The following is a 57,671-nucleotide window of genomic DNA, read 5'->3' as shown; positions in this document are numbered from 1 at the left end:
ATATTTTAAGTTTGGCTTTGGCCGCGCCACCGATATCGTCGATGAAGGCATCCGCAACGGCCAACTGAGTCGGCAACAGGGCATCGACATCGTAAAACAATACGATGGTCGCTGTGACGACCGCATCATCGACAGCTATTGCCGCTATGTCGGCATCAGTACGGCCGAGTTTTGGCAGATTGCCCATCAGTGGGTGAATACCGACTTGTTCGACATTCAACCGGGCCAGCGTCCTAAACCGCGTTTTACCGTCGGAGTCGACTATGGACATTGATGTGATCAACGTCGGCAGCGGCAACCTGCGCTCCATCGCCAACAGCCTGACCCGGCTGCACCTGCGACCCAACTGGGTGACCCAACCGAAAGAGTTGAGGAATTCGCGTATTTTGCTGCCTGGGGTCGGTTCCATCGCCTATTTTATGGCCAACCTGCGTCGCGCTGAGCTGGATAAGGCGGTGCTCGATGCCGCCGCGCAAGGACGTCGAGTTATTGGCATTTGTTTGGGCTATCAGGCGTTAACGCATTATTCCGAGGAAGATGGCGGGGTCGAGGGGTTAGGGCTGTTGGACGCCCAGGTGGAAAAATTGGCCGGTGGCATCGGCAACAACGGCTGGAAGAATTTTCATTTGCGCTGTCAGGACGCCGGCCTGGTGCCGAAATTAACGCTGAAGCGACAACTCCGGGGTCGGGTTTATTACAACCACGAATACGGTGTGCGTTGCACCGATGCTGGGGCGTTGAACCTGGCGATCGACGATCCGACATTGGCCGCTTACAGCGCCATGAGCATTAAGGGTGAGCTGATCGGTTGCCAGTTCCATCCGGAAAAAAGCCAGTGGACCGGCAGTCAGCTGCTGCGGATGGTGCTCTAGATGACGATGCGAACCGCAGCCCTGGTGCTTTACCTCGACGGCTATTGTTATCAGTCCTACGGCTGGCAGACGTTGCGCCCTCTGGGTGAGGTGCAGACCGTTTTTTCCATGCTGGATGATCATCAGATTGATGAGATCGCCCTGATCCGCCCGGTCCGTGAAGGTGACAGCCTGGCGGCGTTCGAACGCGATGTGGATCGGCTGGCCAGTCTACAGACACAGTCGCCGCTGTCGTTCGGTGGTGGCATTCGTGAGCTGGCTTGTTTTAACGCTTTCGAGCGGTTGCCGATGGAGCGGGTGCTGCTGAGCTCGGCCTTTGTCGGTGGCGACGCCGAGCTGCTGCAAAACCTGCAGCAACGGCTGGGGCGACAGGCACTGCAGGCATTATTACCACTGCGTCGAGGTGATCAGGAACTGGAGGTGTTTCACTGCGCCGAAGGTCGGTTTGTGCCGCTGTCAAATCTGGATCGAGCGTTGCTTGAGCAATTTGCCAACGAGGTTGTGGTATACGATTGCGATCACGAAGGTACGCTCGGTGGTTTTGATTTTAGCCTCGGTGATGCTCTGCAACTGGCACCACAGCGGCTGATTCTGGCCGGTGGTCTTGATCCTGCCGGCGTCAAACAAGCAGCAACGGCCGGTCACGCCGCCGTGGCAATTGAAAACCGAATTTTGCAGCAAGAGTATCACCCGCGACGGTACCGCCATGGTTGAACAGTGCCCTCAGTGTTTGTACGACAGCCGTCATCCTTTTGGCCTGACTCTGATCAAGGGTGAGTGTTCCGGCTGCCATACTCACCGCGAAAAAGATCAGCTCGACTGGTCGCAGCGTTATCAATTATTGCAGCAACGATTGGCCAGCCGACGCCACCGCGGCACCTACGACTGTGTCGTTCCGGTCTGTGGCGATGCCGAAGATTATTACGTCCTCGACCAGGTGTTAAAGCTGGGATTGCACCCACTGGTAGTGGTGGTTAACGACTATTTTATGAACGACATCGGGTGGCATAACCTGCACAACCTGATCACCCATTTCGATGTCGATTCGATGGTCTACAACCCGGATATGCGCGCCTACCAGGAACTGATTCGCACCTGCCTGCGCAAGCTCAATCATCTGCTTTGGCCGGCGCTGGCCTTGCGCACTGCCTACCCCATGCATGTGGCTCATGATCGTGGCATTCCCTGGGTGATCACCGGCCAATTACAAGCGGTAGAGCAGGTCGGCAAGTTTTCCCATACCGAAGCTGCCGACATCAGTCAGTGGAGTCGCCTGGAACACGATCTGTTTAACCAGAGTGTCGAGGCAGTGATCGGAACCGGCGCACAACTGCAAGACAGAGTGCTGGCCTATTATCGTTATCCAGCGGTGGCATCTCTGGCCAAGGTGGGCGTGCAAGGGGTTTATCTGAGTAACTATTTGCGCTGGGATCCTCTGGCGCAAAATCGTCTGGCGCTGACTCAGGGCTATCAACCGCAGCGACAGAGCAGCACCTTCGATTGTTATGAGCGCGCGGGCAGTTCGGTCTATTACCAACTGCACGACTTATTGAAATTTAAACGACATGGTTACCGCAAAGTCACCGATCATCTGGTGCGTGAGCGACGCCATGGACGCATCACCTTGGATGAAGCACAAGGACTGCAACATCACTATCTGCATCAGAAGGTCAATATCCGGCCGTTTTTTGATTGGTTAGGTGTGACTGAATCGGGTTATCAGTGGTTTGTTGAGCATCAACTCGGTGACGTCAAACCCTTAGTGGGTGAACCGGATGCGGCTCCTAAATTGCCGCAAGCCCTGGCCGATATGTTAGAGACAGGTTCCGACCCAAGTCGTGATTTTATTCCCTTTGCCAAGGGTATCTAGAGGCTACAACCATGCTGATAAAAACCTCGTTCGCCGAGTTGGAAAAACGCAATCAAAAACCCTACGTTTTGTTTGGCCGCAGCAAGCTGGCAGAAAAAACCATTAAACGACTGGGCGATCAGGTTGCCTTTCTGGTGGATAACTCGACGCCGTTGCAAGGTTCAACCTTTCATGGTTTGGAAGTAAAAGCTCCGTCGGTATTAACCGACGACTACTTTGTGCTGATCTGCTCTACCGATGTCATGAACATCTCGGCGCAGCTCGAAGGTCTGGGGCTGGCGGCCGATCGTGATTTTGCCTTATCGCCACTGGCTAACGATCTGCTGGCCATTGCCGAGCTGGAGGAATTAAAGACCGAGTTTTATTTCACCAGTGGCACGGTTGCCGCCGAACAAGGTCCTTGGGGTGGGGGGCTTTATCTGTGCAAGGTGGACCAGACGCAAGTCAGTTTCGAGCGGCTGTACAGCGGACCTTGTTATGGCGCCATGCGAGACGGTGACGATGTCCTCTTCGTCAATGGTGATATCGGTTTGTTCCGCTATTCAAAAGGTGAGGTCACTCAGTTGGCCAGCTTGCCGGAAGGTGCCCGAGCCCACGGCGTTTCTTTCAACGAAGATAACGGCTGTTATTACATAAATTGTTCTAATCGAGACAGCGTGATTGAACTGAACGCTCAGTTTGAGCAGACCAGAGAGCTGTTTTTCTCGGAAAAATTTGCCCAAAGCGGTGATGCTCAACATCATACTAACGATAACGTTGCGCTCGGTGATAGCCTTTATGTGAGCATGTTTTCATCGTCAGGCAACTGGAAAAAAGATGTTTTCGATGGTTGTGTGGCTGAGTTTGATTTGGTCAGCGGTGAGCGTCGCCGCGATGTAGTGACCGGGCTTTATATGCCGCACAACATACGCTTTATCGATGGTGGACTGCACGTCCTGGATTCATTACCCGGTCATCTGCGCTACAACAACATGAGCATTCAGGCGACTTTTCCGGCCTTTACCCGAGGGCTGGATTATCGCAAAGGTCTGTATTTTATTGGCCAAAGCAAAAACCGAAATTATTCGCGCGTTATTGGCTTATCCAATAACATTTCAATTGATTGCGGGGTTATTGTTTACAACCCTGAACTGGGTGTTTCGCGCTTCCTGCAATTCCCCTACGAGATCGGCGATATCCACACCGTGCTGATCAAGTCGTTGTAATAAAAACGGCGGCACCATTTTCCGGTGCCGCCGTTATTACCTGTCTTAGGCTTCGGCTGGCAGTTCCGCCAAGGGCACTTTCAACCAAGGGTCGTCCGGGGTGAATGACTTGGTCATCATCATGTTCAAATCCTGCTCAATCTGATCGGCAAAGGCCTTCAGAGTTTTGCGGTATTTCAGCTGGAATTTTTGCTGATCGGTTGCGTCTCGCATACACAGGCAATAGGTATATAAGATGTGACTGAGGTGCCAGATAGAACCACGAATAAACCAGTAATAAGCCGGATGCTCTTTTTGAAAAACCTGTTCCAGACGATGGTTAATGCCGAAAACAGTATCTTCAAAATCGGCATTGCGGCTTAACACTTCGTTATCCAGCTTATTCAAAAAGGCCAGGATGGCTTTTTGCAGATCCTTTATGCCTCGGCTGATTTGTTTTTCTGTCAAAACGTCCGCTGAGCGCTGCAAGCTGCTCACGACCTCTGCTTTGGAATACGCCTCTAAGTTATCGACTTGTTGCTTAAACGCCTGGCTGTCGAGTATCTGGGTATGGCGCAAATCCACACCTTCAGAGCAATTATTGAGTGTCAGCCCTTGCTGCACGAAGGCATAGGCTACTTTTTCCACTGTCCGCAGTGACGAATAGAGTTGCACCGTTGTATAGATGGGTTCGCCTTTGATATCGGTCAGCGTTCTATAACGCGCTGGATTTTTATGCTTCTTGTCGTAGTTCTCTTTAAAGCTGCCCTGATAATAAATGGAGCCTTTGGCGTGATGGTTTTCTTCATCACGAAAGCCGTAGTCACAACCGAACAGATAGGTGTTTTTAAATCCGTAATAAAGGCAAAAAGCGACCGCAGCATTGGTACAGGTCGGAGTACCAAAAGGAATGATGGCGCTTTCGCTGCCAAACATGCCCCACAGTGCTGACTCGCCTTTGAAATAGAGCAGCGAGTCGCCAAACTGGTTGATAACTTCCGGGTGGATGTGTGACGGGCTGATAATGGTGATGCTTTTTAACCATTGCGGGTCGTCAATGGTCTTCAGCGAGTCAACAACGATTTTGTGCGATTCCAGTTCGAGATGGAAATCAGGTTTGATGCCGTAATGATGCAGCGACTTCAGAGCGGTACCGCAGGAAATAATCAGCGCTTTATCCTGGTAGGCACGAACTTCTTCGATACGTTGGTCCAGTGAAGGGCCGGCACCAATAATAAAAACCGGGGTGTTGCGATCCGTGGGTTGGCGGTTTTTTAAGATGGCGCTGTGGCCACGAATATTGTGCAAGCACTGGTTGAGTTGATTCAGCTCATCATCATAGAAACCCCAGACATTCATAAACAGCGAGATGTCCTGATTCCAGCGATTGATCAGATCCAGGTTTTCTTTGTTGCCCAGGTGGTTGAAATAATAGGTCGAGGTTGGGAACAGCGGGTTAAGGCGAGCCAGGGTATTCCAGACAGCCGCGAACTTTCGTTCATCGGAAATAATGTTGCCGACAAATATTTGCACGCTGAGTGCGCTGTCGCGGGAGCGCGATTCAAACAAGCCGGACCAATCCATGGTATAGAGGCTGGCCGCGAATATGTCCGGGTTCGGTTCATAAATCACAAAGTGGCTGACCTGGGCCCGGTTGCTCAGTGCTTCGATATGCCCGCCCAGGCCAACGCCGGTAACAACCACCAACGGATAGTTGTCGCGCGAGATCAGAGGCGTTGATCCTGGTTTTTTAATGGGCGCGGCGCTCATCAGTTCACGCCCTAAGGTATGAAATGCCCGAGGGGTCGGGAAATAGCCCGGCCCCGGCGCTTTGGCGGTGGTGATGGGCGAATTGCGCGGAAAGCTGCGCATAAAGATATCGCACTCGCGCTCACCGGTTCGCCGGTAGTCCCGCTCATACAGTGCCTTGCCGCCCACTAACAGGTTGATGTCGTTGCCGTCAGGACTGATGTTCAGTTTGGCGTCGCGCAGGCTGTAGTTGTGAAAAGCCTCATATATTTTGGGGTGGTGTTGTTGGAAATAGGCCAGATTCTGATAGCGGCGACTCTGCATCAGTTCAAGGATGGTCTGGGCGTTTGGCATAAAGGGCCCCTTTAGAGCGGTAAACGACAAGGTACTGTTTATATAAGCAATTATACGGCCAGCATGACGCCTTCTTTAAAGCTTGTCTCTATATTCATTTTGGTTTTTAAAACGATATTAATATTCTCAAACGTTATTAATGTTGATTAAAGCCTGGTCTCTAGCGGTCGCTAACAAGGATGTGAAACGTCCAAGCTCGTATTGCGGGTTGGGCACACTGGCAATAGAGGAGACCATCTCATGCCGCAGATTATTAATACCAACATGGCGTCGTTGACGGCGCAGCGTAACCTCAACAACTCTCAGAGTGCTAACAGCACAGCGTTGGAGCGTCTGTCATCCGGTCTGCGGATTAACAGCGCGAAAGACGATGCGGCTGGTTTGGCAATCTCCACTCGCTTTGAGTCTCAGACCCGTGGTCTGGGCGTAGCGATTCGTAACGCCGGTGACGGTATCTCTCTGGCCCAGACCGCTGAAGGTGCTCTGGGTGCAATGACTGAGAACTTGCAGCGGATTCGTGACCTGGCTAACCAGTCAGTCAACACCACCAACAACCCCGACGACCGTATTGCTCTGCAAGCGGAAGTTGAGCAGCGTATTGCCGAGCTGCGTCGTACTGCTGAAGACACCAACTTCAACGGCCGTAAGCTGTTGGACGGTAACTTCTCTGGTACTTTCCAGATCGGTGCTAACGCCGGTGAAACCGTGGACGTGCAGATTGCTGCGCTGACTGTGGATCGCCTGGGTTCTGACGCCCAGTCAGGTGTGTCTTCTTACGGTACTGATGAAGCGCTGGGTAACGGCGACTTGATCATCAATGGCATCGCCATTGGTCCGTCTCAGTCCGGTGATGACACTTCGTCTGTTTCCAATGCCGAAGCGTCTGCGATCGCTAAAGTCGCAACCATCAACCGTTATTCTGATCAGACCGGCGTTGAAGCCTTTGTTAATGCCAACGAAGTCAACGGTGCTGCGATGCAGTCTACTGCTGCACAGGCCGGTACCCTGACCATCAATGGCGTCGACATCGACGTGTCCACCACCACCAACTCCAATGATTCAGAATTGGCCTCTACCCGGGCGGCTGTTATGGCTGCTATCAACGCCAAAGCTGAACAGACTGGTGTTCGTGCGGTCGACAGTGGCAGCGCTGATAACGGCGTTATTCTGGTCGCCGAAGATGGCCGTAACATCACCATCACCAACAACGCCGGTAGCACCCTGACCGCTGCTGGTACAGGTCTGGATATTGGTGCGGCTGGCGAGACCCAAACGGAAACCGGTGGTTTCACCTTGGTTGCTAATGGTGCGACCAAAGAAATCGTTATCGGTGGCGGCGATGGAACCGGTAACGGTGACCTGGCCAATGCGGGTCTGCAGCGCGGTACTTACGATCGTGCGACAGCGGTTTACACCAACGAAGCGCAATCTAATGTGCTGGGTACTGCCGGTACTGTGGTTGGTACGACTGCGACCATGGTTGATCACACCACTGCAGCAGCGCTGGATACTGCGCTGAAAGACCTGGTCAAGAATGGCGCTTTGCAAGACGGTGACATCATCATCAACGGTGTAACCATCGGTGCCAGCTCCGCTCTGGACGACCGTGCTTCTGATACCAACGCTGTGATGTCTGACGGTGCCGCTTCTGGTATTGCGATTGCCGCTGCCATCAACCGTGCCTCTGAAAGCACCGGTGTCTACGCCAAGGTCAATGAGACTGTCGTTGTCGGTGGTAATGACGATTCAGCGGTTGCCTCTACTGGTGCCCAGATGGACCTGTGGATCAACAACGTTGATATCGGTACCGTCACTTCTCAAGGTGATCGTCAGCAAGACATCAACACCACTGTCGGCTTGATTAACTCTAAATCTGGTCAGACTGGTGTGGTTGCTGAGTTCAACGGTAAGTCAATCACCCTGACTGCTGCTGATGGCCGTAACATCTCCGTCTTTGCCCTGGCTGACAGTGATTCTGGTACTGCTGCTTGGGGTCTGGATTCAGATGTCGATGGTATCGGTGGTCTGGGTACTTCTGGTATCACCTTTACCTCGGGTGTGGTGGGTGCCTCCATCGGTTTCGCAAGCGCAGTGACAGCGGCTAACGCCTCTTCTGCTGCGATTGCTGCAGCGACACTGAGTAACGGTCAGGTCTTCGTACTTGACGCTGCCGGTGGTGCCTTCTCCGGTGGTATTGCCAGCGCTCTCATTGCTGAAACCACGCACTCTACCGTGACCCTGGAATCTTCCCGTGAAATCATGCTGGAAGCCGGTACTGCCGGTACTGAAGGCCTGGAAGACAGCGGTTTCATCCGCGGTACTTTCGGTAACGGTGAAGACGGTATGTTCCTGAGCGAAATCGATATCTCTACTGCAGAAGGCGCCGAAGCGGCTCTGACTGCGATCGATAACGCCCTGGACGCGGTGAACTCTCAGCGTGCCGACCTCGGTGCCTTGCAGAACCGTTTCGAATCCACAGTGAGCAACCTGCAGATCTCCCAGGAGAACCTGACAGCGGCGAACTCACGGATTCGTGATGCGGACTTTGCGGCCGAAACCGCTGAACTGTCACGGACACAGGTACTGCAGCAGGCCGGTATCTCGGTTCTGGCTCAGGCCAACCAGCGTCCGCAGCAGGTCCTGTCACTGCTCGGTTAATGACTGAGGGGGCGGCGGCCTGATCCATCGGCCAGCCGCCCATTCCCTTAGGGGGTTGGCGCGGTAATCCGCCCCGGTTTTAACTGAGATGACGGGAGGTGTGTGATGAGTGAGTTCAACGGTCCATCATTGAACGCTCTACCTGCCGCATTAGTGAGCCAGACAAGCGAAAAGTCGCCGCAAGGCGGCAAATCCTTGCCGGCCCAAGTTGTGGAACATGCTGAAACGACTCGGGAGAAACTGGAAACTGCCCAGTTGTATGAGAAGGAGTCGCCAGAAGAAACGGAGGTTGCTGAACGTTCAGCTGCAACCGAATCCATGGATGACCGCATCAAAGAGGCAGTAGCCAGGCTGAATGATTACGTTCAGCAAGCCGAGCGGAAGCTCAATTTTCAAGTGGATGAAGAGGCAGGCTTAACTATCATCCGGGTGTTCGATAAGCAATCCGATGAACTGATTCGTCAGATTCCGAGTGAAGATGCTGTATCGCTGGCCCGAAAATTGAATCAGGAAGAGCCTTTGATGTTGTTTTCCGCTCAGGTGTAATGACCGAAGCGTCAAAATACCGACTGGAAATAACTGTTCTTTACAACAAGGGATATCAAGTGTACGCGGTGCAAGCCGATACCCTTGGTATCCTTTTTTGCGTTTTCGGCGTACGCATTGAAACGACGGCATAGAGGTAAAGGATATGGCCAGTATTTCGTCTTTGGGTATCGGTTCAGGGTTGCTCGACAACAAACTGCTGACCGATATCTTGACTGCAGAACGTGAAGCTACGGAACTGCGCCTGAAGCAGCGTGAAAACCGCGCGACGGCAAAAATTTCAGCCTACGCTGAAGTCCGTACCGCCTTGGACACTGTCAGTAAGGCCGCTTCATCTCTGGCGGATGCCAGCCTCATTATGGGGACTTCTGCCAGCATCAGTGACGAATCAGTTCTGGCCGCTTCTACCCAAAGTGCAGCCCGCCCGGGCAGCTACCGAATCGATGTCGACCGCGTCGCCAGCTCGCACAGTCTGGCATCGAAAAATTACGGTACCACTACGGCGACCGTCGGCTTAGGCCAACTGACTTTTACCTTGGGTACCACCAGTTATGACGAAGTGACGGGTGATTACGACGGTTTTACCCAGAACGAAGGCATTACGCCCGTCACCATTGATATCACCGAAGAGAACAACACCCTGACCGGGGTTCGCGATACCATTAACCGCGACGTTAAGGGCGTTACTGCGAGTATTGTTTTTGACGGTAACGGTTACCGCTTACAGCTGACCAGTGACGAAACCGGCGAAAACACCAGCATGCAGATTAACGCCAATGGCGATGCCGACCTGCAAGCCCTGGCCTATAACGGTTCGCAAAACGATCCCGCTAACAATATGACCGAAACCCAGAAGGGTGCGGATGCGGTTTTGCGCGTCAATGGTCTGGAAATTACCTCATCCAGTAACGAAGTAACTGAGGCAATTGAAGGGGTGACGCTGAATCTGTTGCAGCAAAGCAGCGACACCATCAATCTGAGCATCAGCCGCAATACCAATGATGTGCTCGACAAGATGGAAGAGTATGTCGACGCCTACAACTATTTCAAAAAAGTCTACGACGAGGTCAATCGTTACAATCCCGATGAACAGGATTCGGCTGGCTTGTTGCTGGGTGAAACCTCGCTTCGTTTGGGGTATTCAAAAATCCGCAGCAGCCTGAATACCATCGTCGATGGTTTGGTCGGCAGCGACTATAAGAGCCTGGTTCAGGTTGGTCTGGAAGTGAATCCCAACAATGATTATTTGCTGGAATTCGACCGCGCCACCTTCCGCAAAGCCATGAACGAAGATGCTGCGGGCATGGCCGGTTTGCTGGCGAACCAGCAGATCATTGATGATCCGCAGATTAAATACATCGCCAAGGGCATCGACACCAAACCAGGCAACTACGACATCTTTATTGAACAGGCTGCGACTCAGGCGCGCTGGCAGGGTCTGTCTGCCGAGCCGCTGGGTTTTGCCAGCGATCTGGTGATCGGCGGCAGTAACGATGAATTCCAGTTGGCGCTGGGTAATTCTGTGCGCGATATCAAGCTCGAGCAGGGCTCTTACGATAACGGCGATGACCTGGCGCAGATGATTCAGAACTCCATCAACCAGGCCTATGCCGGTTCGGGTAAATCAGTGGCGGTCGCCTTCGACGCCGACAGCAAGAGTCTGTCGATTACCTCGTCTGAATTTGGTTCGGCGTCGACCATCAACATCAACAATATGGATGCCACCCTGGCCAATACGCTGGGCTTGACCAGTGCCACCTTTGGTGGTGTCGACGGTCAGTCTTACAGCAATCTTGGCGCCGGTGGTTTTGGTGCTCAGTCGCTGGCGTCGCTGAATGCGTTTGATATTCAGGATGGCATCGACTTTTCTGAGAACGAAGTTCAGTTCGACCTGACCCTGACCGGTACCGCTAACGATGGTACTTACACCATTAACCTGGATGAAGACTGGTCGGATATCGTCGATACCGACGGCAACGTAACCACCAACCGTACTCGCGCCGATGCTCTGTCTTATATTCAGTCCGAGATTAACAACGCCGGTTTGGCGGGTGTGGTCACCGCAGAATTTAATAATAACGGTCGGCTGGTGTTCCGCACCGAACCGGAGGCGGGTACCCAGACGCTGGAAGTCAGCAATGTCAGCAGTACCGGAACGGATCCGCTGGGGCTGCAGGAAGGAGTGGGTACCAGTGGCGTAACGCTCGACAGCGATGCCGAATTCCAATTGGCGTTCAGCAACCGCAGCGCCGATGTCACCAGTGGCACCATCAGTGTCGCTGCCGGCACCTATGAAACCCCTGAAGATTTGGCCGCGGCCATTCAGACCGCCATTAACAATGACGCTGCTGTGCAGGCCGGTGCCGAAGGTGCCCGAACCACCAAAGGCAGTCGTAACCTCAGTGGCGGTGTCGACTTTGCGGCAGATCCGGCGCAATTTGGCTTCAAGCTGAACGGCACCGACTACACCATCAATGTGAATAGCAATGGTACGAATACGCTCGACAGTATTCAGCAAGCCATTGATGCCGAACTCGGCGCCGGCGTGGTCACCGCCTCAACCTCTGGTGGTGGCTTGGTGCTGACTACCGATATCACCGGTTCAACTCAGCAGATCGAAATCACCAGCGACGGCCTGGGTGCGACCACCACCGCCGGCTCGGTTGATCTGTCGACTGGCATCGATTTCAGCGCCAGCCCGGCCAATTTCACCCTGGAAGTTGATGGCGTCAATATCGATGTAACCGTCGATGGTGATGGCACCGCCGGCAGTAACGATGCCGAGTCCAATCTGGCGGCCATCCAGGAAGCGCTGGATTCCGCGCTGGTCAGCACCGGCGGCGAGTTCAAACCGGGCGATATCAAAGCCCGGTTGGATGCCAGCAATCAGCTGTATTTTGAAACGGTTTCGAAAAATGGTGAGCCGACTGAGGCCACCTTTGGCGCCGACGCCACCATCGAACTGAAAAATGCCGACGCCAATGCGCAGTCAGTACTGGGTCTGGCGGATCAGGGACCTCAGGTTAATGGTGCTGATGGTTTTGGTCTGTCCAAGGGCTTGTACCAGGGCTTCGATTCGCAGGCGACAGTCAGCTATAACGTCGATGAAGAGGGTAACGGCAGCTTTGGTGTGACCTTCGGCAACGACACTCAGGTGGCGTTCCTGGACGTCAACGACGTTGGCATGATCATACTCGGTTTCTCACCACCTCTGGGCGATGAAGCCGATCCGGTCCAGGGCAAAGACGTTAAAGGCACCATCAACGGCTACGAAGCCACTGGGCGTGGTCAATATCTGACGGCGCAGGAAAGCTCGAATCTGTCGACCAACGGTTATTTGCTGGGCGGTAAAGGCGCCGCTTTCGAAAGTGCGGTTGTTATCGATGCCACCAATAAGTCGTTTCAAGTTAAGATCGATGACGTTGAGTCCGGCACCATTGAACTGACCGAAGGCGTCTACACCAGCGGCGACCAGATGGCTGCGGAAATGCAGCGTAAGATCAATGCTGACCTGGAAAACACGGGTAAATCGGTTTCGGTTCAATACGACGAAGACACCGATACCTTCGGCATTATCTCTGCTTCCAAAGGTGAAGAGTCCACCGTCGAGGTGATGTCAATCGATCCTGGCCTGTCCGATATTCTGGCCATGACGCCAACAACGGTGGGCGTGCCGGGTAAAGAAGCCACCGAGGTAAGTAACGATGCCAAGGGAATGATTCTGAAAATCTCCGGTTCGCAAACTGGTCAACGTGGCAGCATCTCTCTTGTCGACGGTATTTTCTCGCGGATGCAGGATGCGCTGGATGACATGATTGGGGTGTCTGGGTCTTTGACGCAGCGTGAGAAATCACTGGATGATGAAATGGCCTTTATTGAAGAAGAGCGTTCCAAGCTCGATATTCGTATGAAGGCGATGGAAGAGAACCTGGTCAGTAAGTTTATCTTTAACGATAAATTGATCAGCCAGCTGCAGAACACCCAAAGCTTCCTGACGCAGCAGTTTGAAGCCATGAATCCTTCTAAAGACTGAGATTTTTCTTCATTAAAAAAGGCGCTTTTTAAAGCGCCTTTTTTTGTGGTTGCCGTTTCGGTTATTGCAAACGGACATAGCACTGATACATGGCGGCAAAGGTGTTTGGCCGTTCGGCTTCAAATTGCTGCCACTGCGCCAGGTCGGTAAAGGCACTGTCCGGGAAGCGTTGACGGAACGCCTGTTTGGTTGCAGCCGGCAGTACAAAACCGAGAAATTCCAGGTCCTCGCCGCTTAATAAGCCGCCCAATTGTTGCGGCGTAAAGCGATGTTCCTGAACGTGAAATAACAGGTCGCGACAGCCGCTGGTGGAATAAAAATCCGGCGCGTCTAGCAGGGCCTGGAAATCGCCATCGAGTCGATTTTCCATCAGGTGAGTACGGAACCGGCGAATGTCCTTACGCTGAGCCTGATAGCCAAACTCGGCTATCCACTGCCGCGCCGCCACCACCGGTTGCCGCGCCACTTCACTGTACAGCGCCAGCTTGATCACGCCGTTATTTTCCAGTTTGGTGGTCAGCTGTGCCAGGCCGGCTTGTGGATCGGCCATATGGTGCAGTACGCCTGAGCATTCGATGACATGAAAGCGTTCATCTAATTCGTCGAGCGCCAGAATGTCGCCTTGCATAAAGCGGATATTGTGAATGTGATAGCGCTGCGCCATGCGCTTGGCGTAGGCCAGGCTGCGGGCGCTAAGGTCGAGGGCAGTTACTTCAACATTGCGGAAATATTTGGCGATGCGTAACGCCTGTCGGCCGGTGCCGGCACCGGCCACCAAGACTTTGATGGTGCCCATGTTAAAGAACTGCGGTGCTTTAAAACCTTCCAGTTCGGCTTCCAGAGCGCGACCGTAATTGGTTGGTGTGTTGTAACCCAGATGCAGCCAGCGCGGGTAGGGCGATTGTTCATACTGCTGCTGCACCTGCAAAGAAATTTTATCCTCGATGAGAGTCAGCCGTTCAATCTCACGCGCCTGTTTAATTTCATCCAGCGGGCCTGCCAGGCAGTGGGTAATGACCGGTCTCACATAAGACGGCCAACGATTGTTGGCTATCTGTAATAACCGCTGCGCCCCCTGGAGTTCTGCCAGTGGTTCGTACATGCCATACATCAGCAGGGCGCTGAGCACATCGTTGGGTTGCAGTGAGGCCGTGGTGTTCAGGGTGCTGTGCAGCAGTTCGGCTAAGGCGCTTAGCAGCGATTGCTCATCCTCATCCACCGCGTAGACATGTTCGTTGTGCGCCGCCTGCATGCAGAAAGCTGCCGCCAGACGCAGCAATGCGGTGTCGCTGAACTGACCGGCCAAACTGTGCAGCAACAGTTGCTTGCGCACCATCACCAGGAAAGACTCCAGGCCGGCATGGGTGAAGTAAAGTCGTGACAGCGCCAGTTGCAGTAATTCATCGCGCGCCAGATCTTGCAGGTCGATCACGGCGTCAGGATCGTCCAACTGATATTTGTGCTTGAGTAAACTGGCCGCCAGGCGTGACAGGCCATCGTGGGCGACGTTGTCGAGCTTTAACCAACTGATCAGATCGGTTTCCAGGTCGGCCTGATAGTGATCGGCCTGGATGTGCCGGACCACATCAAACAACTGAGCGCGGATATGATCGTCGTGCGGGTGAGTGCGAAAAAGTTTGCGGTAGCCGTTGAAAGCCTGAACCATCTTGCCCTGGCGGGCGAAGGTATACACCAGAGAGGTTGCCGCCCGGGTTTCATCCGGAGCCAGCTGCAAAGCGCGGGAGAACAGCCTGATGGCGTCATCGAAGCGCCGCTGAGCCAGCTTTACATGACCCAGCGAATAACAGCAGCCGGCGTCATTGCCATTCAGGTTAAGCGCCTGTTGCAGCAGATCTTCAGCCGATTCGTAAAAGCCTTCGTCCAGCGCTATCCGGCCCAACAGGTTAAGCGCCAGCGCATGATCCGGGGCCAGCGCTAACATCCGTTGTGCCAGTTGTCGGGCCTGAGCCCGGTACTGAGCGGTATGTTCGTTACTGACGCGACTGCTCAAACTTTGCTCATAGCAATGCCGCGCCTGGTTTTCCAATTCCTGCAGCGAAGGGCTGTCAGCAGGATTCACCAGAGGCGGTGTCTGCGTCAGTGCTTGGGACGCTTGTCTCATAAGGCTACCCGTCCGGCTCTGCTTGAGCCTCTAATCCATCCAAACCGGCTAAAATACGACCATCCATAGTGACTAACCGGCAACTCCTTACCGTTTTTCAGGCCAAAATCGTTGCCTGAAAGGCTGTGTTGGAGGAAAGAGCAAGGACAATGCCAGAGCGGAAAAAACGGCATAAAAGTGATGACCGGATCAGGCTCAACTTTCCCTACATCCAGCCGCTAACTGAAGTATGCTTCCGAAAGGCTTTTCGGGAGGTGGCTTATGAATGATTCCAGCCGTCAGAGAGGTAATACCCCTATGTACGCTCAGGGTATCAAGCAGTACCAAACGGTCGGTACCGAAACGTCCATTATGGATGCAGATCCGCACCGTCTTATCCAACTCCTGTTCGAAGGGGCCCTGGCTCGTATTTCCACTGCCAAGGGACATATCGAGCGCAATGAATACGATCGCAAAAGTCAGGCACTGAATTCCGCCATCGACATTATTGGTGGCCTGCAAGACAGCCTGAACACCGATACGGGTGATCTGGCACTGAACCTGGAGCGATTGTACGACTACATGATTCGTCGCCTGTTCGAAGCCAATGTGCGCAATGACAACAGCATTCTCGACGAAGTCACCGATTTGCTGATTCAGATTAAATCCGCCTGGGATGCGATCCGTGAAGAAGCGCTGCAGAGCATGAAAACAGCCGGACCCACAGATGGCGCTTGAAGCCGAGGTGCTGGTTGACCGCTCTCGTCAGTTGATCGAGCAGGGCTTGCGCTTGCAGTCGGAAGTCGACACCGAGGCGATGGCACAGTGGGATGATGCGGTCAATGAGTGGCTTCAGGACGTTAATCTGGCTTTGGCTCAGGACGATTTCAGCAGTCGCCCGCTGCAACGTCACCTGGGTATCTTGATTGAGCTTTATCAGCAATCTGTGGCTGAATTTGCTCAGCTTCGTGATGATCAGGCGGCGACAACGGCCGAATTGCATCAAAAACGCTGGAAAATCACCGGTTAAATTTCCGTACAGAATGTGCGTCAACTCTCCCCGTCAGGGGCAGGGTGGGGCGCATTTTTTTGTTACTGACTGTGCACTTTGTCAAGGAAACGTTTGAATTGCCGTGTAAACCGCTTGAAAATCAACGCTTTATCAGCGTAAATTCGGGCAGTAATGTGAAGTAGTCATCGGTTTGACAGTCAGAGTCGATACGTCTTTACTATTGTTTGACAGTCAATTTGCTGACGTTATCTCACTTTGACTGTGACATGCTTCCGGTGTTTTGTGAGGAATTGTTCACGATGTTGCGTGAAATCAAACTGTTGATGATCGATGACGACGACCAGCGTCGACGGGATTTTGAAGTCATTCTTCAATTTCTTGGCGAAACCTGTGTTGGCGTTTCCAGTGATAACTGGCAGGCGCAGATTACCGATTCGGTATCTGGCCCGGAAGACCTAGTGGCAGTTTTGGTCGGTCGGAGCAGCGCATCGCTGGCTGGCATGGTCCAGTCGCTGGTGGAGTGGGATGAAGGCTTGCCCGTCATTTTGATGGACGATCATCCCGAGGTGGAATTGCTGGATGAATGCCTGCGCCGTCAGGTGATCGCCAAGCTGCATTCACCGCCCACCTACAACAAGATGCTCGACACCCTGCACCGGGCGCAAATGTATCGCGAACAGTTTGATCTGACCCGCGGTCGCGGCCAGCGTCGCGAGGTGAATCTGTTTCGGTCTCTGGTTGGCTCCAGTCGTGGCGTACAGCAAGTGCGCGAGATGATGACGCAGGTCGCTGACAAAGAAGTCACGGTGATGATTCAGGGCGAAAGCGGCACCGGCAAAGAAGTGGTCGCGCGCAACCTGCACTATAACTCCCATCGACGTCATAAGCCTTTTGTTCCGGTCAACTGCGGTGCCATTCCCAGTGAATTGATTGAAAGCGAACTGTTTGGTCATGAAAAAGGTGCTTTCAGTGGTGCCATTACCGCCCGGGCCGGTCGTTTCGAAATGGCCGAAGGCGGCACGCTGTTCCTCGATGAAATTGGCGATCTGCCGCTCAACATGCAGGTTAAATTGCTGCGTGTGTTGCAAGAGCGCACCTTTGAACGCGTCGGCGGCAACAAGACTTTTACCTGTGATATCCGGGTCATCGCAGCGACGCACCGCAATCTGGAACAGATGATTGAAGAAGGTCTGTTCCGTGAAGATCTTTATTATCGGCTGAATGTTTTCCCGATCGAAATGCCACCGCTGCGTGAGCGTTCCGAAGACATTCCGCTGCTGTTGAACGAATTGATTTCGCGCATGGAAAACGAAAAGCGCGGTTCCATTCGTTTCAGTTCAGCCGCCATCATGTCGTTGGTACGCCATGACTGGCCGGGCAATGTTCGCGAGATGGCCAACCTGGTTGAGCGACTGGCGATCATGCATCCCTATGGGGTGATTGGCGTGCAGGAATTGCCGATTAAATATCGCCATGTTGAGGATGAAGATGACGCCCTGATGAGCTCCATGCCGATGGTGGCATCGACCGAGGGTGGTGGTTTTAATTTCGATCAGTCGGCCTTGTTACCGGTCAACGGTCTGGACCTTAAAGAGTATCTGACCGATCTGGAACGCTCCCTGATTCAGCAGGCTCTGGATGATGCTCAGGGCGTGGTCGCCCGGGCCGCCGAGAAATTGCATATTCGTCGCACCACCCTGGTCGAGAAGATGCGCAAGTACAAGATCAACAAACGCGAAGCCGTTAACTGATCTGCACAGCCTGGCGCGTTCTGGCGCCAGGCTGTTTTCCCTCCTTCAGCATCACACAACAGCCTTTATTTGCCCGCTGTCTTAGCCGCCTTTAAGGGTTCTCAGGCTGAGCGAACGATGCTGTCAAAATCCGTCAAGACATTGCCGTCGGTCGAAAATTTCCGCCTGAAAAACCGCTGCAGGCCTTGATGCGGCTAGCTTTGTCCGCTTTTGGCACCACCTTTGCAGTAGCCCTCCCGTGACACCAAAAAGTGCCAATAAATGGTCAGTGGGAGTTTTAATGGGCGCGCCCGAATTTGACAGCTTGATGCAAAAACCCGCTCCGGAAGCGATGCGCGACCGTTCGCTCGCCGATCTGCAGCAAGCCTTTGTGACCTTTACCCAGATGTCGGAGCAACTGACCGAAAGCTACGAGATGCTGGAAAGTCGGGTACTGGAACTCAGTGGCGAGCTGGCGTCGGTCAGCGAGCAGCGCATGCAGGAACTGAGTGAAAAAGAGCGCCTGGCTGATCAGTTGGAAAGTCTGCTCAATCTGCTGCCGGCGGGTGTGGTGGTGGTCGATAACACCGGCATCGTTCGGCGCGTAAATCCGGCGGCGCAGTCGCTGCTGGTCAGCGCCGGATTGCCGGAATTGGTCGGCGTGCCCTGGGGACGGATTATTCGTCAGACGTTTAAGCCGCGGCAGAACGATGGCCACGAAATTTCCTTGGCCGATGGGCGTCTGGTCAGTATCGAAACCTGCGCTCTGGATAACGCCGGTCAGTTGATTCTGCTCAGTGACCAGACCCAGACGCGCGCCTTGCAGGCCAAGCTGTCTCGCCACGAACGCTTGACGGCCATGGGGCGGATGGTGGCCTCCCTGGCACATCAGATTCGTACGCCCTTGTCGGCGGCCATGCTCTACGCCTCCAACCTGAAAAATCCACGCGTCAGCGACGAGGTGCGCGGTCAGTTTGTCGATAAACTGATCGGTCGTTTGCATCACCTTGAACAGCAGGTTCAGGACATGCTGATCTTTGTTAAAGGTGAATGCCAGCTGGTGCATCGGCTCAGTGTCAGTGAGTTGTTCAGCGTTATGGCCGACAACTTATCGGCCCGGATCGAGCAGTATCCCAAGGCGTTGCACTGGCACAACGATGCCGCTGATGTTGAGTTGCAATGCCAAAAAGATGCGCTGGTCAGCGCGCTGTGCAATCTGATCAATAACGCCTTCGAAGCCAGCCCTAATGATCCGGATATTGCTATCGCCGCCGAACGTCGCGGTGATCGTTTGCGCTTAACCATTCGCGATCAGGGACCGGGTATGGATGAACAAACCCTGGCGCAAATTCGCGAACCTTTTTTCACCACTAAAAGCCACGGCACCGGCCTCGGTATTCCCGTTGTCATGGCCGTTATTCGTGCCCATCAGGGCGATTTTGAGATCGACAGTCAGCCTGGCAAGGGCACTGTCGTGCACCTGAACCTGCCCGTTAGGGCCGAGCGCTGAAAGCGTCGTTTAGGAGAAAGACCATCATGAATATTTTGATCGTAGAAGATGATGCCAACCTGCGTGAAGCGGTCAGCGACACCCTGAAGTTGTCGGACTATGACGTCGTCGAAGCCGATTGCGGCGAAGCGGCGGTGGCGCGACTGAAAGAACAGTCGGTCGATTTCATCGTCAGCGACGTCAATATGCCGGGTATGGATGGCCATCAGCTGCTCGACTATGTGCGCACTCATCACCCTGACTTGCCGATGTTGCTGATCACCGCCTATGCCGCGGTCGATAAAGCCGTGGCGGCGATGCAGGCCGGCGCGGTCGATTATCTGGTCAAGCCATTCGAGCCGGATCAGTTGATTGATCTGATTGAGCGTCATGGCCAGGCAACGCCGGCGACACAGGACGATCCCATCGCCGTTGAGCCGGCCAGTCAGCAAGTGTTGGCGCTGGCCCGCAAAGTCGCGGCTACCGATTCCACCATTTTGATCAGTGGTGAAAGCGGCACCGGTAAGGAAGTGCTGGCGCGTTTTATTCACCAGCAATCGGCGCGTGCGGGCGAAGCTTTTGTCGCCATTAACTGCGCCGCCATTCCGGAAAATATGCTCGAAGCCACCTTGTTTGGTCATGAAAAGGGCGCCTTCACCGGTGCCATTCAAAGCCAGGCCGGTAAGTTCGAACAGGCCAATGGCGGCACTATTTTGCTCGACGAGATTTCCGAAATGGATCTGGGTCTGCAGGCAAAATTACTGCGCGTCTTGCAAGAACGTGAAGTGGAACGCATCGGCGGCCGTCGCACCATCGCCCTGGATGTACGGGTGCTGGCCACCACCAACCGCGATCTGCTCGAAGAAGTGCGCGCCGGTCGTTTCCGTGAAGACCTCTATTACCGTCTGAATGTTTTCCCGTTGCAGTGGCAACCGCTGCGTGCCCGTCGTGGTGATTTGCTGCCGCTGGCACAGCATCTGTTATCGCTGCACGCGCGCAAGATGCATAAGGGCAATATCGCTTTGGATGATTCCGCCCGCGATCGGATTTTGAGTTATGACTGGCCGGGTAACATCCGCGAGCTCGATAACGCTCTGCAACGCGCTTTGATTCTGCAAAGCGGTCAGTGGGTCACGGCGCAGGATCTGGGTTTGGATGGTGAACATCTGATCGACTTCGAAGCGCGCCGTCCGGTGACGACCAGCCATCGATTCGAGCGCGCCGAAGCCGCGCCGGACATGGATTTGGATGACGACAACCTGGACAACAACGACGGCATCCACCGCGACCTGAAACACCACGAATTTGAATTGATCCTCAATGCATTGCGCGTGACCGGCGGACGTAAAAACAAGGCGGCCGACAAGCTGGGCATCTCAGCGCGGACGCTGCGTTACAAGCTGGCGCGCATGCGTGAACTGGGCATGGATGTGGACGGCGCCATCGCCGGCATTCGTTAAACCGCTTAGCCGGCGGCAGGGTTTGACCGGAAAAACCAAGCCGCCGGCAAAAGTTGGCCCGCCCTTTGCTCAATGACTGTATAGCGGGCGTTTTGGTGACCAAAGTGACTGTTTTTTGTCGCCAGCCCAGATGCAGACAGCCTGATGCACACAGCAGCAGCTAATTTTTGACACTTTGCTTTGCCATTAGCCGAGTGTCAGCGGGAAGAGGGAAAGGCAGATGACTGATCGAGCCGACATTCAAAACGTCCTTGGGCAAATGCGCTCAATCCGTGAGCAGATGCAAGTGCCGCGACCGCCTGGGCCGCAACCGCTGCAAGGGCCGTCGTTCGAGCAGCAGATGCAACAGGTGCGCAATCAGTCCGGACCGGTGCGTCCGGAAGCCGAACTTAATTTACCGCAACCGCAAACGCCTGGTGGCATCAACGAACTCGACGGCATGCCGCCGATGGGCCATGTGCCGTCCTTCGGTGAGATGTTCAAATCCGCCGTTGATACCGTTAACGATACGCAGATGGCGGCCAGCGAAATTGCCACCCGTTACGAGCAGGGCGACCCGGAAGTCGACCTGCCCGAAGTAATGATTGCCCTGCAAAAATCCAGCGTCTCCTTTCAGGCCATGACCCAGGTTCGCAACAAGATGGTCGAGGCTTATAAGGACATTATGAACATGCCGATCTGATGCCTTTGGGTGTCAGTACGCCGGCTGGACCGGTGCTGAAGAGTGAAGCGAGACCATGACCGAAAACGTCCCTGCTGCAGCCGGTAATACTTCCGACGACAGCGACAACAACGCCCAAAGCGGATTGCCGGCAACGCGTGCGGAGGCTGGCTCCGGCACGGCTATTGCCACGACCGGCGCAGGCGCCGACGACAGTCCTGATCTGGTCGATAAAGAACCTTCGGCGCTGAAAAAAATGCATCCCTTGGTGGCCGGTTTTAACCGCCTGACCATGATGCGCCAGTTCGGTCTGTTGGTGGGTCTGGCGGCCAGTATTGCGCTCGGTCTTGGCGTGGTGCTCTGGTCGCAGCGCGAGACCTACCATCCATTGATGAATTCCACCAACACCTATGCGGCAGCCGACGTCATTCAGGTGCTGCAGGGCGAGAAAGTGAATTTCGATATCGACCCGGCCAGCGGTGTGATCCTGGTGCGTCAGGATGATCTGCACCGGGCGCGCCTGGCCATTGCCGGCGCCGGTCTTTCCAACGATCAAACTGTGGGCTATGAATTGCTCGACGACGACCAGCCGTTGGGCACTTCTCAGTTTATGGAAAACGCTCGCTATATGCGTGCGCTCGAAGGCGAGCTGGCGCGTACCATAGCTTCGATGAATCAGGTGCGGGCGGCGCGCGTGCATCTGGCCATTCCCGAACGCTCGGTCTTTATTCGCGACCGGCGTCAGCCGACCGCCTCGGTGTTTACCGAATTGCACGCCGGCGCCGATATGGATGTCGATTCGATTCGTGCCATCCGCAACCTGGTTGCCACCTCCATTCCCGAACTGAAACCGGAAAACGTCTCGGTGGTTGATCAGCGCGGCCAACTGCTGTCGGCGCAGACTGAGAACCCCGAAGATGAACTGACCGATCGACAGTTCCAGTACACCCAGCGGGTGGAAGACAACCTGCTGAACCAGATTAACTCCATTCTCGGTCCGGTGGTCGGGCGCGATAATTTCCGCGCCGAAGTGAACGCCGATATCGACTTCACTCAGGTCGAGCAGGCTGAAGAGCTGTACAACCCGGATCTGATTGCGCTGCGGTCGGAACAGACCATCGAAGAAGAGCGTATCGGTGAGCCCGAAGGTGGTATTCCCGGCGCCTTGACCAACCAGCCTCCGGGCGCGGCGGAAGCGCCGGAAGAGGTTGATCCGGAAGCGCAGAACAATACGCCGCCGCCGTCGACCACTCGTAATGAGGCAACCCGAAACTACGAAGTCGACCGCACCCTGAGCTACACTCAATTCCAGCAAGGCCGGATGCGTCGACTGACGGTGGCTGTGGTGGTTGACGATCTGGTCAGCACCAACCCGGAAACCGGTGAGCTGGTGCGCGAGAACTGGACCGAGGCCGATCTGCAGCAACTGCGCTTGCTGGTTCAGGACGCGGTCGGTTTCGACCCGAGCCGTGGCGACAGCGTCAATATCGTCAACTCTGGTTTCCGCGGCGTGGCCGACGCCGTTGATGATTCGCCCTGGTACACCCAGCCCTGGTTCTGGGAGATCGCCAAGCAGATATTGGCTGGCCTCTTTGTTCTGATCCTGGTGTTCGGCATACTGCGGCCAGCACTGCGCTCCTTGCTGAGTCGTGGTGAGGATGAAGACGAAGAGGACGATCTGGCGTCGCTGGATGTCGATGAGGATTCCATCACCGACGACAAGGTGACGCTGAGCACGGCCGATGAATACGCGCTGCCGGGACCGTCGGAGCAGTTTGAGCGGCAGCTGGACGCCTTGCGCGGCCTGATCGCAGAAGACCCGGGCCGGGTGGCACTGGTACTGAAACGTTGGATCATGAGCAATGACTGAGCAGAATCCGAATTTGCCGGTGCCCCAAGGCACCGAAGACGCCACCAAGGCGCTGGACGGCATCAGTTGGCTGAACCGGGCGGCTATCTTGCTGATGAGCGTGGGTGAAGCCGACGCCGCCGAGGTGCTCAAGCACCTGGGGCCGAAAGAGGTTCAGCGCGTCGGTACCGCCATGTCCGGCTTATCGGAAGTGCGCCAGGAACAGTTGGAAGGAGCGGTGCGTCTGTTCCTGGAAGAAGTCGGCGGTCAGACCAGTCTCGGTATTGGCGCCAACGACTATATTCGTAACATGCTGACCCAGGCGCTGGGTGCCGATAAGGCCACCGGCCTGATTGACCGCATTCTGCTCGGTGGTAACACCACCGGTCTGGATACGCTGAAGTGGATGGAGCCGCGTGCCGTGGCCGACATCATCCGCAACGAACACCCCCAGATTCAGGCCATCGTGATCGCCTATCTGGAGCCGGATCAGTCGGCAGAAATTCTCGCCCAGTTCAGCGAAAAAGTGCGTCTGGATATCGTTATGCGGGTGGCGGCTCTGGAAACTGTCCAGCCAATCGCTTTGCAGGAGTTGAACTCCATTTTGGAAAAACAATTCTCTTCCAGCGCCGGTGCTCAGGCTCAGTCGTTGGGCGGCGTGAAGACAGCGGCCGAGATTATGAACTTCCTCGAGTCCAGCGTCGAAGCCGAAATCATGGACGGCATCAAAACCGTCGACGAAGATCTGGCGGCGGAAATTGCCGACCTTATGTTCGTGTTCGAAAACCTGTCCGACATCGACGACCGCGGCATTCAGATGCTGCTGCGCGAAGTGCCGACCGATTTGCTCAAAGTCGCCTTGCGCGGTTCCGATCAGAAGCTGCAGGAAAAAATGCTCGGCAATATGTCCAAGCGTGCCGCCGAAATCCTGCGCGACGACATGGACGCCATGGGCCCGGTCAAGCTCAGCGATGTCGAAGTGGCGCAGAAAGAAATCCTCAACATCGCCCGACGCATGTCCGATTCGGGCGAAATCGCCCTCGGTGGAACCGGTGGCGAGGCCATGGTGTGAGGCCGCCATCGGCCGCCGCCAGGGGAGTAGTAGGTTATGGCGCCATCCATGCGTAAACCGCCGTTGCACCATCCAGAAGAGAACAATCGGGATCTGGATATTGAAACCTATCGACTGCCGCGCTGGGATGCACAGGGCAATCTGATCGACGACCGGCCCAAACCGATCGCCACGGTGACCGAAGACGTTGAAAGCGTCGACATTCAACCTCCGACCGCTGAAGAAATCCGCCAGATTCATGACGACGCCTTTAACGAAGGTTTTGAATCCGGCTATCAGCAGGGCATGAAACAGGGCCAGCAGGAAGGTCATAAAGCCGGTCACCAGCAGGGTTATGAAGCTGGCGAGCAGGCCGGCCGTGGCGTCGGTGAACAAGCTGGCTATGAGGCAGCGCGCAAGACAGAGCAGCAGCGAATTGATGAGGAACTGGCGCCGCTGAAAGCCGTGCTGGAGCAACTGCAAGGCCTGCTGCCGAAACAGGAAGCAGCGTTGCGCGAAGGCTTGATGGCGCTGGCAGTGCGGCTGGCGCGTAACCTCTTTGATGCCGAACTGGCGTTAAAACCCGACCACATTCAAGCGCTGGTGCACAGCGCCATTCAGGCATTACCCAATGCCGATGAACGGCTGACCATTGAATTGCATCCGGATGATCTGGCCCTGGTCGAGCCCATCGCCGACAGCCACTGGACCTTGCAGGCCGATGCGCAATTGAACCGGGGTGGTTGCCGGGTTCGCACCCGGTTCAGCTATATCGATTACAGCCTGGAGCATCGCTTTCGCCAACAGGTCAGCAATCTGCTGGCGCAGTCGGGGTTATCCGAGCGTCTGGACGAGCTGAGCCAGCCCTGGACCTTACCCGAGGCCAATGCTGAGGCGGCAGACACGCCTTTGAGCACCGACGACCAGCCGCAGGAAATTCTCAGTGAGTCGATGGGTCCAGAACAACCCGCCGCTGCTGAATCAAATGCAGCAGCCGAATCCGCTACGACGGATACCGCCGACCAGGCACCGGCGGATAATGCAGCGACCGCAGAAGCACCGGCTGGAGAAAGTCTGACCGAACCCGATCAGACTGCCCCGCCAGCCGCGGATGCAACCGACAGCGATCAAAGCAACTCGGCAGCCTCGGCCGACGACTCATCTGCGGCAGTTGATCCGTCTGTTGCCGATCCGAACGTCCCACCCGCCAGCCAAGAGTCGCCAGACGATGAGCCTCGCTGATTACCTGAACGACAGCCAGCGTTGGTTGCCGGATGAAGCGCCGGTCATTGTTGAGGGCCGCTTGACCCGCATGGTCGGTCTGACGCTCGAAGCCATCGGCCTGAACGCCACCGTCGGTGAGCGTTGCCAGGTGATCGATCGTGGTAATTGCATCGAAGCCGAGGTGGTTGGGTTCCAGGACGACAAAGCCTTTTTAATGCCGGTGCAGCCGATCAGTGGTTTGCGTGCCGGCGCGCGCGTGGTGCCGGTGGAAACCGCCAGTGAACTGGTCATTGGTGAGGAGTTGCTCGGTCGTGTGGTGAACGGCTTTGGCGAACCGATTGATGGCAAAGGGCCAATCGGCTGTCGTGTGCGTCAAAACCTGAACGGCGAAACCATCAACCCGCTGCACCGTCAGCCGATTCGTGAGCCACTCGATGTCGGCATCCGTGCTATTAACTCGGTACTGACGGTTGGCCGTGGTCAGCGTCTGGGTTTGTTCGCCGGCTCCGGTGTGGGTAAATCCATGCTGCTGGGCATGATGACCCGCTTTACCACGGCTGACATCACCATCGTCGGGCTGATCGGCGAACGCGGCCGGGAAGTCAAAGAGTTTATTGAAGACATCCTCGGCGACGAAGGGCTGGCGCGTTCAGTCGTGGTTGCCTCGCCGGCCGATGATGCGCCCTTGTTGCGTTTGCGCGCGGCGCAATACACCACCGCCATCGCCGAATATTTCCGCGCTCAGGGTAAGAACGTGTTGATGTTGATGGATTCGCTGACGCGTTATGCCCAGGCGCAACGCGAAATCGCCTTGGCCATTGGCGAACCGCCAGCCACCAAAGGTTATCCGCCCTCGGTATTCGCACGGGTGCCGCAATTGGTGGAACGCGCCGGTAATGCCGAAGCCGGGGGTGGCTCCATCACCGCCTTCTACACCGTTCTGACCGAAGGCGATGACCAACAGGATCCGGTCGCCGATTCCTCTCGAGCGATCCTCGATGGGCACTTTGTATTGAATCGTCGCCTGGCCGAGGAAGGCCATTATCCGGCCATCGATATCGAGCAAAGTATCAGCCGGGCGATGTCGCAGGTGGTACCTGAGGCGCACTTCAAACAGGCGCAAAAAATCAAACAGATCTGGGCGCGTTACCAGCAAAACCGGGATCTGATTTCCATCGGCGCTTATAGTCCTGGCACCGATCAGGCGATCGATGAAGCCATAGCGCTCTATCCCAGAGTGACCGGCTTCCTGCAGCAGGGTCTGGGCGAGCGCGTTGGTTACGACGAGAGCCTGCAGCAAATGGGTCAGATGTTGCCGCCGGCGCAGGACAACGCCAATGCCAATGCCAATAATGGCGGTGGCAGCTTGCAAAAAGGCCGGCCGCTGGCCAAACCGGGCGCGCGTAATCGACGCGCCGGCAATGCCCAAGCGAGGCGATGATTACTGATGAAGCGATCCGAACGCTTACAAGTCATCGAACGGCTGGCCAAGCAGCGTGAAGACCAGGCTGCTCAGGCGTTGCAGCAGGCGCGTGCGCAGTTGGAGCGGGAAATTAAACAGCTGGATGAACTGGCCGACTATCAGCGCGATTACCATCAGTCTTTGCAGATCAGCGGAGGCACGGGTATTTCCATCGAACAGTGGCGCCGTACTCAGGGTTTTATCGATCAGTTGGAAACGGTGATGGGCCGCCAGCGCGGCGTCATCCAGCAATGGCAGGAGCAGGAAGGCAAATTACTGGAGCATTGGCAGGGGCTTTATCAACGCCGCAAAACGCTCAATCAGTTGGTGGAAAAAGTCTCAATGGAAGAGTTGATTGAGGCCGACCGACGCGAACAAAAAGCGCTCGATGAGGTGGTCAGTCAGATGCGCCAACGCAGCGGCAGTTGGTAGTTGCGCCCTGGGTTAAACAGACATTACAGTGGCGCTGGCCGGGCACTTGGGACTAACCGCATCGCCTGGCTGGCGGCTGCGATAAAGCCGGCTACAATGAGTTCAAGGCGCACCGCCTGACTAGAGGAACCGCTATGACCGTCTCGGCAATACCCAATGACAACGGTACAGAAATTACCATTAAAATTACCGGCCGCTTCGATTTCAGTTCGCACCAGGAATTTCGCCAGATTTATGAGAATGCAGCCCCCGACATTCAGGGTTACATCATAGATATGGGAGAGGCGACTTACCTCGACAGTTCGGCATTGGGTATGTTGTTGTTATTGCGCGATCATGCCGGTGGCGATAACTCCGACATTCGCATCATTAATTGCAACGAAGACGTTCGCAAAATTCTATCCATATCCAATTTTGGGCAACTGTTTCGGATCGAATAACAGCGCCTGCCATGTCCAGCGCCCCGCTCACTATTCTGGTTGCCGACGATAGTAAAACCGACCGTCGGATTCTCAGCGCCATTGTGCAACAGGAAGGCCACCGCGTGGTGGAGGCGAGCAATGGCATCGAGGCGCTGGAGCGATTTACCGAAAGCGTCCCTGACATTATTTTAATGGACGCCTTGATGCCGAAGATGAATGGCCTGGAAGCCAGTCGTCTGATCAAGCAACGCGCCGGTAATCAACTGGTGCCGATCATTTTCCTGACCTCACTTCAGGATGCTTCATCGCTGGCCAGCTGCCTGGAAAGTGGCGGCGATGATTTTATGTCCAAGCCCTACAACCGGGTCATCCTCAAAGCCAAAATCAACGCCTTTGGTCGCATGCGACGCATGCACGATCAACTCCAGTCCCACAACCGTCAGATGCTGCTGGAGCAGCAGGTTGCCAAGACGGTCTTTGACAACGTCGCTCACTCCGGTTGCCTGGCGCTGCCCAATCTGCGTCATTCGCTGTCACCGCTGGCGGTCTTTAATGGCGATACTGTTCTGGCGGAACGCAAACCCGACGGAGGCCTGTCGTTGTTTCTTGGCGACTTCACCGGTCATGGTCTGCCGGCAGCCATCGGTGCCATGCCGGTGGCGGAAATCTTTTATGGCATGACCCAAAAAGGTTTCGCCATGGAAGATGTGCTGCGGGAAATCAACGCCAAGTTGTACACCATTTTACCAACCGAAGTTTTTTGCTGCGGCGCCATGGTCGATCTGGATGTGACCAATAAGCTGGCGCGCATCTGGGTCGGTGGCGTGCCCTCGGTGTATCTCTATCGCAATGACAGTGGCGAAGTCGAAAAAGTGCCGTCAACCAATCTGCCGTTGGGGGTGTTAACACCGCGCAGTTTTTCACCGCAACCCAATGATTACCGCATGCATAACGGTGACCGCGTTTTTCTGTGGTCGGATGGCATTGTCGAAAGCCATAACGCGGCCGGGGAATTGTTCGGAGAGGCTCGTCTGGATGCGCTGTTCACCCATGCCCAAGATCCTGAGCGGTTGTTCGATGACATTCTCGATGCCGTCGACGCCTTTATTGGTGGCAGTGGTCGCGACGATGACATCACGCTGTTGAGCGCCACCATGGTCGATCTGGATGTATTGGGTCTGCCGCTGTTGCACAGCAATAAAGCGTCGATCGGCGGACCCATGGATTGGCAGATGAGTTTGCAGCTTGGGCCGCAGAGCCTGGGCGCTTTTAATCCTTTGCCTCTGGTGCTGAATATTCTCACCGAGGTGGAAGGGCTGCGCACGCTCAGTGGCTTGCTCTATACCGTGCTGGCCGAATTGTTCAACAATGCGCTCGAACATGGCGTACTCGGTCTGGATTCCCGTCTGAAGCAGGATCCTCAGGGTTTTGCCCAGTATTACCGTTTACGGGAACAGCGATTGGCTAATTTGCAAAGCGGTCGGGTCTGTTTGGAAATACGCCATCGACCCAGTGGCGATGGCGGCGAATTGGTGTTTGAGATCAGCGATACCGGTCCGGGTTTTGACTATGGTTATCAAGACATGCGCTGTCTGACCGATAACCCGGATTACAGTGGACGCGGTTTGGCATTAGTAAGGCAGCTATGCGATGAACTCGAATTCAATGACACCGGTAACCAGGTTCGCGCCACCCTGTGTTGGCCTCGCCCGGCCAGCTGTGATATGCCAGCAAACGGATAACACACCATGACAGCTGACCAGCCCGAACCGCATCTGGATGAGGCCGCTCTGGCGGACTTGCGCATCTTGCTGGAGGATGAATTCAGCGACCTGATCGACACCTTTCTGAGCGATGCGCGCCAGCGCTATGCCGAATTGGTCGAGCTGCTGCAACAAGCCAGACCGGATGCTCAGATGGTGCGCAGCACGGCCCATAGCTTTAAAGGCAGTTGTCTGAACGTGGGTGCTCCTCATCTGGCGCAACTCTGTCGTCGCCTGGAAGATCTTGCCGCTGTGAATCAACTGACAACAGTCGACGCTCTGGTCGCGGATATGGGTGACGAGTTGGCCGAGGTGGATCGGCTGTTGCACGATCATTATCTCTGATTGACGTTTTTCCCAAAGCTGGCCCGGCCATTGCTATGTTCACTGTGGACACCATCGTCCTGAACACTGCAAAAGAGAGCACTCATGCTGTTTTTGACCAGCCCGGATGCCAGTCTAAAACCCGTCAGCCTATCGCCAGGCACCACCCCAGATGCCCTGAAAGTCAGTAGTGACGGGGCTTCCGATGGAGTATTTGCGCGGTTGTTGTCCACAGCGACGGCGCCACGCCCGCTGTCGACTGACGCTGAGCAGACGCCCGTATTGACGCCACAGCTGTTAAAAGCGGCGCTGGGAAATGCCTTGGGTGACGGGGTTGAGGGTCAGAATTTGCCGCTGCAGCGGCAAGCCTTGGTCGGCATGTTGCCGGATGGCGTGGTGGCTCAGGGCGTCTTGCCGGGCACAACAATGACGCTGAACAGCAGTGTACTGCCCAGCCTGGATTTGCCGGTCAGCGACGAAGAAGGTGGCTTGAATCTCAAGAGCGAAGGTCTGCCATCGACCTCCTGGCTGGCCCGGCTTTTTGGTCTGGGACCGACAACGGAAGAGGCCGGCGAGGCGCTCGATGATCTCGACAGCAGCCTGCAAGACCTGGGTGAGACGATTGCGCAATTGCTGGGCGTCAAGCCCTTGCGCGAGTTGGTCGAACAGAACCAGTCCGCTGTTGAAGGTGAAGCTGGCAGCAACAGTGATGCAGACCTCAACAGCGAAGCTTCTGATGGTGGTGAGATCCCGGTCGAGGGCGCGCTTGCGCTTGACGGCGACGACTTTGATGTTGAAGCCGCGCTGGCGCAACTGGGTATCGACTTGCCGAGCGAGACCGTGGAGCAATGGATCACCGCTGACACCTTGGTGATTGACCCTAAAGCCGTTGAGCGCCTGCAGAATTTTCTCCATGAAGAGCTGGGCCTGAACCTGGTCCAGACCGAAACCGTTATCAACGCCATGACCACCTGGGTCAAAAATCCGCCACAGCTCAATATCACACCGGAACAACTGGCCGCAGCCGATGGCGAGCAATGGCAGCAGGTTGAACAATTGACGCAGGTGCTGGATGAATTGGGCGGCCAGTTCAGCAGTTGGCTGGAGCAGTTGAACGCCATGGCCAACGGCAGCGATAACGACGCTATCGCTGACGCCGCACCGGTGCTGTCCAAGGAATTACGCACTCTGGCCGATGCCTTGAACGGCAAAGGCAATCTTGAATCCGATGGCAAAACTCCGTCGCCAGCGGTCATGGTGGCGCGTCTGCTGCAAAGCGTTCAGAACAGCGCCACCAGTGGCAGCCTGCCGATTACCCTGGATAACAGCCGTCCCGAGCAGGCTTTGTTGCTGGCTCCGGCCAGTCCGGTCAGTCACGATGTGGCCTTCAACACCACCCTGGTGAAGATGGCGCGTGAATCCCTGGCGAGTAAAACCGACGCTGAAACCCGGGTGGCGGCGTTAAGCAGCGCCGTTAGTGCTTCCGGCGACAGCAGTCAGGTCGTCAATTTGTCACTGTCACAGAGCGACACGCCCGAGCAGCCCCAGGTGCTGGATCTGAAACGGGTAGACCGGCCCTTGGTGTCTGCCGAGGTCAGCCGTCAGTTGAGTGAACGTATTCAGATGATGTCGCAAGGCGAGATCAAACACGCCACCATTCGTCTGGATCCGCCGGAACTGGGAACCCTGGAGATCAAGGTAACGGTGCAGCATGATCAGACTCAGGTGCAGATCACCTCGCCCAATCCTCAGGTGCGTGAAGCGCTGGAAAGTCAGAGCGTGCGCCTGCGTGAGATTCTGGAGCAGCAGGGCTTGAACCTGTCGAATCTGGATGTGCGCGATCAATCGTCCAACGGCAATGCCGACTCCGGTGACGGCAGCGGCAATCGCCGTGGCGGCGGCGAGGGTGATGACGGTCTGGACCAGGAGGTACCGCTGGCAGCCGCATCAAGCCGGCCGATGGGACTGGTTGATCACTTTGTTTAGTTATGGCGTCACAGTCCGCTAGAATGTGAGCATCACCCTGACTTATGCAGGGCCCGGCAGCAGTAAGAGAGCGAGCGTATGGCAGAGGAAGAGATACCCACGACCGGCGAAGAAGCCGGTGGCAAGAGTCGACTGAAGTTATTGATCATGGTGATTGGTGGTGCTGTGGTCATTGCCATGTTGTCGGTGGCGGCAACCTGGTTCTTTCTCGGACGCGGTGGCGAAGAAGAAGCGCCACCAGAGCCAGAGGAAATTCCGCTGACACCGCCGACCGAGATGTTAACGGATGGGCCGGCTATTTATCTGGCGTTGCAGCCGCCCTTTATTGTCAATTACAGCGTAGGCGCGCGGACGCGATTCCTGCAGCTGGAGTTGAGCATAGTGGCGCGCGATCATGCGGTGATTGATACCGCCAACACCTATATGCCGCTGATTCGCAATAATTTACTGGAAGTCCTGTCCGAGCAGGACTTTAACAACCTGAGAACCGCCGACGGCAAAGAGCAATTGGTCGAAGATCTGACCAAGACCATCCAGGATGTGATGGAAATGCGCCTCGGCAGGCCAGGTATTGAAACTGTGCTGTTCCGCAGCTTTGTCATGCAATAGGGGGTCCCGTGCAGGACTTACTCTCACAAGACGAAATTGATGCGCTCTTACACGGCATTGACGATGGCGCCGTTGAAGAAGAGGACGCCGGGGACGGCACTGGGGTCAAAACCTACGACCTAACCAGTCAGGACCGCATTGTCCGGGGCCGGATGCCGACCCTGGAGATGATCAACGAACGTTTTGCGCGCTATACCCGCATCAGCATGTTTAACTTTTTGCGGCGCAGCGCGGACGTGGCCACCGGCGGGATTCAGATTCTCAAGTTCGGTGAATACGTCCATACCCTCTATGTACCGACCAGTTTGAACCTGGTGAAAGTGCGGCCATTGCGCGGCACGGCGCTGTTTATTCTCGACGCCAAGCTGGTGTTCAAACTGGTGGACAACTTCTTCGGCGGTGACGGTCGTCACGCCAAGATCGAAGGCCGGGAATTTACCCCGACGGAAATCCGCGTGGTGCAGATGGTGCTGTCTCAGGTATTCCAGGATATGAAAGAAGCCTGGGCGGCGGTGCTGGATGTCGATTTCGAATACGTCTCCTCGGAAGTTAACCCGGCCATGGCCAACATCGTTTCGCCCAGCGAGGTGGTGGTGGTATCGACCTTCCACGTCGAGCTCGATGGCGGCGGTGGTGACCTGCACGTCACCATGCCCTATTCGATGATTGAACCGGTGCGCGAAGTGCTGGATGCCGGTGTGCAGAGTGACGTCGATGAAGTCGATGATCGCTGGATCGATTCACTGCGCCACGACATTCTGCGCGCCAAGGTGCCGATCAATACCAAGGTGGTGGAACGCGATATCAAGCTGCGTGATCTGGTTGAACTGGAAGCGGGCGACATCATTCCGATCGATCTGCCCGAGAGCATCACCATGACGGCCAATCAGGTGCCGTTATTCGAATGTAAATTGGGACAATCCGGCGAGAACCTTGCATTGAAAGTGATCAAGCCGGTCAAGACGAACTCCCGTGATGTCGGCGATCTGAAAACGCGGCTGATGGGCCAGCGCCAGAAAAAACGGGAAGAACACGCCGTCGAGGCCATAAACGAGGCGGTCAAGCAGGAGAATCAAGATGAGTGATGACGATCTGCCAAACGAAGACGAAAACAACATGGAAGGCGGCGAAGATGAAGCGCTGTCTGAAGACTGGGCAGCGGCCATGGCCGAAGCCGGTGAAACCGGTGATGACGACAGCGATGATAATGATGTCAGTGCTGACGCCAACCCGCGGGCGCCGCTGGAAGAGTTCGAGGTAACACCACCGGGCGCGCCGACCAGCACTGGCAGCAGCGATGACACACCGAACCTGGATGTGATTCTGGATATTCCGGTGACCATCTCGATGGAAGTCGGTAACACCCAGATTCCGATTCGCAATTTGCTGCAGCTGAACCAGGGCAGTGTGATCGAACTGGATCGTCTGGCCGGTGAACCCTTGGACGTGCTGGTCAACGGTACGCTGATTGCGCATGGCGAGGTGGTGATGGTGAACGAGAAGTTCGGTATCCGCCTGACCGATGTGGTCAGTCAGCAAGAACGCATTCAGCGGCTGAGGTAATGTCATGGGTTTTGACACCCGCAGCAAAAAATTGACGCATCTCAGCCTGGTTGGATTGTTGATGGCGTTATGGTCGTTGCCAGGCTGGGCGCAGCCATCGTCCTCAAGCCTGCTGCCAGGCGGTGGCAGCGACTATTTTAAGCTGACTTTAACCCTGGTCTTCATTGTTGGCCTTATCTTTGCGTGTGGCTGGTTAGTACGACGAATGGCTGGCGGTACGAGCTTCAATCACCGTCACATCAAGGTACTGTCGGTCATGCCGCTGGGCACCCGGGAAAAATTGATGTTGGTGAAGGCGTTCGACGACTACCTGTTGCTCGGAGTCACCAATAACAACATCAATACCCTGCATCGCTTCGATGAGCCCCCTGATCTGACAGAGTTACCACTGACCAGTCCATTCGCCGATCGCATGAAAGGCTTGTTGAAAGGACTGGATAGTGACCCTCTGGCCAAGCATCAAAAGAACACTAAGAACCGCTCAAACTCTGGCGACTGATTACAGTCGCCTGCTGATTGTCATCGCCTTTGGCCTGCTTTCTCTGCTGGCCGGTTTTGCCCACGCAGAAGGCATTCCCGCTCTGACCGTCACCGGTACCGAAGACGGCGGTCAGGAATACACCGTCACCATCCAGATTCTCGCCATCATGACGGCGCTGACCTTTATTCCGGCAGCGTTGATGATGATGACCAGTTTTACCCGCATCATTGTGGTGTTCGCCATCCTGCGGCAGGCCATCGGTTTGCAGCAGACACCCTCGAATCAGATGCTGATTGGCCTGGCGTTATTCCTCACCTTTTTCATCATGTATCCGGTGTTTATGCAGATAAACCGCGATGCCATCCAACCCTATATGTCCGAAGAAATTTTACCGCTCGAAGCCATCGATCGCGGTTTGGCGCCGATGAAAGATTTTATGCTCAACCAGACGCGCGAGACCGATTTGAATCTCTTTGTGCGCCTGGCGGATATGGAAGGTGAAATTGAAACACCGGAAGCGACTCCGCTGAATATTTTGATTCCGGCCTTTGTCACCAGTGAATTAAAAACCGCTTTTCAAATTGGCTTTTTGTTGTTCATTCCTTTTTTGATCATCGATCTGGTGGTCGCCTCTATTTTGATGTCGATGGGTATGATGATGTTGTCGCCCATCATTATTTCGCTGCCGTTCAAGATCATGCTGTTCGTCCTCGTCGACGGCTGGGCCATGATCATGGGATCGCTGGCTTCAAGTTTTGTCTGAATTCGGGAGAGACTGACTGATGGATGCTGCCAACATTGCGGATCTGTTTTCCGAAGCGCTGTTTATTGTGGTGGTGATTGTGACCGTGATTATCGGACCTTCACTGGTTGTTGGTTTGATCGTCGCGACCTTTCAGGCCGCCACCCAGATTAACGAACAGACGCTGAGTTTTTTGCCGCGTTTGATCATCACCCTGGTGGTCTTGATCGTCACCGGTCCGTGGATTGTTGCTAAGGTGGTCGATTACACCAATACCATTATTTTTAATATTCCCATCCTGATCGGGTAGCGAAGTGGAACTGACTGACGCCCAGATCGCCTCCTGGATCAGCCACTATATGTGGCCGTTTTTCCGCATCACTGGCTTTTTTATGATCGTGCCGGTACTGGGCGCACGGGTGACGCCGGTGCGGGTTCGGGTGTTATTGGCCTTTGTCTGGACTACGGCGCTTTATCCCATTTTGCCGCCCATGCCGATGATCGAAGTGACCGGCCTGGGCAGCCTGGTCATCATCGCGCATCAGATATTAATCGGTGTGGTGCTGGGGTTTGTGGTGCTGGCTATTTTGCAGGTGGTTGTTTTGGCAGGTCAGATTATTTCGATGCAGATGGGCCTGGGCTTTGCTTCGATGGTGGATCCGGCCAACGGCATTAATGTGGCTGTGTTGGCGCAGTGGTATCAGGTTTTGGTGACGCTGGTTTTTCTGGCCATTAATGGTCATCTGGTGGTGCTGGAAGTGCTGGCCGATTCATTTGATGTGCTGCCGGTGGCACCGATCAGTTTTAACCAGGGTAGTTTCCTGGCTGCTGCGGAGTTTGGTTCCTGGGTGTTTCGCGCGTCACTGATGCTGGCACTGCCGGCCATTGCCGCCTTGCTGTTGGTCAACCTGACCTTCGGTGTGATGACTCGTGCCGCGCCGCAGCTGAACGTGTTTACCCTGGGTTTTCCGGTCTCCATGCTGGCTGGTCTGGTGATTGTCTGGGCCAGTTATTGGGCGGCCTATCCCATGGTGCAAAGGCTGGTCGGCATTCATGTCGATTTTATGCGCAACTTAATGGCCTGGTAAGACGTCATGGCAGATGAGAACGACAGTTCCCAGGAGAAATCCGAAGAACCCACGGAACGAAAACTCCAGAAAGCGCGTGAAGAAGGCAATGTCGCGCGCTCGCGTGAGTTGAACACCAGCGCCGTCTTGTTAGCCGGTGCTGTCAGTATGTTGTTGTTCGGACCCAGCGTTGGCGAGTCGATGTTGGGTATCATGAAATTCACCTTCAGTTTCGATCGTCAAGCCAGTTGGGACACCATCGTTGCGCTGCGTTATCTGGAAGCTTCGATCTTTGAAGCACTCTGGTCGTTGGTGCCGGTCTTTGCGCTGTTGTTAGTCGCTGCCATCGTCGGTCCCATTGCCTTGGGCGGATGGAATTTTGCCGCCAAGGCTGCGGCGCCAAAAGCCAGCCGTATTAATCCGCTGTCGGGTATCAAGCGGATGTTTTCGATGAATGCGCTGGTTGAGTTGCTGAAAGGCTGGGGCAAGGTTTTGGTGGTCGGCACGGTGTCGGTTATCGCACTGTTCGGCCTGAAAAACGATTTTCTGTCGATGGTGTTTGAGCCGACCGAACCCGCCATTAAACATGCGGTCGTCCTGTTGGCCTGGACCTTTTTAATTATCTGCTCCAGTACTTTGATTATTGCGGCGCTGGATATTCCTTTTCAGATTTACAGTCATACCAAGAAATTGCGTATGACCATGCAGGAGATCAAAGAAGAATATAAAAACACCGAAGGTAAGCCTGAGGTGAAAAGTAAGATTCGTCAGTTGCAGCGCGAAATGGCGAACCGTCGCATGATGTCGGATGTGCCCGATGCCGACGTGGTTATCACCAACCCGACCCACTTTGCAGTAGCGCTGAAGTATGAGCCTAATTCCATGCCGGCGCCCGTCTTGCTGGCCAAGGGCATCGATGAATCCGCTTTGAAAATTCGTGAAATCGCCAACGAATACAAAATACCGGTGATGGAAATTCCACCCTTGGCGCGTTCGGTTTATTACCACACCAAGATTGGCGATGAGATCCCGGAAGGCTTGTACATCGCTGTGGCTCAGGTATTGGCTTACGTCTATCAGATTGATCAGTGGCGCAAAGGGCGTGCGCCCAAGCCGGAAGCCAAACCGGACTTCCCGATTCCCGACGATCTGCGTGAGGACGAGCCGCCTCCGCAGCAGTAAGTCACGCTCGGTTGTGACGCTGTTCCGAGCAATTTGAGAGTGCCATCTCATTCTGGCCCGATCCGTGCAAACAGTCTGTTGAACCTACAGATTCGCCTGATTATTGACAGATGGCTTTCCTCGATAATGTAAGAGGGTTGGGAACCCAGGTACGCGGTCTCGATCGCGGCGCCGTTCTCAGCTCCACCCGCACCAATGCCAAACTGATGACGCAGCGCGTCCTCGGTGTGCCCTTGATGTTGTTGCTGGTACTGGGCTTGATGACGCTGCCGGTACCGCCCTTTGTACTGGACTCCTTTTTCACCTTTAACATCGCCTTGTCGATCGTGGTGTTGCTGGTAACCATCTACGTACTGCGTCCGCTCGACTTTGCCGTCTTTCCGTCCATCATTCTGGTCGCGACCTTGTTGCGTCTGGCGCTGAACGTGGCGTCGACGCGGGTGGTGTTGCTCTATGGCCATGAGGGCGGTGACGCTGCCGGTCAGGTGATCGAGGCCTTTGGTGAGGTCTTGATTGGCGGTAATTACGCCGTTGGTTTTATCGTTTTTGCCATCCTGATGATCATCAATTTTGTGGTGGTTACCAAAGGTGCCGGCCGGGTCTCGGAAGTCAGCGCGCGTTTCACCCTGGATGCCATGCCCGGCAAACAGATGGCGATTGACGCCGATCTGAACGCAGGCCTGATCGATGCCGAAACCGCCAAAACCCGCCGCACTGAGATCGCCCAGGAAGCCGACTTCTATGGCTCCATGGACGGTGCGTCAAAGTTTGTTCGCGGCGATGCCATCGCCGGTATTCTGATTCTGGCGATTAACATCTTCGGTGGTCTGGCCATCGGTATGTTGCAGCATCAGTTGGAATTCGGTCAGGCGGTGGAACGCTATGCGTTGCTGACCATCGGTGATGGTCTGGTTGCACAGATTCCGTCGCTGTTGTTGTCGGTTGCCGCGGCCATCATGGTGACGCGCAACTCCAACAGCCAGGAAATGGGCGAGCAGATTCTGCATCAGATGTTCTCTACGCCTCGGGCGCTGAGCATCGCTGCTTTTCTGATCGGGGTCATGGGCGTGCTGCCCGGTATGCCGCATTTCGTGTTTTTGTCACTGGCGTTTATCTGTCTGGTCGGTGCGCTCTTTATTGTCTACCGCCAAAAAGTTGCCGCCGGCGAATCTTTCCTGCCCGGCGCACCGGCGCCCAGTGGTGCCGGGGCGAGCGCTAAAACCGGCAAGGTCGAACCCGGTGGCGCACCGCCGGTGGCCAGCGTTGAAAGTGATACCAAAGAGCTCAGTTGGGACGATGTGCAACCGGTCGATATTGTCGGACTGGAAGTCGGCTATCGCCTGATTCCGTTGGTGGATCGCTCACAAGGCGGGCAATTGCTCGGCCGCATCAAAGGCATTCGCAAGAAGCTGTCTCAGGACCTGGGTTTTCTGGTGCCGTCGATTCATATCCGCGACAACCTCGATCTGATGCCCAATGCCTATCGGCTGACGCTGATGGGCGTGGGAATCGCTGAAGCTGAGGTGTATCCGGATCGCGATATGGCGATTAATCCGGGCCAGGTGTTCGGCTCGCTAGACGGTATCAAGACCCAGGACCCGGCTTTCGGTCTGGAAGCGGTGTGGATTGAGTCGACGCAGCGTGATCGCGCCCAGACGCTCGGCTACACCGTGGTCGATGCCAGTACGGTGGTGGCGACGCACGTTAACCATCTGCTGCATCAGCACGCCTATGAACTGCTCGGTCATGAAGAAGCCCAGCAGATGCTGGATCTGCTTACCAAGAAATCGCCCAAGCTGGCCGAAGAACTGGTGCCCAATACTTTGACGCTCAGTCAGTTGCTCAAGGTGTTGCAGAACCTGCTGATGGAAGAGGTGCCGGTGCGCGACCTGCGGACCATTGCCGAGTCGCTGACCAATCTGCAGCCGAAGAGCCAGGATATCGCCATCCTGACTGGCGCAGCGCGCATGGGACTGTCGCGCATGATCGTCCAGGGCATCGTTGGTAACGAGCGTGAAATACCGGTGATCACTCTGGATCGAGGGTTGGAACAGTTGTTGCAGAAGACTGTTCAACAGGCCGGAAATGATGGAAATCTTGACGGTGTGACCTTGGAGCCGGGTATGGCCGAGCGACTGCAGCAATCTTTGCAAGAGACGTCGCAACGTCTGGAAGGTGAGGGCAAGCCCTCCATCCTGCTGGTCTCCGGTTCAATTCGTATGTTGTTGGCGCGCTTTGTTCGCCACGGCGTGCCGGGATTGAAGGTCCTCAGTTTCCAGGAAATACCGGATAACAAACACATCACCATCGTGGCCACGGTAGGCGGTCAGTGAGGATAAATCGATGAAAGTGAAACGCTTTGTCGTTGCCAGCATGCAGGTTGGGCTGAAGCAGGTTGCCGAGGCTCTGGGGCCGGAAGCGGTGATTCTGTCGACGCGCAAACTGCCCGAGGGCACCGAGATTGTCGCTGGTGTCGATGAGGCAGAATTCGCTCGCTTTGAAGCCAACCGACCGGCCGCACCGGACCCGGATGCCATTATCAAGGCACATCCGCGCCAGAATGATGGTCAGCCCAAGCTGGATACTGAGAGCCTGAAGGGATTGCTGGAAAATCTGGCGCCGCACAGTCGTGCTGCCTTTGGTGATCTGGCACCGGACCGCTCAGCGACCAGCAGTTCTGCTGCCGATCAGACACTGGATTCTCCCCTGGCACGTGCCATGGAAGCCCAGCAGCGTGTCGAGCAGGCGGCACAGCGGCCGACGCCGAAAGCAGAGGCTCAGCCAACCCAGCTGCGCGCTCAGTCCGACCAGGAATTGATGACCCTGATGCGTCAGGAAATCGACAGTCTGCGTCAAATGCTCAAACAGCAAAGCGATTTTTTACAGGCGCCGGTGGTGGGGCCACAAACGCCTCAGCTGGAAAAACTGGAAGGCCGCTTGCGCGCCCTGGGGTTGGGTGAATCGGTGCAGCGTTCGCTGTTGCGTCACTACAACCGTGATGCTGCTCTGGATGCCAACTGGCGTCGTCTGCTGGCGCGGCTGGCTTCTGGCCTGTCGGTGCCGGTGTTTGATCCGTTGACTGAAGGCGGCGTGGTGGCACTCTGTGGCCCAACCGGCGCCGGCAAAACCACAACGCTGGCCAAGCTGGCGGCCCGGGCGGTCAAACGCCGTGGCCATGCCAAGGTGGCGGTGGTCAGTACCGATTGTTACCAGCTGGGGGCCCAGGATACCCTGGCGTCGGTCAGTCAGATTTTGGGTGTGGATTATCGCGCCCTCGGTGAGGACGACAGCCTGGCGGAAACACTGCAAGAGCTGGCGCATTATCATCTGGTATTGATCGACACCAGCGGCAGCGCCGAGGCGTTGCGTCAGTGGCGCGAGCAGGTAGTCGATACGGGTCTGGATGCGCGCATCCAAAGCGTGCTGGTGATGCCGGCGACTGCCAACAGCGACAGTCTGAACCAGTTTATTCAGGCGTTTCCGAGTCAACATCTGGCGGGCGCCATTATTACCAAGCTGGATGAAGCGCCTTGTTTTGGCAGTGTTTTTGACAGCTTGCTGCGTCACCGCTGGCCTTTGTGGTACAACACCGATGGTCAGCGCATCCCGCAGGATATTGACAGTGTCGATCCGGTGCGGCTGGTGAAACGATTGGCGCGCGCGTTGGATGAAACACGCCCAGGGCTTGCCCAGGCGAGCTGACACAGGGCCATCAAAGACGATGGTAATTGCCTATACTGGGCTAACGGAGTTAAACGAGCGAATGAGTGGTTTGAAACCGATACAGGTACTGGCCGTCACCGGTGGTAAGGGCGGCGTAGGTAAAAGCAATGTGTCCGTGAACATTGCTGTGGCACTGGCGGAGCAAGGCAAGCGAGTGGTGTTGCTCGATGCCGATCTGGGTTTGGCCAACATCGATGTGCTGCTGGGCGTTTCGTCCGGCCGCAATATCGGCGATGTGTTGTCTGGCGAGGCAGAGCTGCGCGATATCCTGGTACCCGGTCCCGGTGGCATTCGCATCATTCCGGCTTCGTCTGGCACCCAGCGCATGGCCAACCTGGGCGAACAGGAACACGCAGGCATCATCGGTGCGTTCAGTGATCTGGGCGACGATATGGACGTCTTGATTGTCGATACCGCCGCCGGTATTTCGCGGACGGTCACGTCCTTTGTCCGCGCTGCTCAGGAAACACTGATGGTGGTGACTGACGAACCCACGTCGGTGACCGATGCTTATGCTTTGATCAAGGTGTTGAACCGCGACTGCAAGATGGATCGTTTCCGGGTGTTGGCTAATATGGTCCGTACGCCCAATGAAGGTCAGGCGCTGTTCAATAAATTATCGAAGGTCACGGATCGCTTTTTGGATGTGACGCTTCAATATGTCGGCTCAGTACCCATGGATGAATCGGTACGTAAGGCCGTCCAGCGCCAGAAGGCCGTTGTCGAGGCGTATCCGCGGTCCAAAGCCGCGATCGCTTATCGTTCACTGGCCCAGAAGGTCGCGACCTGGCCCTTGCCAACCACACCTCGGGGAAATCTCGAATTTTTTGTGGAGCGGCTGGTCCAGGGGACTACTGGAGTCGCCTGACATGTCGGTGCAGCATTACACTATGTATCAGACCGAAAAAAAGGTCGATTACGACCGCCTGGTAAACGAGCAGGGTGTGCTGGTCAAGCGCATTGCCCATCACTTGCTGGCTCGTCTGCCAGAAAGCGTACAGCTGGAAGACCTGGTGCAATCGGGCATGATCGGCTTGTTTGAGGCTGCACAGAATTACGATCATACCAAGGGTGCCAGTTTTGAAACCTACGCCGGCATTCGTATTCGCGGTGCCATGCTCGATGAAGTGCGCAAGGGTGACTGGATTCCGCGTTCGGTACACCGCAATTCGCGCCGCATTGCCGATGCTATTCGCGAGATCGAAATGCGCGAAGGCCGCGACGCCCAGGATCAGGAAGTCGCCGCTGTGCTGGAGATGAGTCTGGACGACTACTACTCCCTGCTCAAAGACACTCAAGGCTCACGGCTGTTCAGCTTTGAAGAGCTGATGGAGCAGGGCAATGGTGATCTGCAGGATTACCAGGTAGGTAACAGCCAGCACCTGGCACCGCATTCGGAAGTGGAGTCTGACCAGCGTAATCACCAGTTGGCTGATGCCATCAAGCAGTTACCAGAACGTGAGCAACTGGTGTTGTCGCTGTATTACGACGAAGAGCTCAACCTCAAGGAAATCGGCGCTGTTCTGGGCGTCAGTGAATCCCGCATCAGTCAAATCCATACCCAGGCCGCCATGCGCCTGCGTGCCCGTATGAGCGAGTGGTAGCCACTTGTATTTGCCCTTTCAGTCAGGCTGTATCACGGCCGCTGTTGGGGTAGACTAGTCGGCTTCCGGACGCTCTAAACTATCGCGATCACCGGTCGATACAGATGCCAACAGACCTTGACGAGTCTTGTGGGTGCTCTCATTCGCAGTTGTGGTAACACAATTGGGCTTGAGTTAGCGCTTAGAGCCACGACGGTCAGTGAAAAGGCATTCTCAAGACTGGATAGCCGGTTACCAGCGTCTATCATAAAGACAGTAAGCAGTTTGTCGGGTGAGGCTAGAGGAGGTCATCTTGGACAAGAACATGAAAATCCTGGTTGTCGACGATTTTTCAACGATGCGGCGCATTGTTAAGAATCTTTTGCGCGACCTGGGCTTCAGTAACACCCACGAAGCAGACGATGGTTCCAGTGCATGGCCGATGTTGCAAAGCAGCGATTTCGACTTTGTGGTAACCGACTGGAACATGCCGGGCATGACCGGTATCGAACTGCTCAAGAAAATCCGTTCGGACGAACGTCTGAAATCCATTCCCGTCTTGATGGTTACCGCTGAAGCCAAGCGCGATCAGATCGTTGCTGCTGCTCAGGCAGGCGTCAATGGCTATGTCGTCAAGCCGTTCACTGCGGCCGCCTTGAAAGAGAAGATCGATAAAATCTTCGAACGGGTAGATGGCTGATAGCCGGTGTTAAGGGTTGACCAAAGAGGCCGTTATGGCTGTTCCAGACAACAAAAAATTATCTCCTGAGTTTCTCGATGCGCTTAAAGCCATGGTTCCAGCTCTGCTGGAGCAGGTTCAGCACGAGAATATGGACGAAGCGGTTGCGATTCTGGCTAAGCTACAACAGGCCCGGACCGAACATTATGCCGGAACGACCTTTTCCGATTTATTGAAAGAAAAGGCCGCAGAACTGCATCAGCGTATTGAAGCAGGGGAAACCGAATCGGCGCTGGAAACGCTCCAGGAATTGCAGGATGCGCGTGATCGGGGGCTCTATCAGGAAGTCGGCCGGCTCACCCGAGCGTTGCACAGCGCCATCACCAACTTTCATATTGATGCCAAACCGGGTGAAGGCGTGCAGGAGCTTTCGGAAATGTCCGAAGCCACTGACCGACTGGGTTATGTCGTTACTTTGACGGAAAAAGCGGCCAATACCACCTTGGATCTGGTCGAAGAAAGCATGCCGGTGGCCGGTGCGTTAAAGGAAGAATCTGCGCGTCTGAAAAGCGAGTGGAAACGCCTGGTCGATCGGGATATGAGCGCCGAAGAGTTTCGTTCGCTGTATTGGCATTTAGATGGGTTTTTTACTCTGCTGAATGATCAATCCGAAACGCTCTACAGCAATCTGTCGAGCATTTTGCTGGCACAGGATTTTCAGGATTTGACCGGTCAGGTCATTAATAAAGTTACCAGTTTGGTCAAGGAGGTCGAAGCCAGTCTGGTGGATTTGGTCTTTATGGCCAGCCAGGTCGATGAAATAACTGGCATCGTTCGCGAAGGCCCAGAGGTTGACGCCGATAAGACCGCTGAAGTCAGCGATAAAGGCGAAGGACCTCAGATCAATGCCAATGCTGAGGGTGTCGTATCCAGCCAGGACGATGTGGACGATCTATTGTCCAGTCTTGGTTTTTGATTGGGGTCTAGGAGAGCAGCATGGGCTTCGAAGCGGACGAAGAGATTTTACAGGATTTCCTGGTTGAGGCTGGTGAAATTCTAGAGCAATTGTCCGAACAGCTGATTGAACTGGAGCGCAGCCCGGACGACCGGGATTTGCTCAACGCCATTTTCCGGGGCTTTCACACCGTTAAAGGCGGCGCTGGTTTTTTGCAACTGACACCCTTGGTCGATTGTTGCCACGCTGCGGAAAACGTCTTCGATACGTTGCGTAATGGCTTGCGTCAGATCGATGCTGATCTGATGGATGCGGTGTTGCGTGGCCTCGATAACGTCAACGAAATGTTCGCTCAAGTCAGTAATGGCGAAACACCTCAGCCTGCCGATGAAGAACTGGTGGCGCTGCTGCATCGATACGCTGCGCCGGCTTCGGCGGACGAAGCCCCTGCTGAAGACGAACAAGCGGTGGCAGCAGACACCGCCGAGGAAGCTTCCAACGTCGCCCAGGATGCCCCCAAGCCCGGTGATGACATCACCGATGCCGAATTTGAAGAATTACTCGACGCCATCTCCCCGAACGATCAGGCCGGATCAGCACCGGCGTCGGGCTCAGAATCGTCAACGCCTCCGCCGGCTGCCAGTGAACTGACCGGCAGTGGTGATGAAATCTCCGATGACGAATTTGAAGCCTTGCTGGACGAGTTACACGGTAAAGGTCAATTCAAAGCCGGCAACGATGAAGCGCCAGCGAAAGAAGACAAGCCTGTGGCGCCAGCTGCGGCGGCCTCGAACAGTGACGAAATCACGGATGATGAATTTGAAGCGCTGCTGGATGAACTGCACGGCAAGGGTCAGTTTAAAGCGGGTGCTGACGAAGCTGCGGCTGCATCGGCAGACGATGCCAAGCCCAAAGCCGAAGCGCCGAAAGCTGCAGCCAAGCCAGAGCCTAAGGCGGCAGCCAAACCGGAACCTCAAGCGGCACCGAAAGCTGAAGCCAAGCCCGCAGAAGCCAAGGCGCCCGCTAAAGCAGCTGGCGGCGAACCACAGCGGGCGGCTGCCGGTGGCGATACCACTGTCCGTGTCGACACCAAACGACTCGATGACATCATGAACATGGTGGGCGAACTGACGTTGGTTCGTAACCGTCTGATGCGTTTGGGCAGTGAGCTGGAAAACGAAATGCTGCAGAAGGCGGTGAGTAACCTCAACGTCGTCACTGGTGATCTGCAAACCTCGGTGATGAAAACCCGGATGCAGCCGATCAAAAAAGTCTTTGGTCGGTTCCCGCGCGTGGTTCGGGATCTCGCGCGCAGCCTGAAAAAAGAAGTGAATCTGCAATTGGTCGGGGAAGAAACCGACCTCGACAAAAACCTGGTCGATGCGCTGGCCGATCCTTTGGTGCACTTGGTCCGCAACTCGGTTGACCACGGTGTTGAGATGCCCGACGTGCGTGCTGCTGCTGGCAAACCGCGCGCTGGTGAAGTGGTGCTGTCAGCCGAGCAGGAAGGCGATCACATCCTCTTAATGATCCGTGACGACGGCGGCGGCATGGACCCGAATGTGCTGCGCGGTATTGCCGTTAAGCGCGGGGTCATGGATCAGGAAGCGGCCGACCGTCTGACCGACAATGAATGCTATAACCTGATTTTTGCGCCCGGCTTCAGTACCAAGACCGAGATCTCCGATATCTCCGGTCGCGGTGTGGGCATGGACGTGGTTAAGACCAAAATCAGTCAGTTAAACGGCACCATTGATATCGATTCGGAAAAAGGCCGTGGTACCACCATTCGCATCAAGGTACCGCTGACGCTGGCCATTATGCCGACGCTGATGGTGATGTTGAGTGATCAGGCATTTGCCTTGCCATTGGTTAACGTGGATGAAATTTTCCATCTCGATCTGAGTCGAACCAACGTTGTCGATGGCAAAGAAGTGGTGATGGTGCGAGGCAAACCCTTGCCGCTCTATTACCTCAAGCGCTGGCTGGTTAAAGGCCATCGTGGTGACCCCAAAGAAGAAGCCGGTCATGTGGTCGTGGTGTCTGTCGGTACTCAGAAAGTCGGCTTTGTGGTTGACCAGCTGGTTGGCCAGGAAGAGGTGGTGATTAAGCCGCTCGGTGGAATGTTGCAGGGAACGAAAGGCATGTCGGGTGCGACCATCACGGGTGATGGCCGTATCGCACTGATTATTGACGTCCCCGGCTTATTGAAAGCCTATTCCGCTGCGGATTGATGCGGGCGTTTGCCCAATTAAGGAGAATTGAATGCCCATCTCGGTGATGATCGTTGACGATTCCAGCTTCTTTCGAACCCGGATTCGTGGACTGATTGACGCCCATCCTCAGCTTAAGGTGGTTGGCGAAGCGTCCAATGGCCGTGAAGCCATCGATCTGGCGGTGCGCCTCAAGCCCGATGTCATCACCATGGACTATGAAATGCCCATGATGGATGGCATCTCGGCGGTTCGTGAAATTATGAACCGCCAGCCGACGCCCATCCTGATGTTTTCATCCCTGACCCAGTCTGGCGCCCGGGTCACGCTGGATGCCCTGGATGCCGGTGCGGTCGATTACCTGCCCAAGAGTTATGAAAACGTCGCCGATGGTCCTTCGGCGCTGAAAAAAGCGCTGTGTGAAAAGATCATTGCCATCGCCGGTCAGGCCCGTCCCCGGGCGACCGGTCTGGATGCGGTACCACCACCGCCGGAAAAACCGGCACCGGCTCAGGCCGGTCGGCGCAAGCGTTATGCGCAGCGTTTTGATCTGGTGATGATCGGTACCTCCACCGGCGGTCCGGTCGCGCTGCAGAAAGTACTGACGCAAATACCAGCCAACTTCCCAGCGCCGATCCTGATGATCCAGCATATGCCGGGCAGCTTTACCGGCGCTTTTGCCGAACGGCTTGATCGGCAATGTGCGCTGAGCGTACGTGAAGCCAGTGATGGTGACAGCCTTAAAGCCGGTGAAGCGCTGTTGGCGCCAGGCGGCCTGCAGATGATGTTCTCCGGTAAGAATCGGCTGCGTATCTTTGAAGGCGATGAGCGACTCAATTACAAACCCTCGGTCGATGTCACCTTTGGCAGCGCGGTTAAGTACTATGGCAAGAACATTCTGGCGGTAGTGTTGACCGGCATGGGCGCTGATGGTCGCGAAGGCGCTCGCCTGATCAAAGACAGTGATGGGGTGGTTTGGGCACAAGAGTCATCGACCTGTGTAATTGATGGCATGCCTTCTGCAGTGGTCAAAGCCAATTTGGCTGATGAAGTCATCGCTTTGAATGAAGTCGCCAATCGCCTGATAGAGGTGGTGTCGGCCTGATTCGGGGTTTTGAACGCAGGGGACCTACACCATGATCGCTTTTTTGGGGTTGCTGCTGGCCTGGTTTGCTGTCTTTGGCGGCCATCTGCTGGAAGGCGGCCATATCGGTTCACTCACTAATCTGCCGGCGGCCGCTATTGTCTTGGGCGGTACTCTGGCGGCCGGTCTGGTGCAGTCAGACACCGCCACCTGGCGCCTGGCCTGGCGCTATTTCCCATCTGTATTCAGCGGCCCTGACTGGGCGCTCAACAACGCTCAAGCGAAGCTGGTGCGCTGGTGTCAGTTAGCCCGTAAAAAAGGGCTGCTGGCGCTGGAAGCCGACTCCAATAGCGAGGCTGACGACTTTATGCGTCTGGGCCTGCAATTGCTGGTTGATGGCGAGCCCAGTGACAAAATTCAGCGCAGCCTTGAGGTGTCGATGGACACCCGCGAAGGGCGTTGGCTGAAAGCGGCCCAGTTGTTCGATTCCCTGGGTGGCTATGCGCCGACCATGGGGATTATCGGTGCCGTTCTGGGACTGATTCAGGTGATGACCCAGATTGAAGATACCCAGGCGCTGGGCGGCGGTATTGCCACCGCTTTTGTGGCGACCATCTATGGTGTTGGTCTGGCTAACCTGTTCTTTCTTCCCGTTGCGGCCCGCCTGAGAACTCTGGCGGAAGAGCGTTTTGCGTTTGATGAGATGGTGCTCGATGGCATGCTGGCGATTGCTGACAGTGAAAATCCCAGAGTCCTGGAGCGTCGCTTGAAGGAGTATGGTGAATGAGACGCCGGCGTCGTCGCAATCAACGCTTCAGCGCCAATCAGTCGCAACGCTGGATCTTGTCGTACGCCGATTTTTTGACGTTGTTGTTCGCCTTCTTTGTGTTTCTCTACGCCATTTCTTCGGTTGATAGCGGAAAGTTTGAGGCGGTCAGTCGGAATCTGTTACAGATATTCAATGTTGAGCCGAGCAGTATTGATCCGATTGAGTTGCAGACAACGCCGGCGGGTCCGGATTTTTTTAATCCGTTGTATCGTCCTGAACCGATTCCCAGTACTCGTGAGAATCTGGCTGATACCCAGCCCTATCATCAGGAATCGACCTTATTGGAATTACGCCAGCAGTTGGAAGAACACTTTGCCCAGCGCATTGATGATCAGTTAATCAGCGTCAGTGGTAATAGCGAATGGCTGGAAATCAATTTAGAGGAACCGGTTTTATTTTTGCCCGGATCGGCCGATATAACGGCACAAGCGGAAGCCATTCTCTATGAAGTGGCGGCCTTATTGAGTCCATTGCAGCAACCGGTGGCCGTTGAGGGCTATACTGATCAATCACCACCGGGTGGTCAGTTTGACGATAATTGGACCTTATCGGTTACCCGGGCGGCGAATGTCGTCCGCTATTTGCAGACGGCGGGAATTGCCGGCGAACGCCTATCCGCCGTAGGGTTTGGGGAATATCAACCGCGCTTTGATGAGACCAACGCCCAACGAGCCGCACGAAACCGGCGGGTCAGTATTGTTGTTACGCGGCTGAACGGGCCTAATAGCCTGATATCATCAACGTCGGCGCCAGTTGGTCCGGAAGTTGCTGAACCCTGAAGCGGTCCTTGGTCCGAGGGCAGGTTTTGGCCGCTTTCGGAACAAGAAGAACGGATGTTTAAGGAGAGTCCATGCACGTTTGGTCCGTTGCCAATCAAAAAGGCGGGGTGGGGAAAACCACCTCGGTGGTTTCATTGGGCGCCATGTTGGCCGACAAGGGCCACAGAGTATTGGTGTTCGATCTGGATCCCCAGGGCTCTCTGACCAGTTATTTCGGCTATAACCCCGATGATCTGGAACGCAGTGCTTACGACCTGTTTATGACCAAGGGCAAGGTGCCTGAAGACCTGCCCAAGCAGTTGATTAAGGAAACCTCCCAGCCGGGCATGTCGCTGATGCCGGCGTCTACCGCTCTGGCTACTCTGGAGCGTAACGTCAGTCAGCAGGAAGGCATGGGCCTGGTGGTGTCCAAGACACTGGCGCACCTCTGGGACGATTTCGACTATGCGCTGATCGATACGCCGCCTCTGCTCGGTGTATTGCTGATTAATTCGCTGGCAGCGTGCAAGCGTTTGCTGGTGCCGGTACAGACCGAGTTTCTTGCGCTTAAGGGCCTGGAGCGGATGGTTCATACCATCTCCATGGTGATGGCATCGCAAAAACGCGGTTTGCAGCATTTGATCATTCCAACCATGTTTGACCGTCGTACTCAGGCGTCGTTGAAGACGTTGCGTACCTTGCGCGAACAGTACGAAGGCAGCATCTGGCAGTCGGCTATTCCGGTCGACACCCGTTTTCGTGATGCCAGCCGCGAAGGCTTGCCGATTTCACTTTACTCGCCGGATTCTCGTGGCGCCCGGGCGTATCAGTCATTGTTAAAAACGCTGTTGGCGATGGAGTGAGGTTGAATCGATGCATTGCGCTCACCTTGAATCGTTATTTTTTAGCTCCGGTGTTGTGCTGAGCCGGCGCGTGGGTGGGCATGTGCGATGAATAACAAGGCAGGAACAGAGGTTCGCACCGAACTGGCAGCTGATCGCACTCTGGCAACCTATCTGGATGCCATGCTGCATGAAGCCACCTTCAGCGAGCCTGAAGACGAAGAATTGGACTTGGCAGCCGAAGCAGCGGTCGAGGATGCTGTTGTCGAGCCAGAGCCAGAGCCAGAGCCAGAGCCAGAGCCAGAGCCAGAGCCAGAGCCAGAGCCAGAGCCAGAGCCAGAGCCAGAGGTGTCTCAGGCAGAATCCGAACCTGAGGTTGAGGCAGTACAGCCAGACCCGGAACCTGTGGTTGAACCTGAACCTGAACCTGAACCTGAAATAGAAACGGCTCAAGCGGAACCGGAGCCCACCTGGGATGATGTCCCGCCCGAGCCTGAACCTCAGTCGTTCGAGCCTGAGCCGGTGGCTGAAATACAGCAGCCGGAACCGGTATTTGAACCTGAGCCTGTATTCGAGCCTGAACCTGAGGTCGAGGCGCCGCAAGCAGACATTGATTTTGACACTGAGCTTGAGCCCGATGATGAAGGCCTGAGTCGTTGGCTGGAGAACGGCCGACCGGTCTGGGGGCAGGAGCGGTTTGATTGTCTTGTATTTGTGGTCGATGGCCTCAAATTGGCGGTGCCTTTATTGTTGTTGGGTAATATTCATCCAATGGACAAAGAATTGACGCCTTTGTTCGATCAGCCGAAATGGTTTCTGGGATTGTTGCCGATTCAGTCTGATCGCCACATTCGCGTGGTCGATACCGCTCAGTTGGTGATGCCCGAGCGCTATCGGCCGGAAAGCAAGGAAAGCCTGGAGTATGCCGTCGGTGTGCATGGTTCGGATTGGGCCTTCGGCTGCCATTCCATAGAAGGCTCTATCAGCCTGCACCCCGATGCGGTGAAATGGCGCTCCACTCGCACCAGTCGACCCTGGTTGGCCGGTACGGTGATCGATCAAATGTGTGCCCTGGTGGATTTGCACGCCTTTGCGCGAACGGCTCTAAAACGCTGATTTCAGCGGCCCAGCTGGACGCCTGAGCGGACTCTACTATAGTTGCTAACCAGATGAATTAAGAGGTTCTGTTATGACAGCGCAAACCATCAAAGCCGGTGATGACTCGGTTTTACAATGGGTGACGTTTCGGCTGGGTAACGAGACTTATGGTCTCAACGTGATGCAGGTTCGTGAAGTCTTGCGGTATTCCGAGATTTCACCAGTACCGGGTGCACCGAGCTATGTAATCGGCATCATTAATTTGCGCGGTAACGTCGTCACGGTGATCGATACCCGTGAGCGTTTCGGGCTGCAGACGGCTGAACTGACCGACGATACCCGCATTGTTATTCTCGAATCCGATAATCAGGTGGTCGGTATTCTGGTCGATTCAGTCGCTGAGGTGGTGTATCTGAAGGCGTCCGAAATTGAAACGGCACCGAATGTCGGAAATGATGAAAGCTCTCGTTATATCCAGGGCGTTTGCCACAAGAATGACGAACTTTTAATTCTGATCGAAATCGCCAAACTGCTCACAGAACGCGAATGGCAGGAAATTGCCGAGCTGTAATTTGAGCACCGCCGTTATTATCTGATTCCCAGCTGACTTATTTCTCCCCTCCGAACTGGCCCGCTTTGTGCACAAAGAGGGTCAGGGTGTGACGACCGTCAATAATCAAACGGAGGGGATCCGTCATGTTGAATGAAATGCTGCATACTGGCCAGGCTTTGCTGGCATCATTGGAACCGACTTCCTGGGGCGTCGCTGCTGTCGCCATTTTGCTGCTCGGTGTTGTTTGGCATCATGCGCGTAAGATTCGACAGCTGCAGCAGCAGTTACTCAATCAGGATCGTTTTTTGCGCCAGGAATTGAAAATGATGAACCAAGGCGCCATTGGTGTGGGTAACCGCGTTAAAACCCTGGAAAAGCAGGTGCGCAGTCAGCCCAGTGAATTTGAACAACGCCTGTTGGCACAAGCCAGCGTTGCTCAAGCCCAGGAACAACGTCCCAACCGACCGTCCAAAAGCCGTGCTGAACAAGCCTTGGCAGACTGGATGAAGGATTATCGCACTACAGCCTGAGGCATCATTCGGCTTTGAATTCCAAGACCACTCAAACCTTAACTTCCCTGGTGCTGAGCCTGGTATTGCTCGGCGCCGGTCAGGCCATTGCTGACGATCGCGATCCACTGGAGCCGCTGAATCGAGCGATTTTTTCCTTTAATAACGGTGTCGACCGCGTGTTGGTGCGGCCGGCAGCGCGTGCCTATCGCTGGGTGATGCCGAATTTCGCCGAACAGGGGGTGCGTAATGTGTTCGCTAACCTCGGTGAAGTGCGTAATGCCAGCAATAATCTGCTGCAGGGCAAATGGCAGCGCACCGCGGCAGCGACCGGACGTTTTGCCATAAATTCGACGGTCGGCGTGGTCGGCCTCTTTGATGTGGCGACCCGGGTCGGTATTGAACCGGTGCCGGAAGATTTTGGTCAGACGCTGGGTTACTGGGGTCTTGGTCACGGTCCTTATCTGGTGTTGCCGGTATTGGGACCGTCGTCGTTACGCGATGGTACTGGTCGGGCGGTGGATTTCTGGCAGGATCCTTTGCTCTACGTCGAACTGGAGCCGGCGGAGCGGGGCGCAATTTTTGTGGTGAGTGGCCTGCAGACGCGGGCGGATTTGCTGTCGTCGGACGGTCTGTTTTCCGGCGATACCTACCCGGTCATTCGCGAAGCCTACTTCTCGATGCGTGAGTTCCAGGTCAATGATGGCGAGGTCAGGTCGGATGCCTTTATTGACGAAGATGGCAGCGAAGAAGGCTACGTCGATGAAGGTTTCATCGACGAAAGTTTCTAGCCGTTGGTGTTGGCCGGTTAAGGTTTTTGCCTAATCCAGCCCGAGTATCTCGACGCCGTGGCGGTATTGATTGCCGTCCGCGTCGCAACGCACCACTTCAGCCTGAGCGTCTAATGAAGACAGCTGCTCATTGGGCGATTCAATCACCACTCGTATCTGGGTCCCCAGCGACAGTGGTTTATCCATTATCAGGCTCATGCCCACCGCACTGAAATCCTGACACAGGGCGGTTAATGCTGTGCTCTCTCCCTCTATAAAGATTTGCGCCTGGGCGTTCATCCGCATGCGAATGAAGTCCCTTTTCTCGTCATAATCTCGATCCGCTGTGCTCATGCTCACCTCGTCTGGCCGATGGCGGATGGCGGTCTATTGCTTTCCAGACCCCGCCCCGTTAAGTTGCCTCCATCTCGCAGTGGAAGTCAACCAGATGCCAATCACCGACGCCAAACTGCTGGTCGTGGACGATGACCAGGCGGTACGCGATTCCATCGTCGCTTACCTGGAAGACAGCGGTTACAGCGTACTCGAGGCCGATACCGGCGAAGCCGCCCTGGCTTTGTTCGAGCAAGAAGCCCTGGATTTAGTGATTTGCGATATCCGCATGCCAGTGATGGATGGCCTGACGTTGTTGCGACGCATCATGGAAGTGACCGATGAAGTGCCGGTTATCGTTGTCTCCGGTGCCGGTGTTATGTCTGATGTGGTCGATGCGCTGCGCCTGGGCGCCAGCGATTACCTGATGAAACCCATAGTTGATCTGGGCGTGCTCGAACATTCGGTCGAGCGGGCGCTGGAACGGTCATTGTTGGTGCGCGAGAACTACCGTTACCGGGTCGAGCTGGAAGCGCGCAATCAGCAACTGCAAGACCACGTTGATCGACTCAAACTCGACTTGCAGGCCGGTCGTGCGGTCCAGCAACGCTTGTTGCCTGAGCAGCCGCTGGAGCGGGGCGGTTATCGCATCAACCATCGTATGGTGCCGTCGAGTTATCTCAGTGGCGATCTGGTCGATTATTTTCCGGTGCCGAATGATCGCGTGGTGTTTTATGTGGCCGACGTCTCTGGTCACGGTGCCAGCTCGGCCTTAATTACCTTGCTGATCAAAAACCAGATTGATCGTCTGCGCGATGAAATCGACAACGGCAGTTCAGACGTCGTGCTGCACCCCTCTAAGGTGCTGACGCTGATCAACCAGGAACTACTGAAAACCCAGACCGGCAAACACGCCACGGTATTCTATGGCGTTCTGGATACGGCCTCTGGGCAACTGAGTTACGCCTCGGCGGCGCATTTTCCGGCGCCGGTACTGAGTATTGCGCAATCGGTACGCGCTTTGGAGCCGGAAAACCTGGCGGTTGGTTTGTTTGAAGATGTCGGTTTTAACGGACGAGAATTGTCGCTACAGGATTTCGAACGCCTGTCGGTTATGTCTGATGGAGTTCTGGAACTGCTCAACGATGGCAGTTTACAAGAAAAGGAAGCGCACTTACTTGAGTTGGGTGCGGACCCGTCCCATACTATGCTCCAATTTCTGGCGCAGATGACCGAAAGGGGTAAAACCCAGGCTGTGCCGGATGACATCACAGTGCTAACGGTCGAAAAGATTGCCTAGGTCGTATCCTCAATGAGTACCGGTCGAGTTTTAATGGCGAACAAATCAGGTGCCTATGTCATTAAGCTGACAGGCGATGTCCGGATGACGCTCTGTACCACGCTCGACAGCTGTCTATACCGAATGGTTGACGACCCGGTGTTTCAATCGGTGACGGTTGATGTCACCGAAGCTGAAGGCATCGACAGTACCAGCCTTGGTATGCTGGCCAAGGTTTCCCGTCTTGCTACTCCGGCCATGGGCCGCGTTCCCACACTTGTATCCACTCGCGCTGACATCACCCGACTCATCGAAACCATGGGGTTTCGAGATCGTGTCTTCGCTATCGTTTCCCGACCCGAATCGGCTACTCAGTCGAGTCTCGACGAACAGCCAGCTTTGCCGGTTGATGAAGGCGATGCCCGCGACCGGGTGTTGGAAGCTCATAAAATTCTGATGTCGTTAAACGACCATAACCGCCAGACATTCAAGGAGCTGGTGGAGTGTATCGAGAATCAGGCGCGGCACTAGCCCCGGCCCTGATCGCAAGGAGAGAAAGTGTCCAATTCCCCTTTACCGCCCCAGCGCATTGCCGTTCTGGGCGGTGGTAGCTTTGGTACAGCAGTGGCTAATATCGCTGCAACCAATGGCCATTCGGTTCGACTGTGGATGCGCAGTGAAAAACAGGCCGATGACATCCGCGAGCAGGGCGAGAACAGCCGTTATCTGCCCGGTTATAAACTGTCTGAGCGCTTGCAACCTGAGCTCGATCTGGTCGCTGCCGTCAGTGATGCCGATTACGTCTTTGTTGCCGTCCCATCCAAAGCTTTTCGGTCGGTGACTGAACAAGCTGTTCCGCTGTTGCCGGCTCATACTGCGCTGATCAGCCTGACTAAAGGCATTGAACCGGGTAGTTTCAAGTTGATGAGCCAGATCCTGCATGACCTGGCGCCAAGCCACGAAACCGGCGTTATCAGCGGACCGAACCTGGCCAAGGAAATCGCCCAACAGCAAATCTCTGCGACGGTGATTGCTTCCTACAGTCAGTCGCTGCGCCAGAATGTACAACAGTTGTTGAGCAGCCAGCATTTTCGGGTCTACGGTAACCCGGATATCTACGGCGTTGAGTTGGCTGGAGCGCTGAAGAATATCTACGCCATTATCACCGGTCTGGCTGCGGCTCTGGGTATGGCCGAAAACACCCGCGCCGCGATCATTACCCGGGCTCTGGCTGAAATGTCCCGATTTGCAGTGCGTTTGGGTGCCAATCCCATGACCTTCCTGGGTCTGGCCGGGGTCGGGGATTTAATCGTGACTTGTAGCTCGCAACTGAGCCGTAATTACCGGGTAGGTTATTACATCGGTGAAGGCGATTCGCTGAAGCAGGCAATCAAGCGCGTCGGCGAGACCGCTGAAGGTATTAATACGCTGCGTATGGTGCACGAAAAGGCCGCCGAAATGGGTATCTACATGCCGTTGGTGGGTGGGCTCTACGCCATCATTTATGAAGACAAGCCGATTCGGGAAGTGTCGGGCAATCTGATGTCGGGTGATCTGGCGCAGGATGTCGAGTTTATGGGAGCAGGGATCTGATGGAGTCGAACAGGCGAGAACGCAGCGAGCACCAATTATTGCGATTGGTGTTTATGGTCATCTTCGGCGTGGTGCTACGGCTCAGTGTCATACTGACGTTTTTGCTGGCTGCCGTGCAGTGGATCTGGCGCTGGTTTCAGCGCGACGATAATCAGCGGCTGCGTGGTTTCTGCCTGGCGCTGGGTCGCTATCAGCATCAGCTGTTGGATTATTTGTTGTTTAATACCGAAGCCAAACCCTTTCCATTTGCTGATTGGCCGGCGAATGAGACCGACCTCGAGGACTGAGCATGCGTTTGCTGCTGTTGCGTCATGGTCAGGCTGAAGCCAGCGCACCCACAGACGCCCAGCGCCGGCTGGTAGCAGCGGGTGAAGCCGCTGTCTTGCAACAAAGCCAATGGTTAGACTCCTCGGTGAGCGCTTTCTACTGCAGTCCCTACCGCCGCGCTCGCCAAACCGCTGAACTGATTCGTCCCGCTCTGGGTAATACCGAACCGATTATCGATGACCGTCTGACACCGGATAAACCGGTCAAGGGCGTTCTGGATTTACTGCAGGCGGCAGAAGGCGAGGTCATTTTGCTGGTTGCACACAATCCGCTGCTGTCTCATTTGGCCGGTACGCTGATTGGCGATCCTTACGCCGTGTCGCTACCGACCGCCGGCTTGGTTTGCCTCGAAGCCGATGGCTGGTTCCCTGGCAGTGCCCAATTATTGTGGCAAAAATAAACCTTATTGGTTGTTTTTTCTTTCATTTTATAAGAAATCTCTTCAATTCAAACGACTGTTTGAACGAATGCCCGGCCTGAACTAGATTGTAGGGTCTTGATGTTGCTGTTCAGGTCGCCCATGAAACCTCTGATCCATTTTGCTCACGCTAACGGTTTTCCCTCAGCCAGTTACAACGCTTTGTTTGCGGCCCTGTCGTCCGACTATGAGGTCTGTCAATTACCGCTGGCCGGACACGATCCCAATTATCCGGTGACTGATAATTGG

Annotated in this window: 55 protein-coding genes (2 of these 55 cut by a window edge); 52 read left to right on the top strand and 3 right to left on the bottom strand. The window is 55.3% G+C overall.

What is annotated here, in order from left to right:
* The 5 genes in view from ABMA60_RS13370 to ABMA60_RS13350 are tightly spaced (at most 11 nt apart) and all read left to right on the top strand, a layout consistent with a single transcriptional unit that may run on beyond the window.
* A protein-coding gene (locus ABMA60_RS13370; RefSeq protein ID WP_392803904.1) for an N-acetyl sugar amidotransferase crosses the window boundary here: on the top strand, nt 1–274 show its 3' end. It extends 872 nt beyond the left edge of the window; only the last 274 of its 1,146 coding nucleotides appear in the window; the start codon falls outside the window, past its left edge; its stop codon occupies nt 272–274.
* Nucleotides 264–872, top strand: coding sequence for an imidazole glycerol phosphate synthase subunit HisH (gene hisH / locus ABMA60_RS13365; RefSeq protein ID WP_392803901.1), 609 nt, complete (start codon nt 264–266; stop codon nt 870–872). The genes ABMA60_RS13370 and hisH overlap by 11 nt, the downstream gene beginning before the upstream one ends.
* Nucleotides 873–1,586, top strand: coding sequence for a HisA/HisF-related TIM barrel protein (locus ABMA60_RS13360; RefSeq protein ID WP_392803899.1), 714 nt, complete (start codon nt 873–875; stop codon nt 1,584–1,586).
* A complete protein-coding gene (locus ABMA60_RS13355) occupies nt 1,579–2,742 on the top strand; it encodes an N-acetyl sugar amidotransferase (protein WP_392803897.1) in 1,164 nt (387 codons plus the stop codon). Before ABMA60_RS13360 ends, ABMA60_RS13355 begins: the two co-directional genes overlap by 8 nt.
* Before the next feature lie 11 nt (nt 2,743–2,753).
* On the top strand, nt 2,754–3,947 hold the full coding sequence (locus tag ABMA60_RS13350; RefSeq protein WP_392803895.1) for a DUF4915 domain-containing protein: 1,194 nt from the start codon (nt 2,754–2,756) through the stop codon (nt 3,945–3,947).
* Between the two features lie 45 nt (nt 3,948–3,992).
* Here the strand turns inward: ABMA60_RS13350 and ABMA60_RS13345 are convergent, their stop codons facing one another.
* The gene (locus tag ABMA60_RS13345; protein ID WP_392803893.1) at nt 3,993–6,029 is read right to left on the bottom strand and encodes a 6-hydroxymethylpterin diphosphokinase MptE-like protein; all 2,037 of its coding nucleotides are present in this window, start codon (nt 6,027–6,029) and stop codon (nt 3,993–3,995) included.
* Nucleotides 6,030–6,269: 240 nt separating this feature from the next.
* Between ABMA60_RS13345 and ABMA60_RS13340 the strand changes: the two genes are divergently transcribed.
* From ABMA60_RS13340 to fliD, 3 genes are all read left to right on the top strand, one after another.
* Nucleotides 6,270–8,687 carry a flagellin gene (locus ABMA60_RS13340; protein WP_392803891.1) on the top strand — a complete coding sequence of 806 codons (2,418 nt, stop codon included), beginning with the start codon at nt 6,270–6,272 and terminating at the stop codon, nt 8,685–8,687.
* Between the two features lie 105 nt (nt 8,688–8,792).
* Nucleotides 8,793–9,233, top strand: a complete 441-nt coding sequence (locus tag ABMA60_RS13335; protein WP_392803889.1) for a flagellar protein FlaG — start codon at nt 8,793–8,795, stop codon at nt 9,231–9,233.
* 145 nt (nt 9,234–9,378) lie between these two features.
* The gene (fliD, locus tag ABMA60_RS13330; RefSeq protein WP_392803887.1) at nt 9,379–13,266 is read left to right on the top strand and encodes a flagellar filament capping protein FliD; all 3,888 of its coding nucleotides are present in this window, start codon (nt 9,379–9,381) and stop codon (nt 13,264–13,266) included.
* Between the two features lie 61 nt (nt 13,267–13,327).
* On the opposite strand, the gene ABMA60_RS13325 is transcribed toward fliD, so the two are convergent.
* Nucleotides 13,328–15,388 carry a methyltransferase domain-containing protein gene (locus ABMA60_RS13325; RefSeq protein WP_392803885.1) on the bottom strand — a complete coding sequence of 687 codons (2,061 nt, stop codon included), beginning with the start codon at nt 15,386–15,388 and terminating at the stop codon, nt 13,328–13,330.
* Between the two features lie 261 nt (nt 15,389–15,649).
* Here ABMA60_RS13325 and fliS point away from each other — a divergent pair, with 261 nt between their 5' ends.
* From fliS to ABMA60_RS13135, 38 genes are all read left to right on the top strand, one after another.
* Nucleotides 15,650–16,105 carry a flagellar export chaperone FliS gene (gene fliS, locus ABMA60_RS13320; RefSeq protein ID WP_392803883.1) on the top strand — a complete coding sequence of 152 codons (456 nt, stop codon included), beginning with the start codon at nt 15,650–15,652 and terminating at the stop codon, nt 16,103–16,105.
* A complete protein-coding gene (locus tag ABMA60_RS13315) occupies nt 16,095–16,397 on the top strand; it encodes a hypothetical protein (protein WP_392803881.1) in 303 nt (100 codons plus the stop codon). Before fliS ends, ABMA60_RS13315 begins: the two co-directional genes overlap by 11 nt.
* 281 nt (nt 16,398–16,678) lie before the next feature.
* Nucleotides 16,679–18,130 carry a sigma-54 dependent transcriptional regulator gene (locus ABMA60_RS13310; RefSeq protein ID WP_392803879.1) on the top strand — a complete coding sequence of 484 codons (1,452 nt, stop codon included), beginning with the start codon at nt 16,679–16,681 and terminating at the stop codon, nt 18,128–18,130.
* A 280-nt stretch (nt 18,131–18,410) separates the two neighbouring features.
* Entirely contained in the window at nt 18,411–19,619 is a 1,209-nt protein-coding gene (locus ABMA60_RS13305) for a sensor histidine kinase (RefSeq protein WP_392803877.1), read from the top strand.
* 26 nt (nt 19,620–19,645) lie between these two features.
* Nucleotides 19,646–21,058: a sigma-54-dependent transcriptional regulator gene (locus ABMA60_RS13300; RefSeq protein ID WP_392803875.1), complete on the top strand. Its 1,413-nt coding sequence runs from the start codon at nt 19,646–19,648 to the stop codon at nt 21,056–21,058.
* A 220-nt stretch (nt 21,059–21,278) separates the two neighbouring features.
* Complete coding sequence (gene fliE, locus ABMA60_RS13295) at nt 21,279–21,740, top strand: flagellar hook-basal body complex protein FliE (protein ID WP_392803873.1); 462 nt, start codon at nt 21,279–21,281, stop codon at nt 21,738–21,740.
* 55 nt (nt 21,741–21,795) lie between these two features.
* Complete coding sequence (gene fliF / locus ABMA60_RS13290) at nt 21,796–23,589, top strand: flagellar basal-body MS-ring/collar protein FliF (RefSeq protein ID WP_392803870.1); 1,794 nt, start codon at nt 21,796–21,798, stop codon at nt 23,587–23,589.
* Nucleotides 23,582–24,640, top strand: coding sequence for a flagellar motor switch protein FliG (gene fliG, locus ABMA60_RS13285; RefSeq protein WP_392803868.1), 1,059 nt, complete (start codon nt 23,582–23,584; stop codon nt 24,638–24,640). The genes fliF and fliG overlap by 8 nt, the downstream gene beginning before the upstream one ends.
* 36 nt (nt 24,641–24,676) lie before the next feature.
* A complete protein-coding gene (locus tag ABMA60_RS13280) occupies nt 24,677–25,861 on the top strand; it encodes a FliH/SctL family protein (RefSeq protein ID WP_392803866.1) in 1,185 nt (394 codons plus the stop codon).
* Nucleotides 25,848–27,284: a flagellar protein export ATPase FliI gene (gene fliI / locus ABMA60_RS13275; RefSeq protein WP_392803863.1), complete on the top strand. Its 1,437-nt coding sequence runs from the start codon at nt 25,848–25,850 to the stop codon at nt 27,282–27,284. The genes ABMA60_RS13280 and fliI overlap by 14 nt, the downstream gene beginning before the upstream one ends.
* Before the next feature lie 6 nt (nt 27,285–27,290).
* On the top strand, nt 27,291–27,737 hold the full coding sequence (gene fliJ, locus ABMA60_RS13270) for a flagellar export protein FliJ (protein WP_392803861.1): 447 nt from the start codon (nt 27,291–27,293) through the stop codon (nt 27,735–27,737).
* Between the two features lie 134 nt (nt 27,738–27,871).
* Nucleotides 27,872–28,177 carry an STAS domain-containing protein gene (locus tag ABMA60_RS13265; protein WP_392803858.1) on the top strand — a complete coding sequence of 102 codons (306 nt, stop codon included), beginning with the start codon at nt 27,872–27,874 and terminating at the stop codon, nt 28,175–28,177.
* An 11-nt stretch (nt 28,178–28,188) separates the two neighbouring features.
* Nucleotides 28,189–29,901, top strand: a complete 1,713-nt coding sequence (locus ABMA60_RS13260) for a SpoIIE family protein phosphatase (protein ID WP_392803856.1) — start codon at nt 28,189–28,191, stop codon at nt 29,899–29,901.
* Between the two features lie 6 nt (nt 29,902–29,907).
* Nucleotides 29,908–30,267 (top strand): Hpt domain-containing protein, encoded by a 360-nt coding sequence (locus ABMA60_RS13255; RefSeq protein ID WP_392803854.1) that lies wholly within the window; start codon nt 29,908–29,910, stop codon nt 30,265–30,267.
* Between the two features lie 84 nt (nt 30,268–30,351).
* Entirely contained in the window at nt 30,352–32,232 is a 1,881-nt protein-coding gene (locus tag ABMA60_RS13250) for a flagellar hook-length control protein FliK (protein WP_392803852.1), read from the top strand.
* Nucleotides 32,233–32,310: 78 nt separating this feature from the next.
* Nucleotides 32,311–32,841 carry a flagellar basal body-associated FliL family protein gene (locus tag ABMA60_RS13245; RefSeq protein WP_392803850.1) on the top strand — a complete coding sequence of 177 codons (531 nt, stop codon included), beginning with the start codon at nt 32,311–32,313 and terminating at the stop codon, nt 32,839–32,841.
* 8 nt (nt 32,842–32,849) lie between these two features.
* Entirely contained in the window at nt 32,850–33,926 is a 1,077-nt protein-coding gene (gene fliM, locus ABMA60_RS13240; protein ID WP_392803848.1) for a flagellar motor switch protein FliM, read from the top strand.
* Nucleotides 33,919–34,404 (top strand): flagellar motor switch protein FliN, encoded by a 486-nt coding sequence (fliN, locus tag ABMA60_RS13235; protein WP_392803846.1) that lies wholly within the window; start codon nt 33,919–33,921, stop codon nt 34,402–34,404. The genes fliM and fliN overlap by 8 nt, the downstream gene beginning before the upstream one ends.
* Nucleotides 34,405–34,465: 61 nt before the next feature.
* Nucleotides 34,466–34,903, top strand: coding sequence for a flagellar biosynthetic protein FliO (fliO, locus tag ABMA60_RS13230; protein WP_392803844.1), 438 nt, complete (start codon nt 34,466–34,468; stop codon nt 34,901–34,903).
* A 13-nt stretch (nt 34,904–34,916) separates the two neighbouring features.
* Nucleotides 34,917–35,648 carry a flagellar type III secretion system pore protein FliP gene (fliP, locus tag ABMA60_RS13225; RefSeq protein ID WP_392804193.1) on the top strand — a complete coding sequence of 244 codons (732 nt, stop codon included), beginning with the start codon at nt 34,917–34,919 and terminating at the stop codon, nt 35,646–35,648.
* Between the two features lie 19 nt (nt 35,649–35,667).
* Nucleotides 35,668–35,937, top strand: coding sequence for a flagellar biosynthesis protein FliQ (gene fliQ / locus ABMA60_RS13220; protein ID WP_392803842.1), 270 nt, complete (start codon nt 35,668–35,670; stop codon nt 35,935–35,937).
* Nucleotides 35,938–35,941: 4 nt separating this feature from the next.
* Entirely contained in the window at nt 35,942–36,715 is a 774-nt protein-coding gene (gene fliR, locus ABMA60_RS13215; protein ID WP_392803840.1) for a flagellar biosynthetic protein FliR, read from the top strand.
* A gap of 6 nt (nt 36,716–36,721) precedes the next feature.
* Nucleotides 36,722–37,876, top strand: a complete 1,155-nt coding sequence (gene flhB / locus ABMA60_RS13210) for a flagellar biosynthesis protein FlhB (protein ID WP_392803838.1) — start codon at nt 36,722–36,724, stop codon at nt 37,874–37,876.
* Between the two features lie 110 nt (nt 37,877–37,986).
* Nucleotides 37,987–40,209, top strand: a complete 2,223-nt coding sequence (gene flhA / locus ABMA60_RS13205) for a flagellar biosynthesis protein FlhA (protein WP_392803836.1) — start codon at nt 37,987–37,989, stop codon at nt 40,207–40,209.
* 10 nt (nt 40,210–40,219) lie between these two features.
* Nucleotides 40,220–41,578, top strand: coding sequence for a flagellar biosynthesis protein FlhF (flhF, locus tag ABMA60_RS13200; protein WP_392803834.1), 1,359 nt, complete (start codon nt 40,220–40,222; stop codon nt 41,576–41,578).
* Between the two features lie 61 nt (nt 41,579–41,639).
* Nucleotides 41,640–42,467 carry a MinD/ParA family protein gene (locus ABMA60_RS13195; RefSeq protein WP_392803832.1) on the top strand — a complete coding sequence of 276 codons (828 nt, stop codon included), beginning with the start codon at nt 41,640–41,642 and terminating at the stop codon, nt 42,465–42,467.
* Between the two features lie 22 nt (nt 42,468–42,489).
* Nucleotides 42,490–43,203, top strand: coding sequence for an RNA polymerase sigma factor FliA (locus ABMA60_RS13190; RefSeq protein WP_392804191.1), 714 nt, complete (start codon nt 42,490–42,492; stop codon nt 43,201–43,203).
* A 292-nt stretch (nt 43,204–43,495) separates the two neighbouring features.
* The gene (gene cheY / locus ABMA60_RS13185) at nt 43,496–43,882 is read left to right on the top strand and encodes a chemotaxis response regulator CheY (RefSeq protein ID WP_108165422.1); all 387 of its coding nucleotides are present in this window, start codon (nt 43,496–43,498) and stop codon (nt 43,880–43,882) included.
* Between the two features lie 34 nt (nt 43,883–43,916).
* The gene (locus tag ABMA60_RS13180; protein WP_392803829.1) at nt 43,917–44,837 is read left to right on the top strand and encodes a protein phosphatase CheZ; all 921 of its coding nucleotides are present in this window, start codon (nt 43,917–43,919) and stop codon (nt 44,835–44,837) included.
* Between the two features lie 20 nt (nt 44,838–44,857).
* Complete coding sequence (locus tag ABMA60_RS13175) at nt 44,858–47,050, top strand: chemotaxis protein CheW (protein ID WP_392803827.1); 2,193 nt, start codon at nt 44,858–44,860, stop codon at nt 47,048–47,050.
* Nucleotides 47,051–47,081: 31 nt separating this feature from the next.
* Nucleotides 47,082–48,134, top strand: a complete 1,053-nt coding sequence (locus tag ABMA60_RS13170; protein ID WP_392803825.1) for a chemotaxis response regulator protein-glutamate methylesterase — start codon at nt 47,082–47,084, stop codon at nt 48,132–48,134.
* 31 nt (nt 48,135–48,165) lie between these two features.
* Complete coding sequence (locus tag ABMA60_RS13165; protein ID WP_392803823.1) at nt 48,166–48,900, top strand: flagellar motor protein; 735 nt, start codon at nt 48,166–48,168, stop codon at nt 48,898–48,900.
* Nucleotides 48,897–49,721 (top strand): OmpA family protein, encoded by an 825-nt coding sequence (locus tag ABMA60_RS13160; protein WP_392803821.1) that lies wholly within the window; start codon nt 48,897–48,899, stop codon nt 49,719–49,721. Before ABMA60_RS13165 ends, ABMA60_RS13160 begins: the two co-directional genes overlap by 4 nt.
* A 71-nt stretch (nt 49,722–49,792) precedes the next feature.
* Nucleotides 49,793–50,563, top strand: coding sequence for a ParA family protein (locus ABMA60_RS13155; protein WP_392803819.1), 771 nt, complete (start codon nt 49,793–49,795; stop codon nt 50,561–50,563).
* 87 nt (nt 50,564–50,650) lie between these two features.
* Entirely contained in the window at nt 50,651–51,658 is a 1,008-nt protein-coding gene (locus tag ABMA60_RS13150; RefSeq protein WP_392803817.1) for a chemotaxis protein CheW, read from the top strand.
* Nucleotides 51,659–51,731: 73 nt separating this feature from the next.
* Nucleotides 51,732–52,211, top strand: a complete 480-nt coding sequence (locus ABMA60_RS13145) for a chemotaxis protein CheW (RefSeq protein ID WP_108165415.1) — start codon at nt 51,732–51,734, stop codon at nt 52,209–52,211.
* A 125-nt stretch (nt 52,212–52,336) separates the two neighbouring features.
* Nucleotides 52,337–52,723 carry a hypothetical protein gene (locus tag ABMA60_RS13140; protein ID WP_392803814.1) on the top strand — a complete coding sequence of 129 codons (387 nt, stop codon included), beginning with the start codon at nt 52,337–52,339 and terminating at the stop codon, nt 52,721–52,723.
* Between the two features lie 14 nt (nt 52,724–52,737).
* Entirely contained in the window at nt 52,738–53,493 is a 756-nt protein-coding gene (locus tag ABMA60_RS13135) for a VacJ family lipoprotein (RefSeq protein WP_392803812.1), read from the top strand.
* Between the two features lie 30 nt (nt 53,494–53,523).
* Here the strand turns inward: ABMA60_RS13135 and ABMA60_RS13130 are convergent, their stop codons facing one another.
* Nucleotides 53,524–53,826, bottom strand: a complete 303-nt coding sequence (locus tag ABMA60_RS13130) for a PilZ domain-containing protein (protein ID WP_392803810.1) — start codon at nt 53,824–53,826, stop codon at nt 53,524–53,526.
* Nucleotides 53,827–53,920: 94 nt separating this feature from the next.
* Between ABMA60_RS13130 and ABMA60_RS13125 the strand changes: the two genes are divergently transcribed.
* The 6 genes from ABMA60_RS13125 to ABMA60_RS13100 form a co-directional block, all read left to right on the top strand.
* Entirely contained in the window at nt 53,921–55,105 is a 1,185-nt protein-coding gene (locus ABMA60_RS13125; RefSeq protein ID WP_392803808.1) for a SpoIIE family protein phosphatase, read from the top strand.
* 33 nt (nt 55,106–55,138) lie between these two features.
* On the top strand, nt 55,139–55,615 hold the full coding sequence (locus ABMA60_RS13120; protein WP_392803806.1) for an STAS domain-containing protein: 477 nt from the start codon (nt 55,139–55,141) through the stop codon (nt 55,613–55,615).
* A 27-nt stretch (nt 55,616–55,642) separates the two neighbouring features.
* Entirely contained in the window at nt 55,643–56,677 is a 1,035-nt protein-coding gene (locus ABMA60_RS13115) for an NAD(P)H-dependent glycerol-3-phosphate dehydrogenase (RefSeq protein WP_392803804.1), read from the top strand.
* Complete coding sequence (locus tag ABMA60_RS13110) at nt 56,677–56,964, top strand: DUF4389 domain-containing protein (protein WP_392803802.1); 288 nt, start codon at nt 56,677–56,679, stop codon at nt 56,962–56,964. Before ABMA60_RS13115 ends, ABMA60_RS13110 begins: the two co-directional genes overlap by 1 nt.
* A gap of 2 nt (nt 56,965–56,966) precedes the next feature.
* Nucleotides 56,967–57,404, top strand: coding sequence for a phosphohistidine phosphatase SixA (gene sixA, locus ABMA60_RS13105; RefSeq protein ID WP_392803800.1), 438 nt, complete (start codon nt 56,967–56,969; stop codon nt 57,402–57,404).
* Nucleotides 57,405–57,524: 120 nt separating this feature from the next.
* Nucleotides 57,525–57,671, top strand: the 5' portion of a protein-coding gene (locus ABMA60_RS13100; protein WP_392803798.1) for an alpha/beta fold hydrolase. It continues 663 nt past the right edge of the window; only the first 147 of its 810 coding nucleotides appear in the window; the start codon lies at nt 57,525–57,527; its stop codon lies off the right edge, out of view.

It is taken from the genome of Saccharospirillum sp. HFRX-2 (assembly GCF_043196805.1).
Taxonomy (GTDB): Bacteria; Pseudomonadota; Gammaproteobacteria; order Pseudomonadales; family Natronospirillaceae; genus Saccharospirillum.
This window is presented reverse-complemented; position numbering and strand designations above follow the sequence as displayed.

Coding starts and splice junctions, on each gene's coding strand:
- ABMA60_RS13280 (WP_392803866.1), top strand. CDS start 24,677: ATGGCGCCATCCATGCGTAAACCGCCGTTGCACCATCCAGAAGAGAAC.
- ABMA60_RS13195 (WP_392803832.1), top strand. CDS start 41,640: ATGAGTGGTTTGAAACCGATACAGGTACTGGCCGTCACCGGTGGTAAG.
- ABMA60_RS13360 (WP_392803899.1), top strand. CDS start 873: ATGACGATGCGAACCGCAGCCCTGGTGCTTTACCTCGACGGCTATTGT.
- ABMA60_RS13190 (WP_392804191.1), top strand. CDS start 42,490: ATGTATCAGACCGAAAAAAAGGTCGATTACGACCGCCTGGTAAACGAG.
- ABMA60_RS13130 (WP_392803810.1), bottom strand. CDS start 53,826: ATGAGCACAGCGGATCGAGATTATGACGAGAAAAGGGACTTCATTCGC.
- ABMA60_RS13175 (WP_392803827.1), top strand. CDS start 44,858: ATGGGCTTCGAAGCGGACGAAGAGATTTTACAGGATTTCCTGGTTGAG.
- ABMA60_RS13335 (WP_392803889.1), top strand. CDS start 8,793: ATGAGTGAGTTCAACGGTCCATCATTGAACGCTCTACCTGCCGCATTA.
- sixA (WP_392803800.1), top strand. CDS start 56,967: ATGCGTTTGCTGCTGTTGCGTCATGGTCAGGCTGAAGCCAGCGCACCC.
- hisH (WP_392803901.1), top strand. CDS start 264: ATGGACATTGATGTGATCAACGTCGGCAGCGGCAACCTGCGCTCCATC.
- ABMA60_RS13355 (WP_392803897.1), top strand. CDS start 1,579: ATGGTTGAACAGTGCCCTCAGTGTTTGTACGACAGCCGTCATCCTTTT.
- fliF (WP_392803870.1), top strand. CDS start 21,796: ATGACCGAAAACGTCCCTGCTGCAGCCGGTAATACTTCCGACGACAGC.
- fliD (WP_392803887.1), top strand. CDS start 9,379: ATGGCCAGTATTTCGTCTTTGGGTATCGGTTCAGGGTTGCTCGACAAC.
- fliQ (WP_392803842.1), top strand. CDS start 35,668: ATGGATGCTGCCAACATTGCGGATCTGTTTTCCGAAGCGCTGTTTATT.
- ABMA60_RS13180 (WP_392803829.1), top strand. CDS start 43,917: ATGGCTGTTCCAGACAACAAAAAATTATCTCCTGAGTTTCTCGATGCG.
- ABMA60_RS13305 (WP_392803877.1), top strand. CDS start 18,411: ATGGGCGCGCCCGAATTTGACAGCTTGATGCAAAAACCCGCTCCGGAA.
- flhF (WP_392803834.1), top strand. CDS start 40,220: ATGAAAGTGAAACGCTTTGTCGTTGCCAGCATGCAGGTTGGGCTGAAG.
- ABMA60_RS13340 (WP_392803891.1), top strand. CDS start 6,270: ATGCCGCAGATTATTAATACCAACATGGCGTCGTTGACGGCGCAGCGT.
- ABMA60_RS13315 (WP_392803881.1), top strand. CDS start 16,095: ATGGCGCTTGAAGCCGAGGTGCTGGTTGACCGCTCTCGTCAGTTGATC.
- ABMA60_RS13125 (WP_392803808.1), top strand. CDS start 53,921: ATGCCAATCACCGACGCCAAACTGCTGGTCGTGGACGATGACCAGGCG.
- fliN (WP_392803846.1), top strand. CDS start 33,919: ATGAGTGATGACGATCTGCCAAACGAAGACGAAAACAACATGGAAGGC.
- ABMA60_RS13300 (WP_392803875.1), top strand. CDS start 19,646: ATGAATATTTTGATCGTAGAAGATGATGCCAACCTGCGTGAAGCGGTC.
- fliE (WP_392803873.1), top strand. CDS start 21,279: ATGACTGATCGAGCCGACATTCAAAACGTCCTTGGGCAAATGCGCTCA.
- ABMA60_RS13150 (WP_392803817.1), top strand. CDS start 50,651: ATGAATAACAAGGCAGGAACAGAGGTTCGCACCGAACTGGCAGCTGAT.
- ABMA60_RS13265 (WP_392803858.1), top strand. CDS start 27,872: ATGACCGTCTCGGCAATACCCAATGACAACGGTACAGAAATTACCATT.
- ABMA60_RS13350 (WP_392803895.1), top strand. CDS start 2,754: ATGCTGATAAAAACCTCGTTCGCCGAGTTGGAAAAACGCAATCAAAAA.
- ABMA60_RS13110 (WP_392803802.1), top strand. CDS start 56,677: ATGGAGTCGAACAGGCGAGAACGCAGCGAGCACCAATTATTGCGATTG.
- flhB (WP_392803838.1), top strand. CDS start 36,722: ATGGCAGATGAGAACGACAGTTCCCAGGAGAAATCCGAAGAACCCACG.
- ABMA60_RS13325 (WP_392803885.1), bottom strand. CDS start 15,388: ATGAGACAAGCGTCCCAAGCACTGACGCAGACACCGCCTCTGGTGAAT.
- fliG (WP_392803868.1), top strand. CDS start 23,582: ATGACTGAGCAGAATCCGAATTTGCCGGTGCCCCAAGGCACCGAAGAC.
- fliS (WP_392803883.1), top strand. CDS start 15,650: ATGAATGATTCCAGCCGTCAGAGAGGTAATACCCCTATGTACGCTCAG.
- ABMA60_RS13170 (WP_392803825.1), top strand. CDS start 47,082: ATGCCCATCTCGGTGATGATCGTTGACGATTCCAGCTTCTTTCGAACC.
- ABMA60_RS13250 (WP_392803852.1), top strand. CDS start 30,352: ATGCTGTTTTTGACCAGCCCGGATGCCAGTCTAAAACCCGTCAGCCTA.
- ABMA60_RS13160 (WP_392803821.1), top strand. CDS start 48,897: ATGAGACGCCGGCGTCGTCGCAATCAACGCTTCAGCGCCAATCAGTCG.
- ABMA60_RS13245 (WP_392803850.1), top strand. CDS start 32,311: ATGGCAGAGGAAGAGATACCCACGACCGGCGAAGAAGCCGGTGGCAAG.
- fliO (WP_392803844.1), top strand. CDS start 34,466: ATGGCGTTATGGTCGTTGCCAGGCTGGGCGCAGCCATCGTCCTCAAGC.
- fliI (WP_392803863.1), top strand. CDS start 25,848: ATGAGCCTCGCTGATTACCTGAACGACAGCCAGCGTTGGTTGCCGGAT.
- ABMA60_RS13255 (WP_392803854.1), top strand. CDS start 29,908: ATGACAGCTGACCAGCCCGAACCGCATCTGGATGAGGCCGCTCTGGCG.
- ABMA60_RS13140 (WP_392803814.1), top strand. CDS start 52,337: ATGTTGAATGAAATGCTGCATACTGGCCAGGCTTTGCTGGCATCATTG.
- ABMA60_RS13310 (WP_392803879.1), top strand. CDS start 16,679: ATGTTGCGTGAAATCAAACTGTTGATGATCGATGACGACGACCAGCGT.
- ABMA60_RS13260 (WP_392803856.1), top strand. CDS start 28,189: ATGTCCAGCGCCCCGCTCACTATTCTGGTTGCCGACGATAGTAAAACC.
- ABMA60_RS13145 (WP_108165415.1), top strand. CDS start 51,732: ATGACAGCGCAAACCATCAAAGCCGGTGATGACTCGGTTTTACAATGG.
- ABMA60_RS13155 (WP_392803819.1), top strand. CDS start 49,793: ATGCACGTTTGGTCCGTTGCCAATCAAAAAGGCGGGGTGGGGAAAACC.
- fliJ (WP_392803861.1), top strand. CDS start 27,291: ATGAAGCGATCCGAACGCTTACAAGTCATCGAACGGCTGGCCAAGCAG.
- ABMA60_RS13345 (WP_392803893.1), bottom strand. CDS start 6,029: ATGCCAAACGCCCAGACCATCCTTGAACTGATGCAGAGTCGCCGCTAT.
- ABMA60_RS13165 (WP_392803823.1), top strand. CDS start 48,166: ATGATCGCTTTTTTGGGGTTGCTGCTGGCCTGGTTTGCTGTCTTTGGC.
- flhA (WP_392803836.1), top strand. CDS start 37,987: ATGGCTTTCCTCGATAATGTAAGAGGGTTGGGAACCCAGGTACGCGGT.
- ABMA60_RS13120 (WP_392803806.1), top strand. CDS start 55,139: ATGGCGAACAAATCAGGTGCCTATGTCATTAAGCTGACAGGCGATGTC.